Here is a 57,671-nt window from a genome sequence, read left to right as displayed (position 1 = left end):
TCCACTCTCGAGCATGGGCTGCATCGACGGATTGAACACGTTCACATTCGCTGCCAAGTCGGCGTGCGCGACCTGCGTGCCGCGCGTCATCATGGTCTGCACGATCGAGATGCCGATACTGCTGCCAATATTTCGCATCAGGCTGAAGGTCGCGGTGCCGTCGGCACGTAACTCGGGCGTCAGCGTGGAGAACGTCAGTGCGCTCAGCGGCACAAAGACGAAACCCAGACCAAAACCCTGGATCACGCCAGGCCACACGATATCGGACACCGATAGCACCAGCGTGTAGTGCATCATCTGCCAGAGCGCGAACGCTGAAATCAAAAAGCCCGCGAACAACAAAAGACGCGCGTCGGTGCGTCGCAGCAGCCGGCCGGCGACCAGCATGGCGATCATCGTGCCCGCGCCGCTCGGTGCCGTGACCAGACCGGTTGTGGCGACCGGATAGTTCATCAGGTTCTGCAACATTGGCGGCAGCAACGCGCGCGTCGCGTACATCACCGCGCCGATCACGAAGATAAAAAACACGCCAGTCGCAAAATTGCGGTCCTTCAACAGTTCATATTTGAAGAACGAACGCTTGCCGGCAGTCGCCGTGTGCGCAAGAAAAAAGATAAAGCTCAAGACTGCCAGAATCGCCTCAATGCGGATTTCGATCGAGCCGAACCAATCGAGCTGCTCGCCTCGATCAAGCAAGGCCTGCAACGCGCCGATCGCCAGACCCAGCGTGGCGAAGCCAAACGCGTCGAATTTCACGCCGAGCTTCGCGGCTCGCGCCGGCAGGAACGTCAGCACGCCAAAAAGCGCAAACGCGCCGATCGGCACGTTGATGAAAAACACCCAGCGCCAGTTGTAGCTGTCGGTGAGCCAGCCACCGAGCGTGGGCCCGAGAATGGGTCCGACCATCACGCCCATGCCCCAGACTGCCATCGCCTGACCCTGCTTTTCGCGCGGATTGATGTCGAGCAGGATGGATTGCGAGAGCGGCACGAGCGAGGCTCCGAAAATCCCCTGCAGCAATCGCGACGCGACAATCTGCGCAAGACTCTCCGATAACCCGCACAGCGCCGACGCAACCGTGAAACCGGCAATTGAGATGACCAGCAGACGCTTCGTGCTCAGCCGGTCCGACAACCAGCCGGTAAGCGGCGTGGCAATTGCCGCGGCAACAATGTACGACGTCAGCACCCACGTGATCTCATCCTGCGACGCCGACAGCGTGCCCTGCATATGCGGCAGCGCGACATTGGCGATCGTGCTGTCGAGCGTCTGGATCAGCGTTGCAAGCATGATCGAAACCGTGAGCATGGGCCGGTTGAGCGGCGTGGCTGCCGCGCTCGCCGGCATCGATTCAGAAGACATTCAGGCGCCAGTTCCGTTATCAGATTGCTCATAAAATAGTAAGCATGCTTATTATAAACAGGGTAACTATTACAGCAAGGCGTCAAAAACCCGGGGAAACCCGCGTTCGCCCGGGTGCAGGTGAGCGCGCGCTTCTTTCGTATAATCGGCGCATGGAAACGCACCTCGACAAACGCTTTGGTTTTCTGATCTCGGATGTTGGGCGTTTGTGCAGCAAGCGCTTCGACGAGCTCGCGAAATCGTCCCTCGATCTCACGCGGGCGCAATGCCGCGCGCTCGCCTATTTGTCCCATTTCGGCGATGTAAACCAGGCGCGGCTAGCCGATCTGTTGGAAGTCGCGCCAATATCGGCGGGTCGCCTGCTCGACCGGATGGAGGAAGGCGGCTGGATCGAGCGTTTTTCGAATCCCGATGACCGTCGCGAACGGACGGTGCGGATGACGGCAAAGGCGGAAGGTGCACTGGGCAAGGCCCGCCGGGTGGGCGATTCGGTGGCGGCTGAAGCCCTGGAAGGGCTGGACGCCGACGAACGCGCACAGTTGATCTCGCTGCTGCGGCGCGTGCGTGTGAACCTGAGCTCGATCGTGGACGAGTGAGGGACTTGCAGCAACTCGGGGCCGCGTTATCGGGTGTCCGCGAAACCGCGAGACACGCACACCGAGCGACCGGATCAGATCGATCCACGCAGTGCAATAAGTAGAAGGTCCATCCCTTGCTACCAGGGGTGTCGGAACTTCCGTCGCGCACACCCGAGCTTTCCGGCTCGTGCAACACGTCCGCCTTGTCCCTGTCGCTGCCAGTCTCCTACGGAACCCGACATGCTCTTGCTCGCCATACCGCTTACGGTAGCCGTCACGCTCGTCGTGGTCCTGATCCTTGCGAATTTCGTAAGTGGCGAAAAGAAGGTAGAGCACAGCATCGAGCGGCTGTACGCCAGCTACGACCCGCAATTCATCCGCTCAATGAGCCTCCTGCTAGGGCCGCCAGTGACCTCTGGCAACCGGTACGCCGTGCTGCTGAACGGCGACGAAATTTTCCCTTCGATGCTCGACAGCATTCAAGCCGCCAAAGAGACGATCACGTTCGAGACGTTCATCTACTGGTCCGGTGAGATCGGCGCGCGATTCGCGGCGGCGTTGTCGGAAAAAGCGCGCTCGGGCGTGGCGGTGCACATCCTGCTCGACTGGGTGGGCTGCAAGAAAATGGACCACCGTTATCTTGAAGAGCTGCGGCAAGCCGGCGCCGACGTCGTGCAATACCACAAGCCGCACTGGACCGGACTTGGGCGAATGAACAACCGGACACACCGGAAGCTGCTGATCATCGACGGCCGCGTGGGTTTCACCGGCGGCGTAGGGATTGCAGAGGAGTGGACCGGGAACGCGCAGGACGAGAAGCATTGGCGCGATACGCATTTCCGGGTGGAAGGTCCGGTGGTCGGACACATGCAGGCGGTGTTCATGGACAACTGGATCAAGGCGACGGGCAATGTGCTGCACGGCCCAAAGTATTTCCCGGATATACCCCCGTTGCCGGAAGGCGATGCCGGTAACGGCGTTGCGCACATGTTCAGCAGCTCACCCGCCAACGGCGCCGACGACATGGAACTGATGTACCTCATGGCAATCACGGCGGCCACGCAGAGCATTCATCTGGCAAGCGCGTATTTCGTCCCCGATGGTCTGACCATCAATGCCTTGGTGGAAGCTGCACGGCGCGGCGTGAGAGTGCGCATTGTGACGCCGGGAAAACGCATTGATACCCATACGGTGCGCGAAGCATCCCGGGCCTGCTGGGGCGATCTGCTGGCCGCGGGTATTGAAATCCACGAGTATCAGCCGACCATGTTTCATTGCAAATTACTCGTGGTGGACGATTACCTGGTTTCGGTGGGATCGACGAATTTCGACAGCCGTTCGTTCAAGCTCAACGACGAGGCGAACCTCAATATCTACGATCGGGAATTTGCCCGTCAGCAAAGCGCGATCTTCGACGCCGATATTGAAAAATCGCACCTCGTCACATACGAAGAGTGGCTGCGCAGACCAATGCTGGAGAAGCTGATAGAGAAAGCAGTGCCGTTGCTCGATTGGCAGCTTTGAGCTGCATGCACGATTCTTCCCAGGCTCCCACCAGTTGGCACTCCCTCAATGCCGCGTCAAACCACCCCCTGCCGCTGCTTCAATCAGCTTTCTCATAGGCCACGCCTCAGCGTACTGGCCGATCACGGCCACCTCACGATCCGCCTGCTCGGGTAACAAACGGTCGTCCACCACCACGACGATGGGCATGCTGGCGGTCAGTGCATTGCCACGCAGGTCCACGAGCTTGTAAAGCTCCGACGACGAAGCATTGCGATGACATGAGATCACGTCGATCTGCCGGTCATCCTGCGACAGGTCAAAGCCGTACTGACGACCCGACACGCCCACAGCCTTGAACGTGCTCCTGATTGCTGGAACATCCGGCTTCATTGCGTTGAGATAATGCCTCGTGTCATCAATCAGGCTGGGCTCGCGGACCGCGAAGTCGGTGCCGGCGTTATCAAACTCCCATCTGGCCATGCCAAGCAAGGCGTCGATATAAGTCGCGAAGCCGGACGCCATGTCGGACACGTCAAACGTGCCTTCAATTTCGCCCTCTTGAGTCACGTTGATGCCGGGCTGCTTGATCGCCGCCTTCACGACCTGATAGTCCCGCAGATGAAATGAACTGATCTGGCGAGAGAAGCAGTGGAAGAGCGTGCCCCCGGAATCAAAGAACCGTATCTGCTCGCGATCACCCAGATATTCCGCGTAGATCTCGAACGGGTCGCCGCCGTAGAAGCCAAACGGCGTTTGAAGGGCCATCATGGGCGGGTATTCATCTTCTAATTCCACGCAGCCGAAGCCAAGCTTGGCACACATGTCCTGGCAGGACGACTGGATATTCATTTCGACTCCGGAACCGATGGGTCAGGTAAGACGCACGTCAGCGTCAGATTGGTCTTCGTGCAGAAGAGCAACAGCGCGCTCGCGAAACTGATCGCGGACCATTCAGCGTGGCCCGGCAACCGCTCGCGGCCCACGTGTTCGTGCGGACGCCGATGAAGATCCGCTAGTCGTCGACCACTTTGAAAGACGTCGAGCTGGTACGCCCGACGATTACGCCTGTGCTGGGAGTAATACATGCTGAACAAGAATTGCTTAAGGTGCGGTCGCCGGCCGTATCGGACAGAAAGATCAGCCGTAATGCCATGAATGCGCCTGCCTTCGGCATCTGTAACACCAAACTCGCATTTCGCCCAACTTACCGTTTGCTGCCGCCTTCTCCATCTCGTTGATGGGTCGCCAAACTTGATGAGGCTCAACAAGCGTTCCGCCTCGTCCCGTGGAAGGTCGTCGATCATAGGAGGTCATGGTTTGCATCCTGCGTGTTTGCGTGGATTTCACATGACCAACCATACCTTGGTGAGCTTTAGGGGAGTCAAGCGGAAGGTTGTCATAAAGTATCGCGTCACCGGACTAAGGCCCTGCACGCCGCAATCAAGCTATCCGCCAATCACCCCCGTTCGCATGAGCTCCCCGATCTGCGCGTCGTCCATGCCAAGCACGTCGCGCAGCATGGCGCTCGTGTGTTGTCCAAGCATCGGCGGCGCTTGATCGTACGTGACCGGCGTAGCCGATAAACGCAGCGGACTCGCGACCGTCGGCGCAACACCCGCGACGGGATGTGCTATCTCCCGCGCGGCGCCGCGAAATTGCGCCTGTTCGGAACCAAAAGCCTGCTCGATATCGTTGATCGGCCCGCACGGCACGCCGCACGCTTCAAGCGCGTCGACCCATGCGTCGCGCGGACGCGTCATGAACACCGCGGCCAGTTGGGGCAGCAATTCCGCCCGGTTCACGCTGCGCCCGCTATTCGTGGCGAAGCGTGCATCGAGTGCGAGTTCCGGTACGTTCATCGCGGTGCACAGCGAACGAAACTGGCTGTCGTTGCCGCATGCGACGATCACATGGCCGTCGCTCGCGGCAAACGTCTGATACGGCACGATGTTCGGATGCGCATTGCCCATGCGCTGTGGCGCGATGCCGGTGGTGAGATAGTTCATCGACTGATTGGCGAGCATGGCGAGCTGGCAATCGAGCAATGCGATGTCGAGATGTTGCCCGAGGCCGCTCTTTTCCCGCTCCATCAGCGCGGCGAGCACGCCGGTGGTGGCATACATGCCGGCCATCAAGTCCGTCACGGCCACGCCGACTTTTTCCGGACCGCCTCCCGCGACGCTGTCGGGCTCGCCGGTGATGCTCATCAGCCCGCCCATGCCCTGGATCAGGAAGTCGTAACCCGCGCGTTGCGATAGCGGCCCGCTTTGACCAAACCCTGTCACCGAGCAGTACACGAGCCGCGGATTCAGCGCCGAAAGACTCTCGTAGTCCAGCCCATATTTCCTGAGTCCGCCGACCTTGAAGTTTTCGACGACCACGTCACACGACTTCGCGAACTCGCGGATAAGTGCGGCGCCTTCAGATGAACTCATGTCGATGGCAACCGACTGCTTGTTGCGGTTCGCGCACAGGAAATACGCGCTCTCCGACGTATCGCGGCCCTCGGCGTCGCGCAGGAATGGCGGGCCCCATGTTCGGGTGTCGTCGCCCGCGCCCGGGCGCTCGATCTTGATCACTTGTGCGCCCAGATCCGCAAGGTTCTGCGTGCACCACGGCCCCGCCAGCACCCGCGATAAATCCAGCACGCGAATGCCGTCCAACGGGCGTTTTCTCGTTGTATTCGTGTTCGCGCCCGGGTTCTCCGGCGACGGTTGGTTCTTGCTGTCCTGCACCATTTCACCTCGTTCGTTTCAAGCCGGGTTTTGGCTTATCGGCCCGTTCACGGCCGAAAAAATGCGAATCGGCACGTCTGGCCGGGCGGCTGGCGGAGAACCGTGTCGTCCGATGCCGTCGATTGTAGCCAAGTCGCCGGATAGAGCGTCCTCGCCGGACGCTCGACAACCTGATGAATCTTGAGACGACGTGTCAGCCAATCGACAGGATCAAAATCACCGGACATCCGTCGAAATATTTGTCAGGCACCGGAATATTGCGTAAGCATCATCCGTTTATCCCGTACCTGCACAAAAATGGAATGAGACAAACAAGATGAGAATCCGCATCCCGATGCTCGCCGCAGCCGTTGCCGCGTCCCTCACCGCGGCCATCAGCCTGAGTGCTCATGCCACGCCGCCGATGGCCGCGGGCGGCATGTACACCGACGCGAAAGGCATGACGCTCTACACTTTCGACAAAGATCCGGCGTCCGGCCCGAGCGCCTGCAGCGGCGGTTGCGCGCAGGCGTGGCCGGCGGCCATGGCCGATTCATCGGACAAACCCCAGGGTGACTGGACGATGCGGCCGACAGCAGATGGCGGCAACCAGTGGGCGTACAAAGGCAAGCGCGTATACAGGTTCGCAAAAGACCAGAAACCCGGCGATGCCAACGGCGACAATTTCAAGGACGTCTGGCATACCGTGAAGCAGTAAGGGTGAAGCAGTAAGGGTGAAGCAGTATGACGCCATTAGAGCGATGGAGACCAGCAAGTAGCGATCGATGAGCACTGCGCGCGTGCCGGCAATATCGTCGTCACCGGAACAGTGACCAGGAGCGCTGAAAGTGAACCAGTCATGAGCATAGGCCTTTGAGCTTCGACACCGACCTCGTTGGCGTTCTTCCGCAGTTGCGGCGTTATGCGCGCGCGCTGACGGGGGACCGCGCGTGGGCCGACGACCTGGTGCAGGACGTAACCGAACGTGCGCTGGGCCGGTCGAAAGGGTTTCGCGTCGGCAGCAATCTGCGCGCGTGGCTGTTCACGATCATGCGCAACCTCTATATCGATCAGTTGCGCGGCCGGCGCGATATTGCCGTCGACGATGAAACCGCGCCCTGGCGGCAGATGGCCGCGCCCGTGGGCGAAGTCGACGGGCTTGTGCTGCGCGACGTGCAACGTGCGTTGTATTGCCTGCCGGTAGAGCAACGCGAAGTCATGCTGCTCGTCTGCGTCGAGGACATGAGTTATCAGGAGGCATCCGTGGTGCTGAACGTGCCGGCCGGAACGGTGATGTCGCGACTATCGCGGGCGCGTGAACACATGCGTGTGCTGCTCGGTGAGGAGCCGGGCCGCAAATCGGCATCGTTGAAAATCGTGAGTGGCACATGACGAACCCCGGACGTCCGGAACAGGCGGAATCAAGCGCGGCAGCCAATGAGCTGCGCGCGCTGTCGGCGTTCATCGACGATGAAGCGCCGGAGGCCGAGCGCGCCGAAACGGCTGAGCGTATTGCCCGCGATCCGGCTAGCGCGGCGACGGTGGCCGCGTATCGCGCGCAGGATAGTGCGCTGCGGGCGCTGTTTACCGCCGCGGCTGACAACGAGCCGCAAGTCGTCGTCGTGCGTCCGCGCAGGCGTTACCTTATCGCGGCGAGTTGGCTGGTAATGGGGATCGCATGCGGCTTCCTGATGCATATGCTGTTGCCGCTCGTCGATCAGGATCGCCCGGCGCCGACATTCGCGCAACGCGCGGATATTGCTTACGCCGTGTACGCGCCTGAGCAGCGGCACGCGGTGGAAGTCGCGGCGTCGCAGGAAGATCATCTCGTGACCTGGTTGTCCAGGCGGCTCAACCGGACCCTCACCATTCCCTCGCTGCACGAATACGGGTTCGAGCTGGTGGGCGGCCGGTTGTTGCCCGGCGAGGACGGACCTGCGGCGCAGTTCATGTATCAGAACGCCAGCGGCGAACGACTTACGCTGTACATGACAAGCGGCTCGGGCAAGCACAAGGACGAGTACGCCATACGGATGCTGCGCGAAGGCCCGCGACGGACGTTCTACTGGACGACGGACCACGCGGGTTATGCGCTCTCAGGACAGATCAGCGAGGCGAAACTCCGCGCCATCAGCTTCGATACCTGCGCGGCACTGGGCGGCGACCCGAAGAAATGGCAGTGAGAAATTGTCAGGATCGCGGCGCCTGAAGGGGAATACAAGCGGGAGCACATCAAGCGCACGCGGTACTCCCAAGCGAAGTTTTTGAGACTGAAGGCCGGAAGAACAATGAAGAGTGATCCAGGCATGCGCCGCACGAAGCGGCTTTTGCGCGTTGCCGTGATTGGCGCGGGATGTTTCCTGACAGTTGCAGCAATCGCCGATGAACGCTTCACGCTGACCTCGCCCGGCCTCGCCGATAACACCACCCTCGATTCCCGCCACGCTGCCAGCGCGCAGGATTGCGGCGGCAAGAACGTCTCGTTGCCGCTCGCGTGGAGCAATGCGCCGCCCGACACCAAAAGCTTTGCGGTCACTATCTTCGATCCCGACGGCGCGCGCGGCCTTGGCATCGTGCATTGGGTTCTCTACGGGATCCCTGCTACGACGACCACACTGGCCGACGGCGGGCCGCCGCCGGCGGGGAGTATCGGTGGAATCAACCGGACGGGGAAGGACGGTTATTACGGCCCCTGCCCGCCACATGGCGATGCATCGCATCACTATGTCGTGCAAGCCTACGCGCTCGATCTCGCCGCCAATGCGCTGCCCCCCGCTCTCGATCGCAACGCGTTGATCGCCGCAATGAAGGGCCATGTGCTGGCGTCGTCGAGCATGGTGGTGCGATACGCGCGATGATTACCGCGGCGCGATGATCAGGTCGTCCATCAACGCACCGCGGCGTATGCCTTCTCAGGCCTCGTCCGCCGCCGCGAGCCCCGCCCTCGTCTGCACGCGCCATGCACGTGAACCGCCGAGAAAGTCGATCCAGCCCAGCGCCGCGCCCGTATGGCGCAGCAACTGGAACGTGAACGGCTCGACGACAGCCGTCACAACCGCCATCCACAGGCTCGACCCGGCCGTGTCTCCCGTCCAGCGCCGGTACAAATGCACGGTCCACAAATGGAACGCGAAATCGATAAGAATCTTCGCGCCGATCACGCTGAAAATTGGCAGGACGACTGCGCCGCGCCGCTCCACGATAAACCCCAGCAGCAACGCAAACGCCGTCAAGCCGTAGATAGGCTGCACGGTATCGAACGCCTTCACGGGCAGCATCAGCAAACCGAGCGTGCCGTAACGCCGGTTGCCGGTCATATCGCGATTCCAGTATTGCGTCTGCAAAAAGCCCGCAAACCAGCGCCGCCGCTGCCGCATGAAACCGCTGAACGAACTGGGCGCGTCCGTGATTGCGTGCGCGTTGCCGACTACCCGCACGTCCCAATCCAGACCGTGATCGACGGCATGACGGCGAAGCCGGTGAATCAGCTCGTAGTCCTCCACCAGGCATTGCGGATCGAAACCGCCGACGGCCAACAAAGCTTCGCGGCGAAACGAGGCGAACGCGCCGGAGATCAGCAGCAGGCTATCGGCGCGCATCCACGCAAACCGCGCGATGAAATTGCGGATGTACTCGTACGTCTGGAACCACTGGAAAAAGCGCCCGCTGATCGTTTTGCTGCACACCGGAACCAGGATGCCCGCCGCTGCAACCAGATTCGGCCGAGATGCAAACGCGCTGCGCATCGCGAGGACGGCGTCGTCGGCCAGACGCGTATCGGCATCGACGGTCATCACTATCGGCGTACTGATCTTTTCAATCGCCACGTTCAGCGCACGCGCCTTGCCGCCATGCGCCACGCGCAGCCAGAAGAGCGTCGGATGCAACGTCGACGCCGCGCTCAACTCACCCTCCGCCGGCGCGACAAGGCCGAAGCGCTGCGTGAGAAGCTCGGCGGTGCCGTCGGAAGAACCATCGTCGGCGATCACGATTTGCGCCGCGCCATGCGTTTGCCCGAGCAATTTCGCAAGCGTGTTGGGCAGCACCGCCGCTTCATTATGCGACGCCACTATCACGCCGAGCTTCGGCAATCCGCGTTCGCGCTGCTTGCGATCAAGCGGCTTGGGTGGCCTGACGAGTGTCCACGATTTCGCCGCGACAAACATTAGCAGCAAGGTGTCGTAGACCACGTAGGCGATGCCGGTCGACCATGCCACCACGCCGTGCAGGAAAAACGCGCGGGCGAACAGCACGAGCCACAGCACGAGCACGCCGCCGTGAATCAGCACGCTCGCGAGCGTGACCGGACGCGGCGCCAGGCGCGGCGAAGCCTGCGCGAGCGCCTCTTCCAGTGAGCGCGTCAAAAGCGGATCCGATTGGGTTGACTGGGGTGCGGTCTTTTTCGTTCGCATGGGGACGGCGTGAAGTTTCACATCCATCACGGCACCATCCGCGTGATCACCGACTTCTTGTCGATCCATTGATGCTTGAGCGCGCCGCCCACATGCATCGCTAAAAGTGCGTACAGCGCGTAACCCAGCCACGCATGCAACGCGCCGAAACGATCATGCAACGATTCCTTCAGCACCGGATCGAGGTGCATCACAAACCCCACACGCGGCCACGGAATCACGCCGAACAGATGCATCGGATGAGTGGCGGCGTCTTTCCACGCCGAGTCGTGCAGCCAGCCGGACAACGGCAAACCGATCATCAGCAGATAGAGCAGAAAGTGCGCGATGTGAGCGGCCATGTGTTCCCACTTCGGAAATGCCTTCGGCAACGGCGGGGGCCGATGCGAAACACGCCACAGGATGCGCAGCAGCACCAGGCCGAGAACGGTAATGCCGATGGACTTATGGGTATCGACGATCGGACGCACCCATGAATCGGGGAACGATTCCGCCGTCAGTCCCAGCACAACGTTGCAGATGATCAGCAACGCAATGAGCCAGTGCAGGACCATCGCGGTACGCGTATAGCGCAACGGCATCTCGGTTTGTGGCGGTTCTGACGCCAGGTTGGCGGCATGCGTGGACATTGAAACTCCGTGCGAAAAATGGGGATCGGCTGGATAGTTCTGCGCCCTGCCGCGCCGGGATTATTCAAGCGCGATGTTTGCAGACGACACGATCCAAACGCACCGTGGCGCCGGTTTATTCCATTGATTCTGCGGGAAAACGCGAACTTACGTTTGTAGAGGGTTTGTCAGGTAAGGCGTTGAAAGATATCGGCGGCTTCAAGTGGCTTCAGGCGCCCTTGGCGCCTTGCGCGTCCGGCGATGCAAACGCCAGTACCGCTTGCGCGAATCGCAGCGCAGCCGGATTCGCCGCGTCGCGGCGCGTGACAAGGTGGAGCGGCGCGGAGAACGCCTCGTCACCGGAGACAGCGCAATACACCACGCTTTCCTGCTGGTATCGCTGCATGGAGGCCGGCACGAGCGTAATGCCGCCGCCCGCCGCCACCAGGTTGATGGCGCTCAGCATGCGCGGCACCTCACTTACCACTTCCGGCTTGAATCCCGCCGCCTCGCAAGCGCGGATGAAATCGGCGTACATGCCCGGCGCGCCAGGCCGCCGCACAAAGATAAACGACTCCCCGGCGAGCGACTTCAGCGGTACGCGCAGTTGTTTGCCCGGGCGCACGCCTTTCGCCGGCAGCAGCGCGTGCCCGACCGGCAGCACGAGCACCATGCGCTCTTCGTGCAGCAGGTCGAAGCGCAATTCGGCAGGCGTCTCGATAGGCTTGCGCAGGATGCCCGCATCGACGCGTCCATTCATCATCCGTTCGATGATGTCGGCGGCATTGATCTCGTTCAGGTCGATGGCGATATCCGGATGCGTCGCGCGAAAACGGCGGATCACGGCGGTGGCGAGCGGATGGAATGCCGCCGAACTCGTCAGTGCGATCCGCACGGAGCCGAGCTGGCCATTCGCCACCCGCCGGGCGTTAACCACGCCTTGGTCGAGCGCGTCGAGCACGGCGCGGGCATCAACCTCAAACGCCGCTCCCGCCGATGTCAGTTCCACCCCACGCGGCAAGCGCGTGAAAAGTGCGAACCCCAGCTCGCGTTCAAGCTCCTGAATCTGCTGCGACAGAGGCGGCTGCTGGATATGCAGCCGCGCCGCCGCCCGCGTGAACTGGCGCTCTTCGGCGACGGTGAGGAAGTACCGCAGGTGACGCAGTTCCATCGACAGGCCTCACATATGTGACAGATATGGCGATGCCATCCGATATGTATTTTACATTTGCCATCCCGTTTCGTACTCTTCGATTCAAATACACATAAATGCACGGATCAGGAGACGTATGGAAACCACCTTCCCGCCCAACGCGGCCGACCATCCGCCACCGTCGTTGGCGTCGCTCAGCAAGTCGCAGATTCGCCGCGCCGTGCTGGCTTCGGTGATCGGCAACGGGCTGGAATGGTTCGATTTCCTGATCTACGGTTACTTCGCGAAGATCATCGCGCACGTGTTTTTCCCGGTCGGCAACACGGCGCTTTCAACCGCGCTGACGCTCGGCACGTTTGCGGTCGGGTTTATCGTGCGACCGCTCGGCGGGATAGCGATCGGCGCGTATGCGGATCGCGTCGGGCGCCGCAAGACTCTCTCCATGCTCATCCTGCTGATGGCCGCCAGCACCTTGTTGATGGGCCTGACGCCCGGCTATTCCAGCATCGGTGTCGCCGCGCCTTTGCTTGTGCTGCTTGCACGCGTCATGCAAGGTTTATCCGTTGGCGGAGAGTTCGCCACGGCCGCCGCGATGCTCACGGAATACGCGCCGCACGGCAAGAAAATGTACTTCGGCAGCTTCCAGATGACGTCGCAGGCGGTGGCGCTCGTGCTCTCGTCGGCGTTCGGTTATTTCCTGACATCGAATCTGGATCGGGCGTCGCTTGAATCGTGGGGCTGGCGCGTGCCGTTCCTGGTAGGCGCGCTCGTCGGGCCGGTGGGGTTTTATATCCGCCACAAAGTCGCCGAATCGCCCGAATTCGTGCAGTTGCGCGAACGGCTCGGTCACGCGCCGCGCCAGACCATTCGCGGCTTTTTCCGGCAACGCGGCGACGCGTCGTTGTGCGCGATGGGCGTGATCATCGTCGGCACGGCGACGAATTACCTGTGGCACACGTTCATGCCGCTGTATGTCGAGCGCCAGTTGCACTTGCCGCTCAAGAACGCGTTGTTCGGCACGGCGGTGTCGGGGCTGGTCTCCATAGTGGGTTATCCACTCGCGGGGAAACTGGCGGACCGGATCGGCGCGTACCGGTTGTTCTTTCCGGTAACGATTGTCTGGGTCGTGATCGCGTATCCGCTGTTCGCATGGGTGCTCGCGTCCCCCACGCCGGGCCGCGTTTTCGCCGCGCAAATGGTCGCAACCGTGGTGCTGAGCCTGATGTCCGGACCCCATCCCGGCATGCTCACGCAGTTGTTCCCCACCGCCACGCGGTCCACCGGTGTCGCCCTCTCATACAACATCGCGGTGACGCTGTTCGGAGGCCTCGCGCCGCTGACTGTCTCCACGCTGATCACCGTCACCGGATCGAATATCGTGCCGGCGTATTACCTGATCTTCGCGGGCTTCGTCTCGCTTGCGCTGGTTGGGCTGACCCGTTCCGGACGACGTCTGCGCCGCGATCCCGGTGCGCTCCCGCTGGATTGAGATGAACTCCTCCCATAAAGCTCGCAATGAGCGTCCGGTGAGCGCCGTCGGCAATGAACGGCTGCGCGTGGTTACGCCGCGCGGCGCGGGCATGGTGCCGTTTTACCGGTCGATAGAAGAACGCGATGCAGCGGATGTTTCGCGAATCGTGATCCTGCTGCATGGCCGTTTGCGCGATGCCGATGCCTACCTGCTCTCGGCGCAACGCGCGCTGGCGGCGGCATCGACCGATCCCGCCCGTACGCTGCTGCTCGTGCCGCAATTCCTGGCCACCGCGGATATTCCCGCGCACCGCTTGCCGGCCGATATGCTGCACTGGGAATGGACCTCATGGATGGGCGGCGACGACGCGCTCGGTCCCGCGCAGCTTAGCTCCTTCGATGTCCTCGATGCATTCATCGAGCAATTCGCGGATCTTGCGCGTTATCCGGCTCTGCGCGAAGTTGTGATCGCCGGGCATTCGGGTGGCGCACAGGTCGCGCACCGGTACGCGATAGTGCGTGCTGCGCGCAACGTGCCCGGCGTGCAGTGCCGGTACGTGATCGCGAACCCATCGTCGTACGTGTACTTCGATTCGATCCGGCCCTGCGCGGACGGTGTTCTGCGTCCCGCCGATACCACCGCGTGCCCCGGCGTGGATGACTGGAAGTACGGCGTGCGGCGCGTGCCGCGCTACGCGGAGTCCGCGTCGTTCGATAGGCTCGAAACACGCTACGCGGCTAGTGACGTTGTTTATCTGCTCGGCCAGCAGGATTGCGATCCACACCACGACGCGCTCGACCGTTCGTGTGCAGCACAAGCGCAAGGACCCCATCGGCTCGCGCGCGGGCGTTCTTATTTTTCGTACCTCAAGGCACGCCACCCGGCGCTCGGACATCGGTGCTGGGAAGTCGCCGGCGTAGGCCACAACGGCGCCGCGATGCTCGGTTCGAGCGAAGGCGTGCGAGCGTTGTTTGGCGTGGAACGGCTCGCAAACGTGGTCGATTCATCGACTGCCGGCGCGACGGACTAGACACAGCGCGACTCACCACAACATCAAAGAACGTTGCCTCCGCGACGGGACTGTTGTCGCCTGAACGCTGCGACGTTGGTTTCTTTTTCTGTTTATCGGCCAGCGTTTGGCTGGGTCGTTTGGGTCGTTTGGGTCGTTTTTTCGATGCAGGCAGCAGTTAATAAACATTTGGAGACAGCATGATTAACAACACCATCGCCGCTTGCGGCGTATCCCTTGTCTTCGCGACGCTGGCCGGTTGCGGCGGTTCGTCGTCGAACAACGACAGCACGCCCCCCACGCCGCCGGTTTCGTCCGTCGCCGCGTGCACAGCGCTCGGCGGGACGAAGATCGCGGCGGCGTCGATTGGTGCGCCCAGCAACGGCGCCACAGTAGCGAGCGCAACGCTGGTCGCGGCGTCGAGCACGTCCGGCGAGTATTGCCAGGTGAACGGCACCATTGCGCCCGTCGATGCAACCGCGCCGAACATCAATTTCGAAGTCAATTTGCCCACGGCGTGGAACAAAAAGGCGCTGCAATACGGCGGCGGCGGTTTCGACGGCACGCTCATCAACGGCCTTGCCGCGCTCGACATGGCGCCGGCCGGTTCGTCGACACCGCTTGCTCGCGGCTATGTGACCTTCGGCGATGACTCCGGTCACCAGAGCAAAAGCATCACCGACGGCTCGTTCGCCGCGAACGATGAAGCGCTCGCCAACTACGGTGGCCTGACGCTGAAAAAAACCCACGACGTCGCCATGCTGTTGCTCAAGGCCCGTTACGGCGCCGCGCCCACGAAAACCTATTTCTTCGGCAGCTCGACCGGCGGCCGCGACGGCCTCACCGTGATCCAGCGATGGCCCGCCGACTATGACGGCATTGTCGTGAACCGGCCCGCTCTGAACTACACGGGTCTGCGGCTTTCCAACGTCGTGCTTGGCCGCGCGCTTTATCTGAATAACGGCGCAGGCTGGCTCGACGTGAACAAGACCGTACTTCTGGAAAATGCCGTGATGAAAGCCTGCGATACGCTCGACGGCGTGGCCGACGGCATCATCTCGAACGTTGCGGCGTGCAAGCTCCAGGCGCCCGCCGTGCTCGCCGCCCTGCGCTGCCCGGCCGGCAAGGACACGGGAGACACCTGTCTTTCCGACGCCCAGATCGCAACCGTGAACACCATTGCTTCGCCGATGCTGCTGCCCTATCCGCTCGCGAACGGCGTCACGCGTTACGCCGGGTACAACATTCTCGCCGGCTCCGTGTTCGCGGGCCCGTACACCACACGCAACTTTGGCACTTCGCCAACACCAGCCAACCCCGCCGGCAAGAACGACGCGAACCAGTGGGTCACGGGTGACCAGTGGGTGAAGTACTTCATCACGCGTATCCCTACGTTCAATTCGCTCACCTTCGATCCGCTGAATCCGGGCACTTACCAGGCGCAAGTCCAGCAAGTCTCCGCCGAAAGCGATGCGACCAACGCCGACCTCTCGGCGTTCATCGCGAAGGGAGGCAAAGCGATCATCACCCACGGTCTCGCCGATGAAATCGTCAGCACGGATTCGTCGGTGGACTACTACAGCGCACTCGTGCAGAAGTTCGGTCAGGCTTCGGTTGACAGCTTCGTACGCTTCTACCTGATGCCCGGCGTTGGCCACGGCACCGGACCGTTCCTGCCGCAAGTCGATTCGCTCGGTGCACTAGAGCAGTGGGTAGAAAACGGCACGGCACCGGAAACGCTCACCGTCACGGACTCGACAGCCGCAACTGCCGGGCGTACGCGACCGTTGTGCCGTTACCCGACCTGGCCGAAATACACGGGCGGCGACGTCAATTCAGCAGCGAGTTTCAGTTGTAGCCAGTAATCGCCGGGGGAGGATCGGGTGGGTCGCACCATTGTCCGGAAGGCTTGTCGAGCAAGAGAAGCAATCGCTTTCTGCTCTGCTATAGTCTTTCCCATCCTCCCTTTCCAGATCGCGCGTGGACCACATTCCCTTATGGGCGCAAATCTGCGCCATTTTCCTGCTGCTGTTTCTCTCCGCATTCTTCTCGATTTCCGAAACATCGATGATGGCGCTCAATCGCCATCGCCTGAAACACCTCGCCACCAAGGGTTCGCTGCGTGCTCGCGTCACGCAGGGCCTGCTTGCCAAGACCGATCAACTGCTGAGCGTGATCCTGATCGGCAACAATCTGATCAACACGATCATTCCGGTACTCACAACGTCCATCGCGCTGCACACTTTTGGCCATAACAATCTGGTGTTGTCGGTGACAACCGGGGTTGTCGCGTTCCTGATTATTGTGTTTGCGGAGATTGCACCAAAGATTGTCGGCGCGACTTATCCGGAAAAGGTCGCGCTCCCGGCCAGCCTGGTCTTGTCGCCGTTGATGCGCGTGGCGAGGCCGCTCGTCTGGTTCGTCAACCTGTTTGCGAACGGCGTGCTGAGGGTGCTGCATATCAATACGAAAGGCGGCCGGGACCAGCGGCTTTCCACCGAAGAATTGCGCACCATCGTGCTGGAATCGGGCAACTTCATGCCGACCAAGCACCGCAGCATATTGCTGAACCTGTTCGACCTGGAGAACATCACCGTTGACGACGTGATGATCCCGCGCCGCCGGATTGAAGCGCTGGATTTCGACGCCCCTTTCGACACCATCCTGCATCAGCTCGAGACCTGCTATCACAACAAGCTGGTGGTATATCAAGGCGACATCGACCGCGTGCTGGGTGTTCTGCACGTGAGAAAGACGCTCTCGGCACTGCATAACCAGGAATTCGAACGCGAGACATTGCGTGAGCTGTTGGCCGAACCGTATTTCGTTCCGGCCGGGACGCCCGTGTTTCAGCAACTGCAATTCTTTCAGGAAAGCAGGCATCGAATTGCGATTGTGGTGAACGAATACGGCGAGCTGCAAGGGCTGGTGACGCCGGAAGACATCATTGAAGAATTGATCGGCGAGTTCACCACAACCATTCCACGCGGGGCCGGTTCGCGTGGCGGCTGGAACGAGGAAGGCGAATGCATTGTGGCGGGGAGCATGCCGCTGCGCGAACTGAACCGCTGGCTGAAACTGTCGCTTCCCACCGACGGCCCGAAGACCCTCAATGGCCTGATCCTCGAGACGCTGGAAGAGATCCCGGACGGCGACGTGAGCGTGCGTATTGCAGGCGTGCACTTTGAAGTAATGCGCAGCGACGATCAGGCAATACGTACCGTGAAGATATTCCGGCCACAAGGCGTGGTGCTGAGAAAGCAGGCTTAGCGACGAAGTTCGGTTCATGGGCGGGGCGGGTCTCGAATAGGGCCTCGGGTTGCATCAGCTTGGGCCCTTTTTGCCTCCGCGCATCACCCATTGGGCCGCGTTAGCCATTCGGCCAGCTTTTTCGGCGGTGCATGCGTTAGCCATTCGGCCGAGTTGGAATGAGGCGCGGGGCGGCACAAGATCGGGGTATCGCGTCCACCGAGCCATGCCCATGCCGTCCTCTCTCCCCGTTACGTTTTCGCGGCCCCCACCACAGCTATCCGCTCGCCCGGCCGATGCAATCCCGGACGCCGACAGCGCACCCGCCGTCGCATTGCTCACCGATACCCTGCGTGAAGCAGCGGCGCGCGGCGCCTCCGATATCCACGTGGAACCGGGCGAACATGAGTGGCGCATCCGGTTGCGTATTGATGGCGCACTGCACGTCTTTCTCAAACCCCCGCATCATCTACGCGACGCATTCACCACGCGTATCAAGGTGTTGGCGCGCATGGACATTGCCGAGCGGCGCGTGCCGCAAGACGGGCGTTTGCGGTTGCCGCTGGCAAACGGGAACCCGGAGGACTATCGCGTAAATTCGCTGCCGGTCCTGTTCGGTGAAAAACTCGTATTGCGTCGGATGGAGTCACTGCCGGCTGATTTATCGCTGGCGGCGCTAGGACTCACCCCCGACCAGCAGAAGACCATAGAAGCCGCGATCCACGCGCCGCACGGACTTGTGCTGGTCACCGGTCCCACCGGAAGCGGCAAGACCCTGTCGCTGTACTGCTTTCTGCAGATGCTCAACGCGGAGTCGCGCAACGTCTGCTCAGTCGAGGATCCGGCAGAGATCCAGCTTGCGGGTATCAATCAGGTCAGCGTCCGCGACAAGGCAGGCCTCACTTTCGCAGTCGCGCTGCGCGCATTCATGCGACAGGATCCGGACGTGATCATGGTGGGCGAGATCCGCGACGCCGAAACCGCCGACGTCGCCGTGAAGGCAGCACAAACCGGCCATCTGGTGCTCTCCACGCTGCATACGAACGACGCGCCCGCCGCCATCGCAAGACTGATCGATATCGGCATTGCGCCGTACAACCTGGCGTCGGCGCTGAGGCTCGTCACGGCGCAGCGATTGGTGCGGCGTCTTTGCCAAGCGTGTCGCATGCCTTCGGAGCTGGAGTTCGAGCCGGGTTTCAGGCCCTATGAGCCGCGTGGCTGCGCGGCGTGTCATGGCATTGGTTATCGCGGGCGAGTGGGTGTGCATCAACTGATGCCCGTCTCCGACTCCCTACGCGAACTGATCGTCGCACGTACCGCCACGCACGCTGTCACCCGGCAAGCGCAAAGCGAGGGCATGCCGAGCCTGCGCGACGCCGCGTTCGCAAGAGTACGCGAAGGCATGACGAGCGTAGCGGAAGCCGCTGACGCCACGGAGCTCACATGAACGTGAGCCGGCTGTCCTTCGATACGCGCTTTGGCTGGCGAGGCGTTGACGCAAACGGCGCGGACAAGCGTGGCAGGACAATAGCCGCGGACTCAACCAGTGCGCGTGCTGCACTAAAGCGCGACGGTGTCACGGTGCTCGAGATCACCGCGCTCGGCTCGGCCCCGCCACCCAAAGCGCGCGCCGCCGACGTCACGCTATTCACCCGCCAACTCGCCGGCTTGCTGCGCGCCGGCTTGCCGCTCGCGCCGTGTCTGGAGCTCATCGCCGACACCCCTTCGCGTGGTGGCCTGCCACGCATCGTGGGATCAGTTGCGCGCGATATCACGCAGGGCGTCGCATTCTCGGAAGCCCTCGCACGTCATCCGGCCTGCTTCAACGCGCTGTATTGCCAACTGGTTGCAGTCGGCGAACTGGCAGGTGCGTTGCCGGTCGTACTCGCGCGGCTCGCCGAAGACCGCGACCGCGCCGGTGCCCAACGGGCGAAACTGCGCGCTGCGCTGACCTATCCGGTGGCGGTGCTGTTGTTGTCGCTTGCCATCACCGCAGGATTGCTGATTGGCGTCGTGCCGACCTTCAAGACTATCTTCGATGGTTTCGGGGCTAAATTGCCGGCACCGACCTTGTTCGTGATCGCGTTATCGGATGGCGTCGCGCGCTGGAGCGGCCCGTTCGCGCTCCTTTGCATGGTTGCCGGCATCGCGCTCAAGCGGCTTTTAACGCGCGTCCCGGCAGCCCGAAGCGCGTTTGATCGCGCCATGCTCAAATTGCCGCTCGCCGGCTCCCTGCTACGTGCTCTCGCGGTGGCGCGCTGGAGTCGCGCGCTAGGCACCTTGCTGGCGGCGGCCACGCCGTTATCGGATGCATTCGATTCGTTGTCGAGCGCCACCGGTAACCGTATCTTCGATACCGCCACCGTCGAGGTCGCCCGGCGCCTTCGGAGCGGCGAGCGGCTCGCCGCCGCCATGCGTGCGGTCGGCTGCTTTCCGCCAGATGTGGTGCAGCCTATCGCCGTGGCCGAGGAATCGGGTTCGCTCGACGCAATGCTGCTCGATCTCGCTACACTGGGCGACCGTCAGGTAGACGAACAGACGAGTGCGTTCGCGAGCCTGTGTGAACCGGTCGTGATCGTCGTGCTCGGTGCATTGGTGGGCGGGCTCGTCGTCGCGATGTATCTTCCGATCGTTCAACTCGGGAATGTGGTGTAGGTGGTGTAGCATCGCAGCCGAATTCAACCCAGGACAGCCATGCAGCCTTTGTATCAGGCGGAGTTTTCAGGCCGCTATCTCGACGCTTACGGTTCCGCGTTCGGCGCTTTGCCGCTCGCGGCGCAGTATGGTTTCGCGATCATTTTCGGGCTGGTGATCGGCAGCTTCCTGACGGTGGTCGTGCACCGCCTGCCGATCATGCTCGAACGCGCGTGGAGAGCGGAGAACGCTGTCGTCAAGGAGGACGATGCAGATGGCAGCAAACCCGACGCCACGCCGCTCGCCCTTTACAACCTCGCCGTCCCTCGCAGCGCCTGCCCCCACTGCGGCCACGTGTTGCGGGCGTGGGAAAATATTCCGGTCGTGAGTTATGTACTGCTGCGTGGCCGTTGCGCGAAGTGCAACGCGCGCGTCAGCGCTCGTTATCCACTGACGGAGCTGGCTACCGCGCTGTTTGCCGCCCTTTCGCTGTTTGCGTTCGGACCCGCGCTGGTCGCGCTTGCCGCGTTCGGCTTATGCGCGACGCTGCTGGCCGCGAGCCTGATCGACTTCGATACCCGCTATCTGCCCGACACGCTGACATTGCCTCTGCTGTGGGCCGGCCTGATCGTCAATCTCGGCGACACGGCATTCGTCCCGCTGCACGAAGCGGTGATCGGCGCGATCGCGGGTTATCTGTTTCTCTGGTGCGTGTATTGGCTGTTCAGGCTGGTACGCGGCGTGGAAGGCATGGGTTACGGCGATTTCAAGCTGCTCGGCGCGCTCGGTGCGTGGCTTGGCTGGCAAGCGCTCCCGCAGGTCGTGCTGTTGTCGGCGGTAGCCGGCGCCGTCTTCGGCCTGGCGGCAACGGGTATCGGCAAGATGCGGTTTGAAGAACCGCTGCCGTTCGGGCCGTTTCTCGCGGCAGGCGGCGTGATTACGTTATTTTTCGGTACGCCGCTTTACGCCATGTTCGGCGGATAAACCCAGACGAAAAGGGAGTCGAGCGATGTTCAGCATCGGCCTGACCGGCGGGATCGGCAGCGGCAAGACCACGGTGGCGGACATGTTCGCCGCGCGTGGCGTGCCCGTCATCGATACGGACTTGATTGCGCACCAGATCACCGCACCGGGTGGCGTCGCCATGCCGCTGATCGAAAGCACGTTCGGCCCGGAATACGTCGCCGCTGACGGTTCGCTGGATCGCGTGAAGATGCGCACGCGCGTTTTCTCCGATAACGCCGCTAAAGCTCAACTCGAATCGATCACGCATCCGCTGATCCGCGCCGAAAGCGAACGCCAGCGCAATGCAGCACAAGGGTCCTATCACATCGTCGTGGTGCCGTTGCTGATTGAAGCGGGCGAGCGCGCCAGCAAAGTGGAGCGGATTCTCGTAGTCGACTGCCCAGTGGACACGCAAATCGAGCGTGTGATCCGGCGCAATGGCTTCACACGCGATCAGGTGCTCGCCATCATCGCGCGTCAGGCCACGCGTGAAGCACGTCTGGCAGCCGCCGACGACGTCGTCGTCAATGACTCTGCCGCCACGTTGGAAACGCTGCAGCGCGAGGTGGACGCCCTGCACGCACGCTATGTGGCAATGGCGTCCGGCACGAGCAAACCGCGTACCTAGCAAGTGCATGCAACGCGTTCGAACTCGTCACGAACGGCGCTGAAAATGTGCGCCGGATGCGATTAAACGTGTCGATTTGCCTGGGGTTTGATGCGGCATTAGAATGTCCTCACTTTCTGCCATCGAACCCATCGACCAACGCCGAGGCGAGCGCGCTTGATCCTTTACGAGTACCCCTTCAACGAGCGAATCAGAACGCTGCTGCGTCTCGAAGACCTTTTCGAGCGCTTCACCTTCTTTCTGACTCAAGAAGACCCGCGCGAACATCACGCTGCACTGACCACGTTGTTCGAGATCGCCGAAGTCGCCGGCCGCACGGATCTGAAAGCGGACCTGATGAAGGAACTGGAGCGGCAACGTCAGACGCTCGCGCCGTTCCGCGGCAATCCCGGTATCGAGCAGGATGCGTTGGAGTCCGTGCTGGGCGAGATCGAACAGACCTTGGCCGGCCTCGGGCAGATGCAGGGCAAGACAGGCCAGCATCTGGCCGATAACGAGTGGCTCGCGAGCATTCGAAGCCGTACGATCATTCCGGGTGGAACCTGCCGCTTCGACCTGCCGTCGTACTTCGCGTGGCAACAAAATCCAGCCGAGGAGCGTCGCGGGGACATCGCGAAATGGGTCACGCCCATGCTGCCATTACGCGACGCAGCGACTATCGTGCTGCGTCTCGCACGCGAATCGGGACAGGCGTCCAAAGTGATGGCGATGCAAGGCAGCTATCAGCAGATGCTTTCGGGTCGAACTTATCAATTGATGCAGGTGCGGGTACCGTCCGACACCCGCCTGATTCCCGAAGCGAGCGCGAACAAGTACATGCTGTGGGTACGCTTCACGGTGCAGGACGGCGATCTGAGGCCACGTGCAGTAGATGCCGACATCCCATTCCACCTGACGCTCTGCAGTCTTTAAGTTGGGCTTGAAAACCCCATTTACTGAACTCAACCTCTTTAAATCCGCACTGCAGAATGACCACTATCGTTAAATGCCCGACTTGCGAGAAGGACGTCCGCTGGGTTCCTGAAAGCCGCTTTCGTCCGTTTTGTTCAGACCGTTGCAAGCAGATCGATCTCGGTGCCTGGGCGACCGAGAAGTACAAGATCGACGGCAGTCAGCAAGACACGCCGCCCGATGAAGACTCATATAGCGGCCTGAACTAGGCCGCGTAGCAAGACTCCACCGCGCAAAAAAAGCGTCTAGACTGCTTCAGCCGCAAGCCATTCCAGCACCGGAATGGCTGCCGGCAGCAACGGCGTGACATCGGCGGGAAGATGCTGCCAGGCCAGCGCCTGGCCTTCACGTCCGACCGGCTCCCCGCTCCACGCCGTCACCTTGCAAAAGTAGAGCCGCACGTATGCGTGGGGGTAATCGTGTTCGAGGGTCCGCCAGCGCTCGCAACCAGTCACGTCAATACCCAATTCCTCATGCAATTCCCGCGTGAGCGCTGCTTCAACACTTTCCCCCGCTTCCAGCTTGCCGCCGGGAAACTCCCAGTAACCTTCATACGGCTTGCCTTCCGGACGCTGCGCCAGCAAATAACGGCCGTCTGGCTGAACGAGTACGCCTACCGCGACGTCCGTCACCTTGCGCCCATCGGGCGCCGTGTTTGAAACGCTCGTAGTAGAAGCGCTCATGCCTTGCGGCCCGACCAGTCGCGGGCGAATTGCCACGCCACGCGTCCCGAGCGCGATCCGCGCTCCAGCGCCCACACGAGTGCGTCACCGCGAGCACCGGCGATCTCTTCTTCCTGGCAGCCGAAATGCTTCAGCCAGTGCCCGACGATCGTCAGGTAATCGTCCTGTTTGAACGGATAGAAGCTCACCCACAGACCGAATCGCTCCGACAGCGATATTTTTTCTTCGACTACTTCACCGGGATGAATTTCACCGTCGGATGTGTGTTTGTACGTCTCGTTGTCGCTCATATATTCGGGCAACAAATGACGCCGGTTCGACGTTGCGTAGATCAGCACATTGTCCGATTGTGCGGAAATCGAGCCGTCCAACGCCACTTTCAGCGCTTTGTAGCCCGACTCACCCTCTTCGAACGAGAGGTCGTCGCAGAAAACAATGAACCGTTCCGGCCGCACCGAGATCAGGTCGACGATATCGCCGAGATCGTGCAGATCGTCTTTATCGACTTCGATCAGCCGCAATCCTTCCGCGTGGTACTTGTTCAGGCAGGCCTTGATCAACGACGACTTCCCGGTACCGCGTGCGCCCGTCAGCAACACGTTGTTCGCCGGCGACTTGCGCACGAACTGCCGCGTGTTCTGCTCGATAAGCCCCTTCTGGCGCTCGATATTGCAAAGATCGTCGAGCGACAACGGCGACAAATTCGCCACCGGCTGCAGGAACCCACGTCCCTGGCGCTTGCGCCAGCGAAACGCCACGGCGCTGTTCCAGTCGATTTCGGGCGGAGCCGGCGGCAACATCCCTTCTACGCGCGCCAGGACGGCTTCGGCGCGGGTCAGAAATTGTTCGAGTTTATCCATGGAAATGTGTGTGGTTCAGGACCGGTAATCGGCGTTGATGCTGACGTAATCGTGCGAGAGATCGCAGGTCCAGATGGTGGCGTCGGCCTGACCGCGGCCTAGCAGCACGCGGATCGCGATCTCGCTTTTCTTCATCACGCGCTGGCCGTCTTCCTCGCGATACTCAGGATTGCGACCACCGTTCTTCGCGACCAGGACGTCATCGAGATACAGATCGATCTTGTTCACGTCGAGATCCGCCACGCCCGCATAACCGATAGCGGCAAGAATCCGGCCCAGGTTGGGATCGGACGCGTAGAACGCGGTCTTGACGAGCGGCGAATGGCCGATCGCATACGCGATCAGGCGGCATTCGGCTTCGCTCGTGCCGCCTTCCACCGTCACTGTCATGAACTTGGTTGCGCCCTCGCCGTCGCGCACGATCAGTTGCGCCAATTCCTGCGCCACCGACGTTACCGCCTCGCGCAGCGCGAAATAAGCGGGCGAGTCCGTGGAAGCGATCAAAGGCAGCGTCGACTTGCCCGAGGCAATCACGATGAACGAATCGTTCGTCGAAGTATCGCCGTCAATGGTGATGCAGTTGAACGAGCGATCTGCAACGTGCTTGATCAGCGTATCGAGCACCGGTTGCGTGACAGCGGCGTCGCAGGCGAGAAAACCAAGCATGGTCGCCATGTTCGGCCGAATCATGCCGGCACCCTTGCTGATCCCCGACAGCGTGACCGTATGGCCATCGATCTGAACCTGACGCGATGCCGCTTTCGGCAAGGTGTCCGTGGTCATGATGGTTTGCGCAGCGTCGTACCAGTGAGCCGGCTTTTGATTCGCCAGCGCGGCGGGCAATCCCGCTTTCAAACGATCAACGGGCAGCGGCTCGAGAATCACGCCGGTGGAAAACGGCAGGATCTGCGTGGCTTGCAGGTCCAGCAGCGCCGCCAGCGCCTCACACGTTTCGCGCGTGTGCGCCATACCCGGTTCGCCGGTTCCCGCATTCGCGTTGCCCGTGTTCACCACCAGCGCACGAATGCCCCTGGCGCCCGCGCGCACTGCGTCCAGATGCTCGCGACACACCGTCACGGGCGCCGCGCAGAAACGGTTTTGCGTGAACACACCGCCGACCGTCGCGCCTTCTTCGATCTGTATGACCAGCACGTCCTTGCGATTCGGTTTTCGAATGTTCGCCTCGGCCCAGCCTAGCGTGACGCCGGCGACGGGAAACAGGTGGGCGGGATCGATCGAGGGGAAATTGACGGCCATGTTCGCGACTCGCTGAAAGTGGCGAGTGCCGGCGCGCAGAAGGCGCTACGGCACAGGGATGAAAGAAACGGAGCCTGACTTGTTTGAAAGACGGACGCCCGGGGATACCAAAACCAGCCTGCCAAAGACAAACGACGCATCGCTGCGTCGCCTGTCTCCAATGCTCTTTGTTACTCGCTACTGCCCTTCGGCCGTTGATTATGCGAGCTTGCCGTGACAGTTTTTGTACTTCTTGCCGCTGCCGCACGGGCACGGGTCGTTGCGGCCGACCTTCGGCACGTCGTCGGACGCCGCGCGGGTGGCGACGGTCGTGTCGTCGCCGTATGCCATCGCCTGATTGATCATCTGCGTGGTGGCATCTGCCGCAACCGATGCTGCCGCCGCGCCGCCATCCGCGAATTCCGCGTGCTGGAACGACACGTTCTCCAGGTGGCTGCCCTTCTCTTCGTACTGTTCGGCGGCTTCTTCAAGCTGCTCCGGCGACTGGATCTGCACGTTCATCACGACCCGCGTGACTTCCTGCTTCACCGAATCAAGCATCGCGGCGAACAGTTCAAACGCTTCGCGCTTGTATTCCTGCTTCGGATTTTTCTGCGCATAACCACGCAGATGGATACCCTGACGCAGGTGATCCAGTGCGGCGAGGTGCTCGCGCCATCGGCTGTCGAGCGTCTGCAGCATGATCGAACGCTCGAATGCGCTGAACGATTCACGTCCGACCAGCGCTACCTTGGCTTCGTAGCTTTCGTCGGCGGCGGAAACTACCGCTTCCAGAATCTCGTCGGCGTCGATGGAATTCGACTCGTTGATCATCTCCTGGACGGCGAGATCGAGTGACCATTCGTTGCGCAGCACTTCTTCCAGTTCCGGCGCGCTCCATTGCTCCTCAATGCTTCCCGCAGGAATGTACGTGTGCGTAACTTCAGCGATCACGCTCTGGCGCATGGCGGTGATCGTTTCGGCTACGTCAGTCGCTTCGAGCAATTCATTGCGCTGCTGATAGATCACCTTGCGCTGATCGTTCGACACGTCGTCGTATTCGAGCAATTGCTTGCGAATGTCGAAGTTGCGCGCTTCCACCTTGCGCTGCGCCGATTCGATCGAGCGCGTGACAATGCCCGCCTCGATCGCCTCGCCTTCCGGCATCTTCAAGCGGTCCATGATCGAGCGCACACGGTCGCCGGCGAAGATACGCAAAAGCGGATCGTCGAGCGACAGATAGAACCGCGAGGAACCCGGATCGCCCTGGCGTCCCGCGCGACCGCGCAATTGATTATCGATACGACGCGATTCGTGCCGTTCCGTACCAATGATATGCAGCCCGCCCGCCACCTTCACACGGTCGTGCAGCGCTTGCCATTCGTCTTCGAGATGCTTGATGCGGCGTTGTTTTTCTTCGTCGGAGAGCGATTCGTCCACTTCGATAAACGACGACTGCTTCTCCACATTGCCGCCCAGCACGATGTCCGTACCGCGACCGGCCATGTTCGTCGCAATGGTGACCGCGGCTGGCCGCCCGGCTTCCGCAACAATTGCCGCTTCGCGTGCGTGCTGCTTCGCGTTCAACACTTCGTGCTTGAGGCCCGCTTGCGTGAGCAGGCCGGACAGCAATTCCGACGCCTCGATGGACGTGGTACCGACCAGCACCGGTTGCCCGCGCTCGACGCATTCGCGAATATCGCGCGTCACGGCGTCGTAGCGTTCCTTCGCTGTCTTGTAGATCTGATCCTGCTTGTCGATCCGCTTCGGCGGACGGTTCGTCGGGATCACGACCGTTTCCAGGCCGTAGATCTCGTTGAATTCGTACGCTTCAGTGTCCGCCGTACCTGTCATGCCGGACAGCTTCGAGTACATGCGGAAGAAATTCTGGAACGTGATGGACGCAAGCGTCTGGTTCTCGTTCTGGATCTTGACGTGTTCCTTGGCTTCCACGGCCTGATGCAGGCCGTCTGACCAGCGCCGGCCGGTCATCATGCGGCCGGTGAACTCGTCGACGATCACGACTTCGTTGCCCTGGACCACGTAATGCTGGTCGCGGAAAAACAGCGTGTGCGCGCGTAACGCGGCGTACACATGGTGCATCAGCGTGATGTTTTGCGCCGCATAAAGACTTTCGCCTTCACCGATCAGGCCCCACTCGGCCAGCAGGCGCTCGGCCTTTTCGTGACCTTGTTCGGTGAGGAAAACCTGACGCGCTTTTTCGTCGAGCGTGTAGTCACCCACTTTCTCGACACCCGTGCCGTCCGCCTTCTCTTCGCCGATCTGCTGCTCGAGCAGCGGCGGCAGCGCATTCATGCGCACGTAGAGTTCGGTGTGATCTTCGGCCTGGCCGGAAATAATCAGCGGCGTACGCGCTTCGTCGATAAGAATCGAGTCCACTTCGTCGACGATCGCGAAATTCAGCGGACGCTGCACGCGCGCGTGGGTCTCGTAGACCATGTTGTCGCGCAGGTAGTCGAAGCCGAACTCGTTGTTCGTGCCGTACGTGATGTCCGCGGCATACGCTTCCTGCTTCTGCGCGTGTTCCATCTGCGAGAGGTTGATGCCCCACGACAACCCGAGGAAGTTGTAGAGCTTGCCCATCCACTCGGCGTCGCGTTGCGCGAGGTAGTCGTTCACCGTGACCACGTGCACGCCGCGCCCGGACAACGCGTTCAGATACGCGGCCAGCGTGGCGACAAGCGTCTTGCCCTCGCCCGTGCGCATTTCCGCGATCTTCCCGTAGTGCAGCACCATGCCGCCGATCAGCTGGACGTCGAAGTGACGCATCTTCAGCACGCGTTTGCTGGCCTCGCGGCACACGGCAAACGCTTCGGGCAGCAACCGGTCGAGCGATTCGCCGCTCGCCACGCGCTGCCGGAACTCGTCGGTCTTCGCGCGCAGTTGCTTGTCCGTGTACTGCTCGATCGTCGGCTCGAAAGCATTGATCGCCGCAACGGTCTTTTGGTACTGCTTGACTAGGCGCTGGTTGCGACTGCCAAAAAACTTTTGGAGGAAACCGGTGGTCATCGGATCAGTGTCTGCGTCGCGGTATCGGCTTAGAGCGCGCTGGGTGCGTCCCGGTTCGGGGAACCTCGGCGGCTCAAGTCCATGGGTGAAATCGAATCGGGGATTTTAGCACGCGCCCCCGATGGAGCTTGCGCGCACATCGTTTGTGGTACATCGGCCCAACGGCATGCCGGACCCGTTCAAACCGGCAAGCACGCCGCCGTGTCACAGTGTGCGCAGCGTTACAATCAGCGCATCGCCGCCAGCCCCACAGATTGAAAAATGAGCCGATTTCCGCCGAATTCAAGGCCTCCACCACGCTTCGATCCCCGCAAGCCGCAAGCGCTGACGGAAGTGCTCGGGCGCACCAGCGAGTTTCTCGCGCTGCGCGCCGGCGTTGAGCAAGTAACCGCGCTGCAACGCGACCTGGCGGCGCTGCTCCCCGATTATCTTGGATCTAACGTGGAACCGGGGTTCATTAAAGACGGCGTACTGGCACTTTTCGCCGCACATAACGCGCTCGCCGCCCGCCTTCGGCACATCGAGCCGCGTCTTCTAGTGGATTTACAACAGCGCGGCTGGGCGGTCAATGCCCTGAAGATTCGCGTCCGGCCACAGGCAATGAAAGACGTCGTGCCGCCAAAACAAGCGCGCATGTCTGCCGCCGGAGCCGACGCGTTGCAAACGCTCGCCGAAACGCTCGAACCGTCGCCGCTTCAGGAAGCGCTCGCGAAAATGGCAGCGCGCCATCACGCGAAAACACAAAAAAAATGAGCGGCGCTCGAAAGCAGCCGCTCATTTCATTCAAACTCAATTCTTAATTACGCAAACGCCGTCTGGGTATCGAAAGCGAAACCACGCGGCGCCGCTTGCTTGTCCTCGAACGTGACAACTTCATACGCGTCTTCGTGCGCCAGCAACTCACGCAGCAACATGTTATTCATTGCGTGGCCGCCTTTATACGCGGCATACGACGCCAGCAGCGGATGACCCGCGACATACAGGTCGCCGATCGCGTCCAGCATCTTGTGCTTCACAAACTCGTCTTCATAACGCAAACCGTCATTATTCAGAATCCGGTATTCGTCAAGCACGATGGCGTTGTCCATACTGCCGCCCCGCGCCAAACCGAGTTCACGCATCATTTCCACTTCATGCGCAAAACCGAACGTCCGTGCACGGGCGATATCCCGCACATATGACGTATTCGCAAAATCCACTTCAAGTGCCTGACCGGTTTTATCGACAGCCGGGTGGCGGAAATCAATGGTGAATTTCAGTTTGAAGCCGAAATACGGATCGAGACGCGCGAATTTATCGCCGTCGCGGATTTCAATCGGCTTCGTCACCTTGATGAATTTCTTTGCCGCGTTCTGCTCTTCAATACCCGCCGATTGAATCAGAAACACGAACGAAGCAGCGCTGCCATCCATAATTGGAATTTCTTCAGCCGTGACATCGACATACAGATTGTCGATACCCAGTCCCGCACATGCCGACATCAAATGTTCGATGGTCGACACGCGCGCGCCGTCCTTCTGCAACACCGAAGCCAGGCGCGTGTCGCCGATAGCCATGGCCGACACCGGAATGTCCACCGGCACAGGCAGGTCGATTCGCGCAAAGACAATACCGGTATTGGCTGGAGCGGGCCGAAGCGTCAAATCCACCTTGCGGCCCGAATGCAGGCCGATCCCGACGGTTTTGACAATGGTTTTAATAGTTCGCTGCTTCAACATGATTTTTTTCGCTTCGATTGTGACTCTCGATTGAGAGAATCAATCGTGAATTTGTATTCAATAGCACGGAGTATACTCCAATCGCCTCGCGTCGTCCCAGGAGGAACCTTGCAACTTGTTTCCCCACGTTACCGGGTAAGTTTCGGCACGTTTGATGCTGTGCCACGCGAGAAGCAAGGAGGGTCGGGCCGATGACCGGAATGGAGGCATTCCCGGACATCGGCGCCGCGTTACGGCTCTGTTAAGACTTTGTTGCGACGTATTTCAAATGTCGGCGCGAACGTCATTTTATGTGGCACGAATGCAACATGATTCCCGGCCTATTGACCTGAAAACGGCCCAACATCAACTCAACATTGCTTCAATCATCAGCCCAACGTCGCCAATACGCTCTCAGCGCTGCTGACTTCAAACTTGCCGGGTGCTTCAAGATTCAGCGTCTTGACCACGCTGTCCTCGACCACCATGGCGTAGCGCTGGGAGCGAATTCCCATGCCACGCTCAGACAAATCCTGCTCCAGGCCGAGTGCTCGGGTAAAACGTGCGCTGCCGTCGGCGATCATCTTCACCTTGCCCGAGGTTTGAAGATCGCGTCCCCACGCGTTCATCACGAACGCGTCGTTGACGGAGACACACCAGATTTCGTCGATGCCCGCCGCAGCCAGCTTCCCTGCGTTTTCAATAAAACCTGGCACATGCCTGGCGGAACAGGTGGGCGTGAACGCGCCCGGCAATCCGAAGATCACCACGCGCTTGCCCGCCGTCCGCTCGCGCACCGAGAAACCGTTCGGTCCCACGGCGCAACCCTCGGACGCCACATCGACAAATTCGAAAAGGCGTTCGTCGGGCAGCGTTTCACCTGTCTTGATCATGGATCGGCCTTTCACTGAGTCAGTGCTGGTCACGCCAGCGATTCAAACTTGATTCATACGTCACACATTCAACGTCAACGCGCGTCGCGCGACTGCTCCTACCGTCCGATCTCATCCCAATATAGACGATGATGAACGTAATCGAAGAGGTCACTCAACCACAGTCCAGCGTCCAGCAGACGCGGCCTGAAACCTGAGACAGCACGACCTTCGCCTGACGCTTTTGCCTATGGGCGTTTAATACAAAAATCAGCCGCCCCGGCAAAAGTCATCAGTCGGCTTGCTTGCGCAGGAACGCCGGAATGTCGTACGTATCCACACCCTTTTCCTGCAGCGCCTGCACGTGCGAAGCCGCCGTTTCACGCGACGAACGCCACACTGCCGGCGTATCCAGCGCGCCGTAATCCGTGCCGTTCGATTGCTGCGGTGCGTAGCTGTGCTGCGCATGTGCGATCGGTGCGTTATCCGTGCCGGTACGCAGCAAGGTCATCGGCGCGGCTTGTTGCTTCTTCGCCGCACGGCCGAGGCCCGTGGCTACAACCGTCACGCGCAATGCATCGCCCATGGCGTCGTCATACACCGCACCGAAGATCACGGTCGCGTCTTCTGCCGCATACGACTTGATCGTGTTCATCACTTCACGCGTTTCCGACAGACGCAGCGAACGGCTCGACGTGATGTTCACCAGCACGCCACGCGCGCCCGACAGGTCCACGCCTTCCAGCAGCGGACTTGCCACGGCTTGTTCTGCAGCCAAGCGTGCGCGATCGACGCCTGCAACTGTCGCCGTGCCCATCATCGCCTTGCCTTGCTCGCCCATCACCGTCTTCACGTCTTCGAAGTCGACGTTGACCAGCCCGTCGACGTTGATGATTTCCGCGATGCCGGCAACAGCGTTGTTCAATACGTCATCAGCGCACTGGAAGCACTTGTCCATCTCGGCGTCATCGCCCATCACCTCGAACAGCTTGTCGTTAAGAACGACGATCAGCGAGTCGACGTGATCCTCCAGTTGCTGCGATCCCGCTTCAGCCACGCGCATGCGGCGGCCGCCTTCGAACTCGAACGGCTTGCTGACCACGCCGACCGTCAAGATACCCATTTCCTTCGCGATCTGAGCCACGACCGGTGCCGCACCCGTACCCGTGCCGCCACCCATGCCTGCGGTGATGAACACCATGTGCGCGCCACGCAATGCGTCGGCAATACGCTCGCGCGCATCTTCCGCCGCGGCCTTGCCCATGTCCGGCTTCGCGCCTGCTCCGAGACCCGTGTTGCCCAACTGGATCACCGAGGTGGCACGCGAACGCGCGAGCGCTTGCGCATCCGTGTTCATTACGATGAAGTCCACGCCCTGGACCCCACGGTTGATCATGTGCTGTACCGCATTACCGCCAGCACCACCAACACCAACGACCTTGATGATCGTTCCGTTGGTTTCCGTTTCCAGCATTTCGAAATCCATATTGCCTCCGTCAAGAATGAAAATCGGCGTTATTCGGCAAGAGATCGGGCAACCTCTTGTCGCGCGCCAGCCGCCGGCACCAGCGCGAATTCTGTTTGTTCAGAAATTTCCCAGGAACCAATCTTTCATGCGTCCCAAAACCTGTCCCATCGATCCGGACTGCACGGCGACCTTGCGGCCACGCATGCGTTGCGAACGGCCTTCGACGAGCAAACCCATCGCTGTGGAATAACGCGGATTGCGAACCACATCTGCCAGACCGCCCGCGTATTCAGGCACGCCGATACGCACCGGCTTCAGGAAGATGTCTTCGCCGAGTTCGACCATGCCGGGCATCATAGATGCGCCACCGGTCAGCACCACGCCACTGCTCAGCAATTCTTCGTAGCCCGACTCGCGCACGACCTGCTGCACGAGCGAGAACAGTTCTTCAACGCGCGGTTCGACCACAGCCGCGAGCGCCTGCCGCGACAGCGTGCGCGGACCGCGCTCGCCGAGTCCCGGCACTTCGATCATTTCGTCCGGGTCCGCCAGCGCCTGCTTCGCGATTCCGTAGCTCACCTTGATATCTTCCGCATCGGGCGTCGGCGTGCGCAGCGCCATGGCCACGTCGCTTGTGATCTGGTCACCGGCAATAGGAATCACCGCCGTATGGCGAATCGCGCCTTCGCTGAAGATGGCGATGTCCGTCGTGCCGCCGCCGATATCGACGAGCACCACGCCCAGCTCCTTCTCGTCCTCCGTCAGCACCGCCAGCGACGAAGCCAGCGGCTGGAGAATCAGGTCGTTCACTTCGAGCCCGCAGCGGCGCACGCACTTCACGATGTTCTGCGCCGCGCTCACCGCGCCCGTCACGATGTGCACCTTCACTTCCAGCCGGATACCGCTCATGCCGATCGGCTCGCGCACATCTTCCTGGCCGTCGATGATGAATTCCTGCGTCAGGATATGCAGCACCTGCTGATCGGTCGGGATGTTGATCGCCTTGGCCGTTTCGATCACGCGCGCCACATCGGCCTGCGTGACTTCCTTTTCCTTGATGGCGACCATGCCGCTCGAATTGAAGCTTCGAATGTGACTGCCGGCGATGCCGGTGAATACATTCGTGATCTTGCAATCGGCCATCAGTTCGGCCTCTTCGAGCGCGCGCTGGATCGACTGGACGGTCGCCTCGATGTTGACGACAACGCCCTTCTTCAATCCCTTCGAGTCGCTCTGGCCGAGCCCGATCACCTCGTAGTGGCCCTCGCCTTTCAACTCGGCGACGATAGCCACCACCTTCGACGTCCCGATGTCGAGGGCGACCAGCAAGTCTTTGTAGTCTTTGCTCATAGCGTGCTCATTGCCTGTGATGTCTGCTTACTTCTTCGCTTTGTCGGTGTCGCTGATGAAGCGCATGCCGGCGGCCTTGATCGCAAAGCCGTTCGGATAGCGCAAATCCGCGTACTCGATGTCATTTCCCCACCGCCCCGTCACCGCCGACCACGCCGCCACAAACCGTCGGCTGCGATCAAACAACGTGTCCTGATTGCGCTCGCGCCCCAATTCGATCTGCGTGCCGTTGGAAAGCTTCACTGTCCACGCATATCGCGGCGACAAGATGACTTCTTCCGGATGCGCGTCGAGAGGCGCAAACCACTTCGTGAAATCGTGATACCGGGCCACCACTTCTTTCGCCGATCCATCCGGCCCTTCGAACGCGGGCAGGTCGTCGTCGAGTTCGCCCTGGTTCGCCGTGAACAGGTCGCCGTCCACGCTCACCAGCTGATCCGTCCCCCACGTGCCGAGCGGCTTGAATTCTTCCAGCGTCACCGCCAGCGCATTCGGCCACACGCGCCGCACGCTCGCGTGGCGCACCCACGGCATCTGTTCGAACGCGGTACGTGCAGCGTCGAGATCGACGGTGAAGTAATTGCCCTTCAAATGCCCCACCACGCTTGCGCGCACGGTCGGCGAATTGATGTGCAACGTGTCGCCGTCAATCTGGATCTCCCGCAGGCGGAACTCCGGCCGCTGGATCGCCCAGTAACCGGCGGCCCCAAGCAGCACGAACACGAGCAATACGTGCAGTGCGTTGGCCGTGAGGTTCAGTTGGCGAGCGTTATTCCACATGTTCGGTTTCGTCGATTTCGTCTACGTCGGTTCAGTCTTGCAATGTCAACGACAACACCTTCACCACCAGGTCCTTGTAGCTGATCCCGACCGCACGTGCCGCTTTCGGCGGCAGCGAGTGGTCCGTCATGCCCGGCGCGGTGTTCACTTCCAGGAAGTACGGATTGCCGTCACCGTCCATCATGAAATCGGCGCGGCCCCAGTCCGTGCAGCCGAGCACGTCGAACGCGCGGCGTGAAAGCTGCTTCATGCGCGTTTCCTCGGCAGGCGTGAGACCGCAGGGGATCGGATACTGCGTGTCATCAGCGATGTACTTCGCGTTGTAGTCGTAGAACTCGCCGGCCGGCACGATCTTGATGATCGGCAAGTCCAGGTCGCCCGCGATACAGCACGTGTACTCGCCGCCGCCTTCAATGCTTTTCTCGACCAGCACGATCTTGTCGAACTTCGCTGCTTCGATCAGCGCCGGCACCAGCGTTTCCGCGCTCTTCACCTTGATCACCGCAACGCTCGACCCTTCGCTCGCCGGCTTCACGAACAGCGGCAAACCGAGCTTCGCAACAATCTTTTGCGCATGCGCTTCGTAGTCGTCACCGCGCATCACGACTTCGAACGGCGGCGTTGGCACGCCGGTTTGCTGCCACACGAGCTTCGTGCGGAATTTATCGAGGCCAAGTGCCGAACCGAGCACACCGCTGCCCGTGTATTTGATGCCGTAGAAATCGAGCGCGCCCTGCAACTGGCCGTTCTCGCCATACCCGCCATGCAACGCGATAAACACCCGCGCAAACCCTTCGGACTTCAACTCGGCCAGCGGCCGTTCCGCCGGATCGAACGGATGCGCGTCGATGCCGGCATCGCGTAATCCCTGCAGCACGAGACGTCCCGAATTCAGCGATACCTCGCGCTCCGCGGTTTCCCCGCCAAGCAGCACAGCCACTTTGCCGAACACCTTGGGGTCGATTACATTGCTCGTCATCTTGAAACCTTCGAATCCTGAACTTGCGCCGTCAGCCGAGCGCATACGCCGCCGATAGAACCGGCGCCCATCGTGATCACTACGTCGCCGTTACGTGTCAATGTGGCAATCGCGTCCGGCATCTCATCCACTGTTTCGACAAACACCGGCTCCACTTTCCCCGCCACGCGAATCGCACGCGCCAGCGCGCGGCCATCGGCGGCGACGATCGGCGCTTCGCCTGCCGCGTAGACGTCGGTGAGAACGAGGGCGTCGACCGTGGACAGCACCCGCACGAAGTCTTCGAAGCAGTCGCGCGTGCGCGTGTATCGATGCGGCTGGAACGCGAGCACAAGACGCCGGCCGGGAAATGCGCCGCGCGCCGCGGCAACCGTCGCCGCCATCTCGACCGGGTGATGACCGTAGTCGTCGATCAGCGTGTATGCGCCGCCTTCGGCCGTTTTCACGTTCACTTCGCCGTAGCGCTGAAAACGTCGGCCTACGCCCGTAAATTCCTGCAATGCCCTCTGTATATCGGCATCGGCGACTTCAAGTTCAGTCGCGATTGCAATCGCAGCGAGCGCGTTCTGCACGTTGTGCGTGCCCGGCAGATTCAACACGATGTCCAAAGGCGTTGCGTCTTCACGCAGCGTCGTGAAATGCATCTTGCCGTCGCGTGCTTCCACGTTCACCGCGCGCACTTGCGCTTCGGCGCCGAGGCCGTAGCGGATGATCGGCTTCGACACGAACGGCAGGATTTCACGCACGTTCGGATCATCCACGCACAGCACCGCGATGCCGTAGAACGGCAGCCGGTGCGTGAATTCGATGAACGCCTGCTTCAGCCGCGCGAAGTCGTGGCCGTAGGTATCCATGTGATCGGCGTCGATGTTCGTGATGACTTCGATCACCGGAAAGAGATTGAGGAACGACGCGTCGGATTCATCGGCTTCAGCCACGATGAAATCGCCCGTACCCAGCCGTGCATTCGCGCCGGCGCTGATCAGCCGGCCGCCGATCACGAAGGTCGGATCGAGTCCGCCCGCGGCCAGCACGCTTGCCACCAGCGACGTGGTCGTGGTCTTGCCGTGCGTGCCCGCAATCGCGATGCCCTGCTTCAGGCGCATCAACTCCGCGAGCATCACGGCGCGCGGCACGATCGGAATCCGGCGATGGCGCGCGGCCAGCACCTCGGGGTTATCGGAGCGCACGGCGGTCGACACGACCACGGCATTCGCGCCGTCGATATTCTCTTCACGATGCCCGATCGCCACGCGCGCGCCCAGCGTGATCAGGCGATCGGTCACGCCGTTGCTCGTCAGGTCCGAGCCGCTGACCTGGTAGCCGAGGTTGAGCAACACCTCTGCAATGCCGCTCATCCCCGCGCCGCCAATGCCGATAAAGTGAATGTGTTTGACGATGTGTTTCATGGCTGGATTTCCTTCGGCGCTTGTATCAGCGCGCTCAAGCCGGCTACGTCGGCGCAGACCCGGCCGACGCGTTCAGCCGCGTCGGGTTTCGCCAGGGCGCGAGCCTTCTCCGCCATGTGGCCAAGCGTCTCGCGAGTCTGTTCGCGCAACCAGCCAGCGAGCTTTTCCGCCGACAAATCGCGCTGTTGTATCAAGTGGGCCGCGCCCGCATCAGCGAGGAACGCGGCGTTGGTGGTCTGGTGGTCATCGACGGCGAACGGGAACGGCACGAACAGCGCGGCCACGCCAACCGCCGCGATCTCGGACACGGTCATCGCACCCGAGCGGCAGATCACGAGGTCCGCTGCGGCGTAAGCGCTTGCCATATCGTCGATAAACGGCACCAGTTGGACATCGTCATCCGCCGATAAACCCGCCGCCGCGTAGTTCGCTTTCAACGCATCGATATGCTTGGCTCCCGCTTGATGCACGACGCGCGGACGCAGCGCCGGGTCGAGCAACGCGAGCGCTTTCGGCACGGTTTCATTCAAAGCGGCTGCACCCAGACTGCCTCCGACAACCAGAACGTTTAGACGCGCTTCAGGACCTGCTTCAGGACCCACATTCCGCGCGGCGTAGCGTTCTTTGGGTGGCAGAGCCTCCGCAAGTTCCGCACGAATTGGATTTCCGGTCCATTCAGCATTCGGCAGCGCATTTGGGAACGCGACCAGCACGCGTTTGGCCACATGCGCGAGCACCTTGTTCGCCAGTCCGGCGATTGAATTCTGTTCGTGCAGCACAAGCGGCGTGCCGCTCAGCTTCGACATCAAGCCCGCCGGAAACGTGATGTATCCACCCATGCCGAGCACCACGTCGGGCTTCACCGAGCGCAGCGCACGCAGGCTTTGCGAACATGCGCGCAGCAGGTTCACGGGCAGCATCAGCTTCGTCTTGATGCCCTTGCCGCGCACACCGCCAAAGCGCACATATTCCATCGCAATACCATGCTTCGGCACGAGCGTCGCTTCCATGCCCGATGCATTGCCGAGCCACACCACACGCCAGCCGCGCGCCTGCATCCAGTGAGCGACCGCGAGCCCCGGGAACACGTGTCCCCCGGTGCCGCCGGCCATCACCATCAGCGTGCCTGCGCGAGATGACGTCGAAACCGTCATACCTTTCCTCCGCGCATGAGCACCCGGTTTTCGTAGTCCACGCGCATCAGCAGCGCGATCGCGACGCAATTGAGCAAGATGCCCGAACCGCCGTAACTCACCAGCGGCAAGGTCAGGCCTTTGGTCGGCAACAGGCCGAGATTCACGCCCATGTTGATGAAGGTTTGCGCACCGAACCACAGGCCAATGCCCTTCGCCATCAAACCCGCAAAGGTACGATCGAGCGCAAGCGCCTGACGGCCGATTTCGAACGAGCGCCGCACGATCCAATAGAACAGCAGGATCACAATCAGCACGCCGACAAAACCCAGTTCCTCGCCGATTACCGCGAGGATGAAGTCGGTATGCGCTTCAGGCAGGTAGTTGAGTTTTTCGACGCTGCCGCCCAGTCCCACGCCGAACCATTCGCCGCGGCCGAACGCGATCAGCGAGTGCGTCAACTGATACGCCTTGCCCTGCGCATAACGGTCGTCCCATGGATCGAGGTAAGCAAAGATCCGTTCACGACGCCAGGGCGACGCCCATACGAGCAACGCAAACGTGCCGACCGCGGTGGCGACCAGTCCGCCGAACAGCTTGGCGTTCACACCGCCGAGGAACAGCACGCCCATCGCGATGGCCGCGATCACCATGAACGCGCCCATATCCGGCTCAAGCAGCAGCAACGCACCGACAAAACCGACCGCGACGGCCATTGGCAAGAAGCCTCGACCAAAGCTGTGCATGAACTCCTGCTTGCGCACCGTGTAGTTGGCCGCGTAGATCGTCACGGCCAGCTTCATGATCTCCGACGGCTGCATGTTGGTAATGCCGAGCGGAATCCACCGACGTGCACCGTTCACGCCCTTGCCCACATGCGGAATCAACACGACCACCAGCATCAGCAAGGAGATAAGGAAAATCTTCGGTGCGTACTTGTCCCACGTGGACATGGGGACACGGAACGCAACCACGCCGATCACGGAGCCCATGATCACAAAGATGATCTGGCGAACCAGGAACGCATAGTCCCGATAAGACGCATATTTCGGCGAGTCAGGCATGGCGATCGAGGCGGAATACACCATGACGATGCCAATCCCGAGCAACGTGATTGTCACCCACAGCAGCGAGTAGTCGTAGTCGAGCATGCGCGAGCGGATGGGCGTCACGCCGTTGACCGCGCTCGAGATGCCGCTCGCACGCTCGGCCACACGCGCACCAAGTCCACCAAGGCCGCCCGCGCCGCCCGTACGCGAGGTGCGGCCGCCGAGCGTGGCGCTGTCGTTGGCAACGGCGTTGCGTTGACCGGTCAGTTTCGAGCCAAAACGTTCGGACCAGCTCATAGCATCACTCCCCGTTCTGCCGCAATGTCAGCCACCGCTTGCCGGAACACGTCCGCGCGATGTGCGTAGTTCTTGAACATGTCGAAGCTGGCGCACGCCGGCGACAGCAATACCGCGTCACCCGGTTGAGCCAGAAGCGCTGCCGCTTGCGTCGCGGCTTCGAGCGTTGCGTGGTCGTGCAACGGAATGCCGGTGTCCGCGAGCGCCTCGCGAATGCGCGGTGCATCGCGACCAATCAGCATCACCGCCCGGCACCAACGTGCGACCGGCGCCGCGAGCGGCGAAAAATCCTGGCCCTTGCCGTCGCCACCGGCAATCAGCAAAGTCTTTTGCGCCAGGCCATCGAGCGCCGCGACGGTCGCGCCGACATTCGTTCCTTTGCTGTCATCGACGAAATCAATGCCTTCTATTTGCGCGATCACTTCCACGCGATGCGGCTCGCCTTTATATTCACGCAAGCCGTGCAGCAGCGAAGCGAGCGGCAAACCGATCGCCCGTGCCAGCGCCAAAGCAGCCAGCGCGTTCGCTGCGTTGTGCAGACCGCGAACGCGCAGTGCATCGACAGGCATCAGGCGCTTCGAATACACGTTCGGCTCAGCGGCGACATCGCTTTTACGGCGGCGCGTGGGCGCGGGTTCATCGCTGAGATCGCGGTCGTTGCCTTGCGCGAGCCATGCAATACCGTTCTCACGCAGCAGACCGTAATCACCGAGACGAGCGGGTTCGTTCAGGCCGAACGTCACCACGGTCGCGGGATTTTCCGATCCCAGCGCCATGGTCCGCGCGTCATCGCGATTCAACACGCGCACGGTCTTTTCACCGAAGATGCGGCCCTTCGCTGCAGCGTATGCGTCAAAGCCGCCATGCCAGTCCAGATGATCCTGCGTAATGTTGAGCACAGCAGCAGCGTCCGGCTCGAACGAGTGTGCCGTCTCAAGCTGAAAACTCGACAACTCCAGCACCCAGACATCGGGCAGCGCGGTCCTGTCGATTGCTTCACTTAACTTGTCCAGCATCGCCGGGCTGATGTTTCCCGCCACCGCCACGGTCTTGCCGGCACGTTCGCACAACAACCCGGTCAGCGCGGTCGTCGTGGTCTTGCCGTTGGTGCCCGTAATGGCGATCACCTTCGGCGCATAGCCGTTCGCGCCAAGCGACTTCAACGCTTGCGCGAACCATTCCAGCTCGCCCCACACAGGGACGCCGCGTTCCCGCGCGGCGTCGAGGAGCGGCCTCACATCGTCAGCCAGAGGCGACAGTCCCGGGCTGATTGCAACAATCTCCACACCGCCATCGAGCAGCGCCGGCGTGAATTCACCGCCGACAAACTCCGCGTCGATGCCGTGCGCTGCGAGTTCCGACAGGTTCGGCGGTGTGGCGCGGGTATCGGCCACGCGCAGACGGCACCCGTGACGCGCGCACCAGCGCGTCATCGCGAGGCCGGATTCACCGAGCCCCAGCACAAGCACCATCGGACCTTGCCGATCAAAGAACTTCTCGCCAAACATCGCTTTACCTTTTTCCCGACCAGCTAAAAATCAACGCACGAATTTGCGTAACTTATTAACGCAGCTTCAGCGTCGACAAACCGAACAGACACAACATCAGCGTGATGATCCAGAAGCGCACGACCACCTGCGTTTCCTTCCATCCCGACAACTCGAAATGGTGATGCAGCGGTGCCATCTTGAAGATGCGCCGCCCTTCGCCGAAGCGTTTTTTCGTGTACTTGAAATAGCTGACCTGCATCATCACGGACAGGGTTTCCGCGACGAACACGCCGCCCATGATGAACAGCACGACTTCCTGCCGCACGATCACGGCGATGGTCCCGAGCGCACCGCCGAGCGCGAGCGCGCCGACATCGCCCATGAAGACTTGCGCGGGGTGCGTGTTGTACCAGAGAAACGCGAGCCCCGCGCCCCCCATTGCAGAACAAAAGATCAGTAATTCGCCGGCCCCGGGAATGTGCGGGAACAGTAAGTACTTCGAGTACACCGAGCTACCCATCACATAAGCAAACGCACCCAGCGATGCGCCCACCAGCACGACCGGCATGATGACGAGACCGTCGAGGCCATCGGTGAGATTCACCGCATTGCTCGAACCGACGATCACCAGATACGTCATCGCGATGAAACCCCATGTCCCGAGCGGATAGCTGATCGATTTCAGGAACGGCAGCATCAGGTCGGCGCGCGCCGGCAAGCCCATCGACAAACCGCTACGCACCCACGCCATGAACAGGTCGAACACGCGTGCGTTGTTCGCCTCGGACACGCTGAACGCGAGGTACACGGCGGCGAACAAACCAATCACCGACTGCCAGAAATACTTTTCCCGCGACGACATTCCGCGCGGGTCTTTATGCACGACTTTGCGGTAGTCGTCGACCCAGCCGATCACGCCGTAGCCGAACGTGACAAGCATCACGATCCACACGAAGCGATTGGTCAGATCGGCCCACAGCAACGTGGAAAATGCGATGCCCAACAGGATCAGCACGCCACCCATGGTCGGCGTGCCAGACTTCACCAAATGCGTTTGTGGGCCGTTCGTACGCACGGCCTGACCGACTTTCAGCGAGGTCAATTTGCGAATCACCCACGGGCCGCAGACGAGACCGACGAACAACGCCGTGATCGTCGCGCCGACTGCGCGGAACGTGAGGTAGGTAAACACGCGCAGAAAACTGGCGTCATTCTGAAGCCATTGCGCGAGTGCGAGTAGCATGCTGGTCCTTCTTCTTCAGTGCGCAGCAGGCGTAGCGCCCGCTGCGGGTTGGTGTGGACTCGTCACGGCGTCCACCACGCGCTCCATCTGCATGAAGCGCGAGCCTTTCACGAGAAACGTGGCGTCGGGTCCGAAACCGGCGCCGGTGAGTGCTGCAATGAGTGAGGCAATATCGGTGAAATGCTGTGCTGTTGCGCCGAAGGCTTTAGCCGAATCAACGCTCGCGTCGCCGAGTGCGTACAACGCATCGATGCCCCGTTGCGCCGCATACGCTCCCACTTCGCGATGAAACGCCGGGCCCTGGTCGCCGACCTCGCCCATGTCGCCCATGACCAGCACGCGTGGCGACGCTTGCGACGCAAGCACGTCGATAGCCGCACGCATGGAGTCGGGATTCGAGTTGTACGTATCGTCTATAACGGTTACGCCTTCGAGCGGCGTAAGCACCGCGCGCTTCACTTGCAGGCGGCCCTTTACGGGCTTGAACGCTTCGAGCCCGCGCTTGATGGCATCGAGTGAAACGTTCGCGGCAATAGCCGCGGCCGTAGCCGCCAACGCGTTGCGCGCGTTGTGTTCGCCCAGCACCTGCAGCGCGACATCGAGTGAGCCTTGCGGCGTGTTGATCTCGAGCGTCGCGCCAACCAGCTTGCCGGTCACCGCCGCTTCCGTTTGCGAGACGTCCGTATGCAACGCGAAATCCAGGATCGGATTGCCCGTCGCGGCAACGCGCCAGATGCTCGCGTATTTGTCATCGGCGGGGAAAACGGCCGTGCCGTTGGCGGCCAGCGCGTGAATCACCGATGCGTGCTCGAGCGCGACCGCTTCCACCGTCGCCATGAATTCCTGATGCTCGCGCTGCGCGTTGTTGACGACAGCAACCGTCGGCGCGGCGATCTTCCCGAGCGTTTCCGTTTCGCCCGGATGATTCATGCCGAGCTCGATGACCGCGAGCTTGTGGGTTTCGTTCAGGCGGAACAACGTCAGCGGCAAGCCGATGTCGTTGTTGAAATTGCCTGCCGTCGCGAGCCGCGCGTTTTCGCCCACGGCCGCCGCGAGGATCGACGAGATCATTTCCTTGACCGTGGTCTTGCCATTGCTGCCGGTGACTGCAATCAGCGGAATCGTGAAGCGCTTGCGCCAGCCGTAGGCCAATGCGCCGAGCGCCACGCGCGTGTCCTTGACCTTGATCTCGGGCACGGTGAAATCGTCCGGCGTGCGCGTGGCCAACACCGCGGCAACGCCGCGCTGCGCGACTTGCGGCAGGAAATTGTGGGCATCGAAACGATCGCCCTTGATCGCGATGAACAGATCGCCAGGACCCGCAGTGCGGCTATCCGTGGATACCCGGTCGAACGTGACGTTTTCATCGCCGATAACGATCGCACCCGGGATCTGCAACGCAGCGTCGCGCAGTGTGAACAGCGTCATTCGCCACCTCCGCGCGCTTGCGTGGCACGAGCGGCAAGCGCCAGGCGTGCGTGATCCTGATCGGAGAAAGCGCGCTTTTTTCCCATGATTTCCTGCGTGGCTTCGTGGCCCTTGCCGGCGAGGACGACCACGTCCTCGCGCGCCGCGGTGCGGATCGCCTGGAGGATCGCGCTCGCGCGGTCTTCTATGCGGCGCGCTTTCGACGCGTCCTGAAAGCCCGCTGCAACCTGATCGATGATCGCAAGCGGATCCTCACCGCGCGGGTTGTCGCTGGTGATCACCACGTGATCGGCGTTCTTCTCCGCGATAGCGCCCATCAGCGGGCGCTTGGTCGCGTCACGGTCCCCGCCGCAACCAAACATGCAGATCAACTGACCGCCGCGCGCTTCGGCGATCGGCCGCAGCGCTGCCAGCGTTTTCTCGAGCGCATCCGGCGTATGCGCGTAATCGATCACCACAAGCGGCTCATCGTTCTGCAAACGGCCGCCAAGGCGTTGCATCCGCCCATTCACCGCTTCGAGCTTCGCAATCTGCGCAAGCGCAGCGTCGAGCGGAATCTGCGCCGCCAGCAACGCGCCCAGCACGCCGAGCAGGTTGCTCACGTTGAACTCGCCGAGCGTCGCGACTTCCACGTCGGCGTCACCCCAGTCGGAGCTCAGGTGAAACGCCGTGCCCGTTGCCGTTGCACGCACGCGGCTGGCAAGCAGCAACGCGTCGGCTTTCACTTCGGCGCCAGCGGCGTTTTCGATTCCATACGCAATCGTTCGCGTCCTGCCGTGACACGATGCAATCAAACGCCGGCCAGCCGGGTCGTCGCGATTGATGACAGCAGCTTTCAAAGCCGGCCACGCGAACAGTTTCGCCTTCGCCGCTTCGTACGCGGCGAACGTGCCGTGGTAGTCCAGGTGATCCTGCGTGAGATTCGTGAAGATGGCGATGTCGAACTTCGTGCCATTCACGCGCCCCTGGTGCAGCGCATGCGACGACACTTCCATTGCCACGGCCTTCGCGCCGTCGCTCTTGAATTGGGCAAACGTGCGCTGCAGTTGCGGAGCGTCGGGCGTCGTAAAGCCTGAATGCACGAGCTTGCCCGGCATGCCGCTGCCGAGCGTACCGACGACCGCGCACGGCGTACCCAGCGCCGAGAGCGCCGTTGCCAGCCAATGGCTGCACGACGTCTTGCCGTTCGTTCCGGTCACGCCCACGACCAGCATGGATTCTGTGGGCTCGCCATACCACGCCGATGCAATCGGGCCGGCCAGTTCATTGAGCGCCTTGACCGCAAGCGTATGCGACGCGTCCGGCTTGCCCGCAAAATTTTCCGGCTGATACAGCACGGCGGCAGCACCCTTTTCGAGCGCGGCATCGATAAAAGGGCGACTGTCCGCGCCATCCACGGCGTACGCAAAAAACACGTCACCCAATGTCAGCGAACGCGAATCGGCGTGCAATTGCGCGCTGGCGTCCGCGTGCGCACGCAGCCACGCGACCGCTTTCGCGATCTGCGCCTGCTGCCTGACCAAGTCCAGACCGCTCATCGAACGACTCCCGGGTGATTCTTCGGATTCGTCGATACCTTCAGCTTCTTCGGCGGATTCGTGTTCGCGTTCGTATTCGTCGCGTTCGGCTTCCTGATGTCGGTGGCGGGCGTGCCGGAAGCGGGGTCGTCGGACACCACCATCTGCTTCACTGCCATGTCGGGCGGCACGTTCAACGAACGCAGCGTGTCGCCGGCGATGGCCGAGAACACCGGACCTGACACCTGGCCGCCAAAGTGGCTGCCGGCCGTCGGTTCATCGACAGACACCGCCACCACGATGCGCGGATCGGGCATGGGCCCCATGCCGACAAACGATGCGCGATACCGCGATTTATCGTAGCCACGCCCTGCATGCTTGTACGCCGTACCGGACTTTCCGCCCACGCGATACCCCGGCACCGCTGCATCGGGCGACGTGCCGCCCGGCGCCGTCACGGTCTCCAGCATGGCGCGCACTTCACGCGCGGTGGTCGGCGAAAACACTTGCGGACCCGTCACGGGAGCGTCGCCCGGCGTGCGGAAAATGGAGACCGGCAATACCTGCCCGTCATGCGCGATCGCCGTGTAGGCACGCGCCAACTGGAACAGCGACGCGGACAGGCCATAGCCATACGACATGGTCGCCTGTTCGATCCGGCGCCAGCTTTTCCACGGCCGCAAACGGCCCGACACCGCGCCCGGGAAACCCACCTTCGGCGCCTGCCCGAGCCCGATGCTCGTATACATGTTCCACATCTCTTCGGGCTTCAACTGCATAGCGATCTTGGTCGCGCCAATGTTGCTCGACTTCTGGATCACGCCACCCACGGTCAGCACGCCGAACGCCGAGTCGTCGGTGATGCGTGCGCCGTCGAGCACGAACGAACCGCCGCCCGTATCTACCAGCGTATTCGGCGTGACGCGATGCAGATCAAGCGCCAGCGAAATGGTGAACGGCTTCATGATCGAGCCCGGCTCGAACGTGTCCGTCATGATCCGGTTGCGCAACTGCTCGCCGGTCATGAGCGAGCGGTCGTTCGGGTTGTAGGTCGGATAGTTGACAAGCGCGAGCACCTCACCGGTCTTCACGTCGATCACGATCGCCGCGCCCGCCTTCGCCTTGAACTTCTCCACGGCAGCTTTCAGGTTCGTATACGCGATGTACTGGATCTTGCTGTCGATCGACAACTCCACGTCCTCGCCGTTATGCGGCACGACTTGCTCGTCCACGTCTTCGACGATGTGTCCCATCCGGTCCTTGATCACGCGACGCATACCCGGCGTACCGGCAAGAATGCCCTGATCGCCAAGCTCAACACCCTCCTGACCCTTGTCTTCAATATTAGTAAAGCCGATCAGATGCGCGGTAATCTCGCCTTCCGGATAAAAGCGCTTGTATTCACCACGCGAATAAATGCCGGGGATGTCGAGGGCCGCAACTTTTTGCGCGACCTCGATCGGCACCTGGCGCTTCACATAGACAAAGGTCTTGTCCATGGAAAGTTTCGCGCGCAATTCCTTCGGCGACATATCCAGCAGCGTGGCGAGCTGGCCGAGCTTGTCGGCGCCGAGATCGTCGGGAACGGCTTCGGGAATGGCCCAGATCGCCTTCACCGGCAGGCTGGTTGCGAGCACGAGGCCGTTGCGGTCCTTGATCTGGCCGCGTGTGGCGGGCATTTCGAGCGTGCGCTGATAGCGGCTTTCGCCCTGCTTCTTGAAGAACGCGTTACCCGGACCCTGGATCCAGAACGCGCGCCCCGCGAGCGCGACGAACGCCATGAACAGCATGAATACGACGAGCTTCGAGCGCCACATGGGGAGGCGCACCGAGAGGATAGGGTTGGGCGTGAAGGCGACGCCCTTGTTTTTCTTTGGCGACGGTTTCATCGTTTCACCCCGCGTGCGGGAGGAGCCGACGCCGGAACAGGCGCAGGCAACGGCGCGTCCGTGGCCTTCGACGTCGCCGGGTCATAGTTCAGGTATTGCGTGCGGCCCGTCGTGACGGGCTGCATCTTCAGGGACGTAGTGGCCAACTGCTCGATACGCGAAGTTTTCGACAACGCGCTCTGCTGATACTGAAGCTGCGAAAAATCCTGCTGCAACTGACGCTCTTCCGACTGCGCCCGCTGCACATCGATAAAAATCTGCCGTTGCTTGTTCGAGGCGCTCACCGCCGACAGCGCGCAGCCGAGCACGACGATCAAGAGGAAGATGTTGAGACGGTTCATGGCGCCGTCTGCCCGGTAGTCTGCGCAGTAACCCGCTCGGCAATCCGCATCACGGCGGAACGCGCACGAGGGTTCGCCGCGACTTCAGCGTCAGACGCAAACACACGGCCGATCAGCTTGAGTGGCGGACTGGGCAGGTCGGCGGCACGGATCGGCAGGCGGCGGTCAATCGCAGGCCCGCTTGCGAGGGCCTGCATGAAACGTTTGACGATCCGGTCCTCGAGCGAATGAAAGCTGATCACGACCAGCCGCCCCCCTTGCTCCAACAACGCCAATGCTGCGTCCAGAACTACTTGCAACTCCGCAAGCTCTTGATTGATGTGAATCCGTATAGCCTGAAAGGTGCGGGTTGCCGGATCCTTACCCTTCTCACGGGTTTTGACGACATGACCCACGATTTGGGCAAGCTCGCCCGTGGTGACGAGAGGCCCAAGACGATCGGACTCTGCCCGGCGAGCAACAAGCGCCTTTGCAATCTGAAAAGCAAACCGTTCTTCCCCATAATCTTTGATCACCTCCGTCAATTCCTGCACCGTTGCCCGCGCCAGCCATTCCGCGGCGGATTCGCCACGGCTCGGGTCCATCCGCATGTCGAGCGGACCGTCGGCCCTGAAGCTGAAGCCGCGGTCCGGATCGTCCACTTGCGGCGACGACACCCCCAGATCCAGCAACACGCCCGACACCTTCCCTACTCCTCGCTCGGCAGCGGCTTCGGCTAACGAGGCGAAACTCTCATGCACTATGGAAAATCTTGAATCCTGAATCTGTGCGGCCGTGGCGATGGCCAGCGGATCCTTGTCGAAGGCGATCAGGCGGCCCGCCTCGCCCAGCTTCGTCAGGATCAGCCGGCTGTGACCGCCGCGCCCGAACGTCCCATCTATATAAGTACCGTCCACGCGCGTAACCAGCGCATCTACCGCCTCATCCAGCAGCACCGTGCGATGCTGCAATTCGTTTTTCATCGCAGGGGCCATGTTCTTTAGCGCCGCGTCAAAACGTGAAATTCTTCAGCGCGTCGGGCATGCCTTGCGCCATCGCCGCTTTTTCCTTCTCGGTGTAAGTCACCGCGTCCCACACTTCCAGGTAATTACCCATTCCGAGCAGCGTCACTTCCTTAGCCAGCGATGCCGCCGCGCGCAACTCCGGCGATACCAATACCCGTCCAGCGCTATCGAGCTCGACATCCATGGCGTTGCCGAGATAGATCCGGCGAACCCAGATTGCGTCCATAGGGAGTGCAGCGATTTTCGAGCGGAAGATTTCCCACTCAGGGCGAGGAAAGAGCAACAGGCATCCATCCGGGCTCTTGGTGAGCGTAACCCGGCCTTCTGCCTGTCCTTGCAGCGCTTCCCGATAGCGAGACGGGACAGACATCCGTCCTTTCGCATCGAGCGACAGCGCCGAAGCCCCTTGGAACACTCGCCCTCTCCTCTTCACGCCACGGCGGCGCGTCACGACTTTGTTGGAATATGCCTGAAAGTGCTCTCTGAATCACACAAAAATACACTTTCTCACACCATTTCCCACTGTAGAGGAAGGCATTTCGCCGGTCAATACGATCTGGCATTTTTTGACTAAATTTGTTTGTTAGAACAATGACTTAGCGCAGACCGCTAAAGTAGGGCGAAATTTCGAAAAGCGTTATGAATGAATGACGTAGTGGCGAATGTGAAGGTAGTACGTGAAATGACGGACAAAGACTAGGGGATGGTTTCGTTCTGCGAAGGCCCGCAGGGGGAATTACGGGTCAGATTGAACGCAGCAAGCAGGCTAGGAGCGGCAGCGCATCCCGCCGGATTCGGCGAGATGCGTGATTGATTAAATATAGTACGCGGTGCGGGTCATGACCTTCGATGTCGCGCGCATCAGCGCCCGCACCGGAAACGGCAATTCGATGCCACCCGCGTTGATGGCGGCGACGGCATGAGCGGCTTCATCGACGCGCATTTGCTCGACGATCGCGCGCGATGCGTGGTCGTTCGCGGGCAAACTCGTCATGTGGCTGTTCAGATGCTTCTCTACCTGACGTTCGGTTTCCGCCATGAACCCGAGACTGACGCGGTCGCCAAATCTGCCCGCAATAAACCCCAATGCCAGCGACCCGGTGTACCACAGTGGGTTGAGCAGACTGGGCCGCGAGTCGAGATCGCGCAATCGTTGCATGGTCCACGCCAGATGGTCTTCTTCCTCGCGCGCCGCATCTTCGAAGCCGCGCTTCAAGGTTGTCGACTTGGTCGCCAGTTTTTGCGCCTGATACAGCGCCTGCGCGCACACCTCGCCAACGTGATTCACGCGCATCAACGCCGCCGAATGCGCCTTCTCTTCCGCGCTCAGCGTTGTATCCGCTGCAACGGCATCAGCGTCGGCGTGAGACTCAGCGCTGTCCACATGAAGCGAAGACGCCTCCGGTATGGGGCGCGACATCCGGGATACGCCGGTCATCGACCGTAGTCCACGATCGAACTCAGAGATCAGTTCATCGAGTGTCATTTCATAACTCCTGTTTCGATCTCCTGAGCGATGTTGCACCGGACAGAGACCGATAGGCTAACCAACAAATTACGTAGTCTTCAAAACGTGTAATTAGGGCAAATACGGGTCGTAAATATGCCGGAAACCCCGATTTTACCGCATGTTGCGTAAACGTCACACGGGGGAAACAGAGAGGCCGCTTTTCCTTTGTCAGCAAAAATCTCTTTGTTACATTACGTTCAACTTCAATTTTGGAGTACCGGCGGGGACGTCAACACACTGGCGCTAAGAACAGTGACCTTGCCAAACAGTTTCAACACTTTGGAGATCATCAATGAAAAAGTCGCTTCTCGCTCTGGCTGCGTTGGGTACATTCGCAGGTGCCGCGCATGCTCAGAGCAGCGTGACGCTGTACGGTATTGTCGATGCAGGTTTCGCTTACAACAATAACTCGGGCGGCCATAAGCTGTACGAAACGAGCGCCGGCAATCTGCAAGGCGATCGTTGGGGCCTGCGTGGTACGGAAGATCTGGGCGGTGGCCTGAAGGCGCTGTTCGTGTTGGAAAACGGTTTCAACGCATTTTCCGGCAAGCTGGGTCAAGGCGGTGACGAATTCGGCCGTCAAGCCTACGTTGGCCTGTCGAGCCAGTTCGGTACGGTCACCCTCGGTCGTCAATACGACTCCGTGGTGGACTACACCGGCGCGTTCGAAGTGGGTAGCCAGTGGGCGTCGTTCTACGCCGCGCACCCGGGCGACCTGGACAACATGAACAACTCGAACCGCACGAACAACTCGATCAAGTACGCTAGCAACAACTACAGCGGCTTTACGTTCGGTGGCTTGTACAGCCTGGGCGGCGTTGCTGGTCAATTCAACCGCAACCAGATTTTCTCGGCTGGTGTTGGCTATGCGCAAGGTCCGTTGCAGTTGGGCGCAGGCTACTTCAACGTCAAGAACCCGAACTTCTCGTTCTTCGGCAACAACTCGACGTCGAGCACGACTGGTTCGAACATGACCGGTTCGACGGTGTATTCGGGCTATGCAACGGCTAAGACGCAACAAGTGATCACCGCTGCCGGTGCTTACACATTCGGCGCGGCAACTGTCGGCGCAACGTACAGCAACACGCAGTTCAAGGATCTCGGACAAACCGGTGTTACTGGTGCAACGGGCCAGACCACTTCCGGCAGCGCCAAGTTCCACAATGCCGAACTGAACTTCAAGTATCAGCTGACGCCGGCTCTGTTGCTGGGCGCTGCATACGACTACACGAAGGGCTACGGCGTGAACGACGCGAAGTACCACCAAGGCGTCATTGGCGCGGACTACTTCCTGTCCAAGCGTACCGACCTGTATATCGACGGCATCTATCAGCACGCGTCGGGTACGGATTCGACCGGCAAGACCGCTGTTGCAAACATCAACGGCCTCTCGGCGTCGTCGACGTCGAACCAGGTTGCTGCTGTTGTCGGCATCCGTCACAAGTTCTAATAAGTCGTAATAAAAACAGTTGTCTTGAAAGGCGCCTCCGGGCGCCTTTTTTTCGTGCCCATTCCGTGATTCCGGACTGAATCGATCCGGCTTCGGCGCATGCGACGAAAAAAAGCCCCCACATCTTGCGATGTGGAGGCCTGTTTATCATTTCGCTCTTCTGCGGCTAACCCGCGCTCAGGTGTTGCCGTCGCGCAACTCCCTGCGCAGTATCTTGCCGACATTACTCTTCGGCAGTTCCGTCCGGAACTCGATCACGCGTGGCCGTTTGTAGCCTGTCAACCGCTCCTTACAGAATGCCATCACATCGGCTTCCGTCAATTGCGGATCACGGCGCACGACGAACAGTTTGACCGCTTCACCCGAGGTCGCGTCCTTCATACCGACGGCTGCCACTTCGAAGACACCGGGAAGCTTCGCCACCACGTCCTCGATCTCATTCGGGTACACATTGAAGCCCGACACCAGGATCATGTCCTTCTTGCGGTCCACGATCTTCACGTATCCACGTTCGTCCATGATGCCGACGTCACCCGACTTGAAGAAGCCGTCCGGGGTCATCACTTTCGCGGTCTCGTCGGGGCGGTTCCAGTAACCCGCCATCACCTGTGGGCCGCGAATGCAGATCTCCCCGGGCTGGCCAAGCGGCATGTCGTTGTTGTCGTCGTCGCGGATGGCGAGTTCGGTGGAGGGAAACGGCAAGCCGATCGTGCCGGTGTATTCGGTAGCGGTCACCGGATTGCATGTCACGCACGGCGATGTTTCGGACAATCCATAACCTTCGATGATGGGTGAACCCGTTGTCTCGAACCATCGCTTCGCCACGGCTTCTTGCACAGCCATGCCGCCGCCATTTGCCGCGATCAGCTTGGAGAAATCGAGCTTCGCGAATTCCGGATTGTTCAGCAGCGCGTTGTAAAGGGTGTTCACGGCCGGAAACGTGTTGATCTGGAAGCCTTTGAGCTCCTTGATCGTTCCCGGGATATCGCGTGGATTCGGAATCAGGATGCCCATGCCGCCCGTACGCAAGGTCAGGAAGCCGCAAACGGTCAGCGCAAAGATGTGATAAAGCGGCAGCGCCACGACGGTAATGAATTGATCGATGTCCGGCCGATTCTTGCGCCCTGGATTGAGCCAGACTTCAGACTGCAGGACGTTCGCGATCAGGTTTCGATGCAGCAGCATCGCGCCCTTCGCTACGCCTGTCGTGCCGCCGGTGTACTGGAGAAAAGCGATGTCGTCGGGACCTTGCTTGACGGGTTTGAGCGTTTCGCGCGCACCTTGTCGCAGGGCCGCATTAAAACTCACGTGGTCAGGGAGATTCCACGCCGGCACCAGTTTCTTCACACGCCGTACGACGAAGTTGACGATCAAGCCCTTCGCGCCCATCAGGTCACCCATGGACGCAACCACCACGTGCTTGATCACGGTGTTTTTCACAACGGCCTGCACGGTGTGCGCGAAGTTCTCGAGCACCACGATTGCCTCGGCTCCGGAATCCCTTAACTGATGTTCGAGTTCACGCGGGGTGTAGAGCGGATTCACGTTCACGACAACATAACCCGCGCGCAGAATGGCAGCGATCGCGACCGGATACTGCAACACGTTCGGCATCATGATTGCAACCCGCGCACCGGTCTTCAAACCACGCGACTGGAACCACGCGGCTAGCCGGCTGGACAGCGTGTCGAGCTCCCCGTAGGTAATTCCCTTGCCCATGCAGACAAACGCACGTTTGCTGCGATGTTCGCGAAAACTCTCTGCCAGCAGGTCAGAAAGCGAATTGAACTGAGTCGCATCGATTTCCTCAGGCACGCCTGCCGGATAGGACGCTAACCAGATTTTTTCCATACGGCGTCTCCTTTGTATGATTTTAGAATGGTCGTGCGAAAATGCTTAGTAGCGCATCGTAGCCGCTCAATTGCATTCCCACAACCGGGTTAGACGCCAGCTTCCAATCCGACCGGCCCGTGCCTCCCCTTACGCCCCCTAGCTTCCCACTCAATTCAGTACGCTGCCTCGACCTCCACGAGACAGTCATAAAATGTCGCAGACCCGCCCAGATCGGTCAGCGCCTGACTTGTCACCTGGTTGGCGTTGCAACCATCCGGCGCGAGTTTCTTCCACCATACCGATAATCCCACCACCACGCCCTCACGCGCACGATCGGTGACTCGCACACGCGCCTGCATTGAACCGCGATCGTTGAATACGCGCACCAGCTCGCCTTCGGTGATCTGACGGGCATGGGCGTCGGCGGGATGCATGTCGAGATGCGGTTCACCTTCCGTCGATCGCAAGCTTTCCACGTTGACGAAGCTGCTGTTAAGGAAGTTCCGCGCGGGCGGCGAGATCATTGCAAGCGGATAACGTGCCGCAAGCGCCGGCGCGTACTCGGCCGATTCGTACGGCGGCAGGTAATCCGGGACGGGTTCAAGCCCGGCACGTTGCAAACGCTCACTGAAAAATTCGCATTTCCCCGATGGCGTGTGGAAACCGCCCTCGGCGAACGGCGCTTCCGCCAGCTTGAGCTGCGCCCAGCCTTTTGTTTTCAGCGTGTCCCAGGTCACGCCTGCGAGCGCGGGATCGTCCCAACGAAAAGCCTTCGATGCCAGCTCTTCATCACTTTCGAACAGGGCCGGATGCGTCAGCCCCATCGCCCTGGCCAGGCCGCGGAAAATTTCCGTGTTTGCCCGCGACTCTCCCACGGGATTGATCGCCGGCAAGTTCGCCATCACGTGCGTATGGCCGTATGACTTGTGAGCATCGAGATGCTCGAGTTGCGTAGTCGCCGGCAGGATGAGGTCGGCGTAATCGGCGGTATCGGTCTGGAAATGTTCGAGCACGATGGTGAACAGATCCTCACGCGCAAAGCCCGCAGCAACCTTCGCGGAATCCGGTGCGACCGCAACCGGGTTCGAGTTGTAGACGATCAGCGCTTCGACTTTCGGGCCAAAGCTGGCGTCACCCGGATGCAGCAACGCGTCGCCAATAGCGTTCATGTTCACAATGCGCGGCAGCGTCGACGGCCATCCCGGCAACAGATCCGGCCGTTGGAGCGCGTTGGCATCGACCGGCGCCCAATTCGACGACGACAGCAGCAAGCCCCCCGACCGCTCGCGCCATGCGCCCGTAAGCGAAGGCAGACAGGCGATCGCGCGGACCGCGTTGCCGCCGCCGCGCACACGCTGCATGCCGTAGTTGAGGCGTATCGATGCTTTTTTTGTCGATCCGAACGCCCGCGCGAGATCGATCACGACCTGCGCTTCGATCCCGCAAATTTTCGCGACCCGTGCCGGCGGATAGTCTTCCGCGCGGGCCTTGAGTTGATCGAAGCCGAGCGTATAGGCATCGATGTAACCCTGATCGATCAGCCCTTCGCCAATCATGACATTCATCATGCCGAGCGCCAGCGCGCCGTCCGTGCCCGGTTTCAAAGCGATGTGCTGATGGCATTTTTCCGCTGTCAGCGAGCGATACGGATCGATGGCAATCAGCTTCGCGCCCCGGCGCTTGGCTTCCTGCGCACGAGTCCAGAAGTGCAGGTTCGACGCAATCGAATTCGATCCCCAGATCAGGATCAGTTCGCTTTCCTCGAAATACTCCGTATGCATGCCAAGGCTTCCGCCATAGGTATAGCGCAAACCCGCGGCGCCGGCAGCCGCGCAGATCGTACGGTCCAGACGCGACGCGCCGAGCACGTTGAAGAAGCGCGCGGCAATACTTTCGCCCTGCACGAGGCCCATCGTGCCCGCGTAGCTGTAGGGCAAGATGGCTTCGGGCGCGCGAGCCGCGATTTCATTCAGCCGCTGCGCGGCGAATGTCAGCGCTTCGTCCCAGCTTACCGCCTCGAAACGGCCTTCTCCCTTCGCACCGACCCGACGCATCGGCGTGAGCAATCGATCCCGATGGTGAGTTCGCTCCGCATAACGAGACACTTTTGTGCAAAGGACCCCTTGCGTAGGCGGGTGGTCGGGGTCGCCGGTCACCTTGACCGCGCGGCCGTCCTTCACGGTGACGCGCATCGCACAGGTGTCGGGACAATCGTGCGGACAGACAGCGCGAGCAAATTCAGCGGGAGCGTTCATGCGGGTATCCGGTGGGAATGTGCAAAAAGCGGACAGATAAGACGATTTTATTACGGTTGGCCCGACCTCACCGTCCCACGCTTCGATAAATAATCGCGGGCGTAGAATGGTGCGATAGACGCGAACGAAAGCACGCGCAACGTTAATTTTTCAGACAGGGGACAGTTTCATGAATCTGATTCCAGAAATCGAAGCGTCGCACGAGGAAATCAAAGCACTGCGACGAACGATCCACGCGCATCCCGAGTTGCGTTATGAAGAAGTCGGCACGGCAAAGCTGGTCGCCGAAAACCTCGAGCGATGGGGCCTGGAAGTACATCGTGGCATGGGAAAAACCGGCGTCGTCGGTGTGCTAAGACGCGGTTCCGGTAAGCGATGTGTTGGCCTGCGCGCCGACATGGATGCTTTGCCGATCGCCGAAATCAACACGTTCGGGCATCGATCGCAACACGAAGGCCGCATGCATGCGTGCGGACATGATGGCCATACCGCCATGTTGCTGGGCGCGGCGAAACATCTGGCGGAGCACGGCAAGTTCGACGGCACCATCGTGTTTATCTTTCAGCCCGCCGAAGAGGGCGGAGCGGGCGCCAAGGCAATGATCGAGGACGGGCTGTTCGAACAATTTCCCGTCGATGCCGTATTCGGCATTCACAACTGGCCGGGAATGCCCGCAGGCCACTTCGGGGTCACGCCGGGCCCGATCATGGCGTCGAGCAATGAGTTCCGCATCAATATCAAGGGCGTCGGCTCGCACGCCGCACTACCGCACAGCGGACACGACCCGGTTTTCACGGCAGTTCAGATTGCCAATGGGCTGCAAGGGATCATCACGCGTAACAAGAAACCTATCGACACAGCCGTCCTCTCTATCACGCAGATTCATGCCGGGGATACGTCAAATGTTGTCCCCGATGAAGCCTGGCTCGGTGGCACGGTGCGAACGTTTACCGTCGAGACGCTCGACTTGATTGAGCGTCGGATGCGGGAAATTGCGAAAGCGACCGCGGCGGCGTACGAGTGCGAAGTTTCCATCGACTTTCATCGCAACTATCCCCCCACGGTCAACGACGCTGAGCAGACCCGGTTTGCGGCTTCTGTGATGGCTAAGGTGGTTGGAGAGGAGAACGTCAATGCCTCCGTCGAACCGACGATGGGCGCCGAGGATTTCGCCTTCATGCTGCTCGCGAAGCCGGGTTGCTATGCGTTTTTGGGGAATGGCGAAGGGTCGCATCGGGACACTGGACACGGCCTGGGGCCATGCACGCTGCACAACGCAAGCTACGATTTCAACGACGCGCTGTTATCCGTTGGATCAACATATTGGGTGCGACTCGCGGAAACGTTTCTGGCTGCTGGAGAGAATCAAGCGACGCGCTGAATAAGTTCATCGCGTTGACGTCCATGCGCCCACTTTGCTGAAGTGGGCGCATTTTTTTGCAGTGGCGGGCTTCGCTTTAACCGTTGAATTGCGAGTTGTATGAGCCGAGTTGAGTGGAAAGGTGGAACCTGAAACGCAAAAACCCCACCTTTGAGGGGTGGGGTTTTTGTATAGCTGCGGAGTTGCTTGGCAGCGCATGAGGAGCCT

General features: G+C 60.9%; 49 protein-coding genes (1 of these 49 running past the window's edge). 19 read left to right on the top strand and 30 right to left on the bottom strand.

Annotated elements, in window-relative coordinates; translation table 11 throughout:
- Positions 1-1,362 carry the 5' portion of a DHA2 family efflux MFS transporter permease subunit gene (locus AWB69_RS01775; protein ID WP_062081480.1) on the bottom strand. It extends 180 nt beyond the left edge of the window, so 1,362 of the gene's 1,542 nt are visible here — the first part of the coding sequence; its start codon is at positions 1,360-1,362; the stop codon falls past the left edge of the window.
- Positions 1,363-1,514: 152 nt separating this feature from the next.
- Here AWB69_RS01775 and AWB69_RS01770 point away from each other — a divergent pair, with 152 nt between their 5' ends.
- On the top strand, positions 1,515-1,958 hold the full coding sequence (locus tag AWB69_RS01770; protein WP_062081478.1) for a MarR family winged helix-turn-helix transcriptional regulator: 444 nt from the start codon (positions 1,515-1,517) through the stop codon (positions 1,956-1,958).
- A gap of 222 nt (positions 1,959-2,180) precedes the next feature.
- Entirely contained in the window at positions 2,181-3,464 is a 1,284-nt protein-coding gene (gene cls, locus AWB69_RS01765) for a cardiolipin synthase (RefSeq protein WP_407923003.1), read from the top strand.
- A gap of 45 nt (positions 3,465-3,509) precedes the next feature.
- On the opposite strand, the gene AWB69_RS01760 is transcribed toward cls, so the two are convergent.
- Both AWB69_RS01760 and AWB69_RS01750 read right to left on the bottom strand, forming a co-directional pair.
- Positions 3,510-4,295 carry a DUF1828 domain-containing protein gene (locus AWB69_RS01760; protein ID WP_062081476.1) on the bottom strand — a complete coding sequence of 262 codons (786 nt, stop codon included), beginning with the start codon at positions 4,293-4,295 and terminating at the stop codon, positions 3,510-3,512.
- 596 nt (positions 4,296-4,891) lie between these two features.
- Positions 4,892-6,184 carry a CaiB/BaiF CoA transferase family protein gene (locus tag AWB69_RS01750; protein WP_062081471.1) on the bottom strand — a complete coding sequence of 431 codons (1,293 nt, stop codon included), beginning with the start codon at positions 6,182-6,184 and terminating at the stop codon, positions 4,892-4,894.
- A gap of 313 nt (positions 6,185-6,497) precedes the next feature.
- Between AWB69_RS01750 and AWB69_RS01745 the strand changes: the two genes are divergently transcribed.
- The 4 genes from AWB69_RS01745 to AWB69_RS01730 all read left to right on the top strand — a co-directional run bounded on the left by AWB69_RS01745 (position 6,498) and on the right by AWB69_RS01730 (position 9,018).
- A complete protein-coding gene (locus AWB69_RS01745; protein ID WP_062081469.1) occupies positions 6,498-6,878 on the top strand; it encodes a COG4315 family predicted lipoprotein in 381 nt (126 codons plus the stop codon).
- A gap of 155 nt (positions 6,879-7,033) precedes the next feature.
- Entirely contained in the window at positions 7,034-7,552 is a 519-nt protein-coding gene (locus AWB69_RS01740; protein WP_031360721.1) for a sigma-70 family RNA polymerase sigma factor, read from the top strand.
- Positions 7,549-8,343 (top strand): anti-sigma factor family protein, encoded by a 795-nt coding sequence (locus AWB69_RS01735; RefSeq protein WP_062081466.1) that lies wholly within the window; start codon positions 7,549-7,551, stop codon positions 8,341-8,343. The genes AWB69_RS01740 and AWB69_RS01735 overlap by 4 nt, the downstream gene beginning before the upstream one ends.
- 105 nt (positions 8,344-8,448) lie before the next feature.
- Complete coding sequence (locus AWB69_RS01730; protein ID WP_062081464.1) at positions 8,449-9,018, top strand: YbhB/YbcL family Raf kinase inhibitor-like protein; 570 nt, start codon at positions 8,449-8,451, stop codon at positions 9,016-9,018.
- Positions 9,019-9,072: 54 nt separating this feature from the next.
- Here AWB69_RS01730 and AWB69_RS01725 read toward each other — a convergent pair whose 3' ends face one another.
- From AWB69_RS01725 to AWB69_RS01715, 3 genes are all read right to left on the bottom strand, one after another.
- Positions 9,073-10,572 (bottom strand): glycosyltransferase family 2 protein, encoded by a 1,500-nt coding sequence (locus tag AWB69_RS01725; protein ID WP_407923007.1) that lies wholly within the window; start codon positions 10,570-10,572, stop codon positions 9,073-9,075.
- 26 nt (positions 10,573-10,598) lie between these two features.
- Positions 10,599-11,201: a cytochrome b gene (locus tag AWB69_RS01720; RefSeq protein ID WP_062081461.1), complete on the bottom strand. Its 603-nt coding sequence runs from the start codon at positions 11,199-11,201 to the stop codon at positions 10,599-10,601.
- Between the two features lie 208 nt (positions 11,202-11,409).
- Complete coding sequence (locus AWB69_RS01715; RefSeq protein WP_062081459.1) at positions 11,410-12,351, bottom strand: LysR substrate-binding domain-containing protein; 942 nt, start codon at positions 12,349-12,351, stop codon at positions 11,410-11,412.
- A gap of 118 nt (positions 12,352-12,469) precedes the next feature.
- Between AWB69_RS01715 and AWB69_RS01710 the strand changes: the two genes are divergently transcribed.
- The 10 genes from AWB69_RS01710 to yacG all read left to right on the top strand — a co-directional run bounded on the left by AWB69_RS01710 (position 12,470) and on the right by yacG (position 23,489).
- A complete protein-coding gene (locus AWB69_RS01710) occupies positions 12,470-13,822 on the top strand; it encodes an MFS transporter (protein WP_062081457.1) in 1,353 nt (450 codons plus the stop codon).
- A gap of 1 nt (position 13,823) precedes the next feature.
- Positions 13,824-14,834, top strand: coding sequence for a hypothetical protein (locus tag AWB69_RS01705; RefSeq protein WP_062081454.1), 1,011 nt, complete (start codon positions 13,824-13,826; stop codon positions 14,832-14,834).
- Between the two features lie 179 nt (positions 14,835-15,013).
- Positions 15,014-16,678: a tannase/feruloyl esterase family alpha/beta hydrolase gene (locus AWB69_RS01700; protein ID WP_062081452.1), complete on the top strand. Its 1,665-nt coding sequence runs from the start codon at positions 15,014-15,016 to the stop codon at positions 16,676-16,678.
- A 115-nt stretch (positions 16,679-16,793) separates the two neighbouring features.
- A complete protein-coding gene (locus AWB69_RS01695; RefSeq protein WP_062081449.1) occupies positions 16,794-18,083 on the top strand; it encodes an HlyC/CorC family transporter in 1,290 nt (429 codons plus the stop codon).
- Between the two features lie 205 nt (positions 18,084-18,288).
- Positions 18,289-19,509: a GspE/PulE family protein gene (locus AWB69_RS01690; protein ID WP_082913228.1), complete on the top strand. Its 1,221-nt coding sequence runs from the start codon at positions 18,289-18,291 to the stop codon at positions 19,507-19,509.
- Positions 19,506-20,717 (top strand): type II secretion system F family protein, encoded by a 1,212-nt coding sequence (locus tag AWB69_RS01685; protein ID WP_062081445.1) that lies wholly within the window; start codon positions 19,506-19,508, stop codon positions 20,715-20,717. Before AWB69_RS01690 ends, AWB69_RS01685 begins: the two co-directional genes overlap by 4 nt.
- A gap of 39 nt (positions 20,718-20,756) precedes the next feature.
- A complete protein-coding gene (locus tag AWB69_RS01680; RefSeq protein WP_062081442.1) occupies positions 20,757-21,680 on the top strand; it encodes a prepilin peptidase in 924 nt (307 codons plus the stop codon).
- A gap of 25 nt (positions 21,681-21,705) precedes the next feature.
- The gene (gene coaE, locus AWB69_RS01675; RefSeq protein ID WP_062081440.1) at positions 21,706-22,329 is read left to right on the top strand and encodes a dephospho-CoA kinase; all 624 of its coding nucleotides are present in this window, start codon (positions 21,706-21,708) and stop codon (positions 22,327-22,329) included.
- 156 nt (positions 22,330-22,485) lie between these two features.
- A complete protein-coding gene (gene zapD, locus AWB69_RS01670) occupies positions 22,486-23,241 on the top strand; it encodes a cell division protein ZapD (RefSeq protein WP_031360708.1) in 756 nt (251 codons plus the stop codon).
- A gap of 56 nt (positions 23,242-23,297) precedes the next feature.
- Positions 23,298-23,489: a DNA gyrase inhibitor YacG gene (yacG, locus tag AWB69_RS01665; RefSeq protein WP_062081437.1), complete on the top strand. Its 192-nt coding sequence runs from the start codon at positions 23,298-23,300 to the stop codon at positions 23,487-23,489.
- A gap of 36 nt (positions 23,490-23,525) precedes the next feature.
- Here the strand turns inward: yacG and AWB69_RS01660 are convergent, their stop codons facing one another.
- The 4 genes from AWB69_RS01660 to secA form a co-directional block, all read right to left on the bottom strand.
- Positions 23,526-23,963: an NUDIX domain-containing protein gene (locus tag AWB69_RS01660; protein ID WP_062081434.1), complete on the bottom strand. Its 438-nt coding sequence runs from the start codon at positions 23,961-23,963 to the stop codon at positions 23,526-23,528.
- Entirely contained in the window at positions 23,960-24,823 is an 864-nt protein-coding gene (locus tag AWB69_RS01655) for an ATP-binding protein (protein WP_062081432.1), read from the bottom strand. The genes AWB69_RS01660 and AWB69_RS01655 overlap by 4 nt, the downstream gene beginning before the upstream one ends.
- Positions 24,824-24,838: 15 nt before the next feature.
- On the bottom strand, positions 24,839-26,080 hold the full coding sequence (gene argJ / locus AWB69_RS01650) for a bifunctional glutamate N-acetyltransferase/amino-acid acetyltransferase ArgJ (protein ID WP_062081429.1): 1,242 nt from the start codon (positions 26,078-26,080) through the stop codon (positions 24,839-24,841).
- Between the two features lie 198 nt (positions 26,081-26,278).
- Entirely contained in the window at positions 26,279-29,089 is a 2,811-nt protein-coding gene (gene secA, locus AWB69_RS01645) for a preprotein translocase subunit SecA (RefSeq protein WP_062081427.1), read from the bottom strand.
- A 261-nt stretch (positions 29,090-29,350) separates the two neighbouring features.
- Here secA and AWB69_RS01640 point away from each other — a divergent pair, with 261 nt between their 5' ends.
- Positions 29,351-29,842 carry a DciA family protein gene (locus tag AWB69_RS01640; protein WP_062081424.1) on the top strand — a complete coding sequence of 164 codons (492 nt, stop codon included), beginning with the start codon at positions 29,351-29,353 and terminating at the stop codon, positions 29,840-29,842.
- Positions 29,843-29,889: 47 nt separating this feature from the next.
- Here the strand turns inward: AWB69_RS01640 and lpxC are convergent, their stop codons facing one another.
- From lpxC to coq7, 18 genes are all read right to left on the bottom strand, one after another.
- Positions 29,890-30,807 carry a UDP-3-O-acyl-N-acetylglucosamine deacetylase gene (gene lpxC / locus AWB69_RS01635; protein WP_062081422.1) on the bottom strand — a complete coding sequence of 306 codons (918 nt, stop codon included), beginning with the start codon at positions 30,805-30,807 and terminating at the stop codon, positions 29,890-29,892.
- 368 nt (positions 30,808-31,175) lie between these two features.
- Positions 31,176-31,679: a peroxiredoxin gene (locus AWB69_RS01630; protein WP_062081420.1), complete on the bottom strand. Its 504-nt coding sequence runs from the start codon at positions 31,677-31,679 to the stop codon at positions 31,176-31,178.
- Between the two features lie 271 nt (positions 31,680-31,950).
- The gene (ftsZ, locus tag AWB69_RS01625; RefSeq protein ID WP_062081418.1) at positions 31,951-33,144 is read right to left on the bottom strand and encodes a cell division protein FtsZ; all 1,194 of its coding nucleotides are present in this window, start codon (positions 33,142-33,144) and stop codon (positions 31,951-31,953) included.
- A 99-nt stretch (positions 33,145-33,243) separates the two neighbouring features.
- Positions 33,244-34,476: a cell division protein FtsA gene (ftsA, locus tag AWB69_RS01620; protein WP_062081416.1), complete on the bottom strand. Its 1,233-nt coding sequence runs from the start codon at positions 34,474-34,476 to the stop codon at positions 33,244-33,246.
- A gap of 27 nt (positions 34,477-34,503) precedes the next feature.
- Positions 34,504-35,256: a cell division protein FtsQ/DivIB gene (locus AWB69_RS01615; protein WP_062081413.1), complete on the bottom strand. Its 753-nt coding sequence runs from the start codon at positions 35,254-35,256 to the stop codon at positions 34,504-34,506.
- Positions 35,257-35,287: 31 nt separating this feature from the next.
- Complete coding sequence (locus AWB69_RS01610) at positions 35,288-36,235, bottom strand: D-alanine--D-alanine ligase (protein ID WP_062081411.1); 948 nt, start codon at positions 36,233-36,235, stop codon at positions 35,288-35,290.
- Positions 36,232-37,644, bottom strand: a complete 1,413-nt coding sequence (gene murC, locus AWB69_RS01605) for a UDP-N-acetylmuramate--L-alanine ligase (RefSeq protein WP_062081408.1) — start codon at positions 37,642-37,644, stop codon at positions 36,232-36,234. Before murC ends, AWB69_RS01610 begins: the two co-directional genes overlap by 4 nt.
- Positions 37,641-38,798 carry an undecaprenyldiphospho-muramoylpentapeptide beta-N-acetylglucosaminyltransferase gene (gene murG / locus AWB69_RS01600; RefSeq protein WP_062081405.1) on the bottom strand — a complete coding sequence of 386 codons (1,158 nt, stop codon included), beginning with the start codon at positions 38,796-38,798 and terminating at the stop codon, positions 37,641-37,643. The genes murC and murG overlap by 4 nt, the downstream gene beginning before the upstream one ends.
- Positions 38,795-40,123 carry a putative lipid II flippase FtsW gene (ftsW, locus tag AWB69_RS01595; protein WP_062081403.1) on the bottom strand — a complete coding sequence of 443 codons (1,329 nt, stop codon included), beginning with the start codon at positions 40,121-40,123 and terminating at the stop codon, positions 38,795-38,797. The genes murG and ftsW overlap by 4 nt, the downstream gene beginning before the upstream one ends.
- On the bottom strand, positions 40,120-41,631 hold the full coding sequence (gene murD, locus AWB69_RS01590; RefSeq protein WP_062081401.1) for a UDP-N-acetylmuramoyl-L-alanine--D-glutamate ligase: 1,512 nt from the start codon (positions 41,629-41,631) through the stop codon (positions 40,120-40,122). Before murD ends, ftsW begins: the two co-directional genes overlap by 4 nt.
- A gap of 55 nt (positions 41,632-41,686) precedes the next feature.
- Positions 41,687-42,856: a phospho-N-acetylmuramoyl-pentapeptide-transferase gene (gene mraY, locus AWB69_RS01585; RefSeq protein WP_031360691.1), complete on the bottom strand. Its 1,170-nt coding sequence runs from the start codon at positions 42,854-42,856 to the stop codon at positions 41,687-41,689.
- Between the two features lie 15 nt (positions 42,857-42,871).
- Positions 42,872-44,284 carry a UDP-N-acetylmuramoyl-tripeptide--D-alanyl-D-alanine ligase gene (locus AWB69_RS01580; RefSeq protein ID WP_062081398.1) on the bottom strand — a complete coding sequence of 471 codons (1,413 nt, stop codon included), beginning with the start codon at positions 44,282-44,284 and terminating at the stop codon, positions 42,872-42,874.
- Positions 44,281-45,822 (bottom strand): UDP-N-acetylmuramoyl-L-alanyl-D-glutamate--2,6-diaminopimelate ligase, encoded by a 1,542-nt coding sequence (locus AWB69_RS01575; protein ID WP_062081395.1) that lies wholly within the window; start codon positions 45,820-45,822, stop codon positions 44,281-44,283. The genes AWB69_RS01580 and AWB69_RS01575 overlap by 4 nt, the downstream gene beginning before the upstream one ends.
- Positions 45,819-47,690, bottom strand: coding sequence for a peptidoglycan D,D-transpeptidase FtsI family protein (locus tag AWB69_RS01570; RefSeq protein WP_062081393.1), 1,872 nt, complete (start codon positions 47,688-47,690; stop codon positions 45,819-45,821). Before AWB69_RS01570 ends, AWB69_RS01575 begins: the two co-directional genes overlap by 4 nt.
- Complete coding sequence (ftsL, locus tag AWB69_RS01565; RefSeq protein ID WP_062081391.1) at positions 47,687-48,031, bottom strand: cell division protein FtsL; 345 nt, start codon at positions 48,029-48,031, stop codon at positions 47,687-47,689. The genes AWB69_RS01570 and ftsL overlap by 4 nt, the downstream gene beginning before the upstream one ends.
- Positions 48,028-49,005: a 16S rRNA (cytosine(1402)-N(4))-methyltransferase RsmH gene (gene rsmH / locus AWB69_RS01560; protein ID WP_062081388.1), complete on the bottom strand. Its 978-nt coding sequence runs from the start codon at positions 49,003-49,005 to the stop codon at positions 48,028-48,030. The genes ftsL and rsmH overlap by 4 nt, the downstream gene beginning before the upstream one ends.
- A 16-nt stretch (positions 49,006-49,021) precedes the next feature.
- Positions 49,022-49,450 carry a division/cell wall cluster transcriptional repressor MraZ gene (mraZ, locus tag AWB69_RS01555; protein ID WP_062081385.1) on the bottom strand — a complete coding sequence of 143 codons (429 nt, stop codon included), beginning with the start codon at positions 49,448-49,450 and terminating at the stop codon, positions 49,022-49,024.
- 399 nt (positions 49,451-49,849) lie between these two features.
- Entirely contained in the window at positions 49,850-50,521 is a 672-nt protein-coding gene (coq7, locus tag AWB69_RS01550) for a 2-polyprenyl-3-methyl-6-methoxy-1,4-benzoquinone monooxygenase (RefSeq protein WP_062081382.1), read from the bottom strand.
- Between the two features lie 316 nt (positions 50,522-50,837).
- On the opposite strand from coq7, the gene AWB69_RS01545 reads away from it, so the two are divergent.
- On the top strand, positions 50,838-51,995 hold the full coding sequence (locus AWB69_RS01545) for a porin (protein WP_062081380.1): 1,158 nt from the start codon (positions 50,838-50,840) through the stop codon (positions 51,993-51,995).
- Positions 51,996-52,172: 177 nt separating this feature from the next.
- Here AWB69_RS01545 and AWB69_RS01540 read toward each other — a convergent pair whose 3' ends face one another.
- Together AWB69_RS01540 and AWB69_RS01535 are read right to left on the bottom strand one after the other, a co-directional pair.
- Positions 52,173-53,846: a long-chain fatty acid--CoA ligase gene (locus AWB69_RS01540; protein ID WP_062081379.1), complete on the bottom strand. Its 1,674-nt coding sequence runs from the start codon at positions 53,844-53,846 to the stop codon at positions 52,173-52,175.
- Between the two features lie 155 nt (positions 53,847-54,001).
- A complete protein-coding gene (locus AWB69_RS01535; RefSeq protein WP_062081376.1) occupies positions 54,002-56,083 on the bottom strand; it encodes a molybdopterin-containing oxidoreductase family protein in 2,082 nt (693 codons plus the stop codon).
- 169 nt (positions 56,084-56,252) lie between these two features.
- Here AWB69_RS01535 and AWB69_RS01530 point away from each other — a divergent pair, with 169 nt between their 5' ends.
- Complete coding sequence (locus AWB69_RS01530) at positions 56,253-57,464, top strand: M20 aminoacylase family protein (protein WP_062081374.1); 1,212 nt, start codon at positions 56,253-56,255, stop codon at positions 57,462-57,464.
- Positions 57,465-57,671: the final 207 nt, after the last annotated feature.

It is taken from the genome of Caballeronia udeis (genome assembly GCF_001544555.2).
Classification (GTDB): domain Bacteria; phylum Pseudomonadota; class Gammaproteobacteria; order Burkholderiales; family Burkholderiaceae; genus Caballeronia; species Caballeronia udeis.
This window is presented reverse-complemented; position numbering and strand designations above follow the sequence as displayed.

Coding starts and splice junctions, on each gene's coding strand:
- AWB69_RS01770 (WP_062081478.1), top strand. CDS start 1,515: ATGGAAACGCACCTCGACAAACGCTTTGGTTTTCTGATCTCGGATGTT.
- cls (WP_407923003.1), top strand. CDS start 2,181: ATGCTCTTGCTCGCCATACCGCTTACGGTAGCCGTCACGCTCGTCGTG.
- AWB69_RS01760 (WP_062081476.1), bottom strand. CDS start 4,295: ATGAATATCCAGTCGTCCTGCCAGGACATGTGTGCCAAGCTTGGCTTC.
- AWB69_RS01750 (WP_062081471.1), bottom strand. CDS start 6,184: ATGGTGCAGGACAGCAAGAACCAACCGTCGCCGGAGAACCCGGGCGCG.
- AWB69_RS01745 (WP_062081469.1), top strand. CDS start 6,498: ATGAGAATCCGCATCCCGATGCTCGCCGCAGCCGTTGCCGCGTCCCTC.
- AWB69_RS01735 (WP_062081466.1), top strand. CDS start 7,549: ATGACGAACCCCGGACGTCCGGAACAGGCGGAATCAAGCGCGGCAGCC.
- AWB69_RS01730 (WP_062081464.1), top strand. CDS start 8,449: ATGAAGAGTGATCCAGGCATGCGCCGCACGAAGCGGCTTTTGCGCGTT.
- AWB69_RS01725 (WP_407923007.1), bottom strand. CDS start 10,572: ATGCGAACGAAAAAGACCGCACCCCAGTCAACCCAATCGGATCCGCTT.
- AWB69_RS01720 (WP_062081461.1), bottom strand. CDS start 11,201: ATGTCCACGCATGCCGCCAACCTGGCGTCAGAACCGCCACAAACCGAG.
- AWB69_RS01715 (WP_062081459.1), bottom strand. CDS start 12,351: ATGGAACTGCGTCACCTGCGGTACTTCCTCACCGTCGCCGAAGAGCGC.
- AWB69_RS01710 (WP_062081457.1), top strand. CDS start 12,470: ATGGAAACCACCTTCCCGCCCAACGCGGCCGACCATCCGCCACCGTCG.
- AWB69_RS01705 (WP_062081454.1), top strand. CDS start 13,824: ATGAACTCCTCCCATAAAGCTCGCAATGAGCGTCCGGTGAGCGCCGTC.
- AWB69_RS01700 (WP_062081452.1), top strand. CDS start 15,014: ATGATTAACAACACCATCGCCGCTTGCGGCGTATCCCTTGTCTTCGCG.
- AWB69_RS01690 (WP_082913228.1), top strand. CDS start 18,289: ATGCCCATGCCGTCCTCTCTCCCCGTTACGTTTTCGCGGCCCCCACCA.
- AWB69_RS01685 (WP_062081445.1), top strand. CDS start 19,506: ATGAACGTGAGCCGGCTGTCCTTCGATACGCGCTTTGGCTGGCGAGGC.
- AWB69_RS01680 (WP_062081442.1), top strand. CDS start 20,757: ATGCAGCCTTTGTATCAGGCGGAGTTTTCAGGCCGCTATCTCGACGCT.
- coaE (WP_062081440.1), top strand. CDS start 21,706: ATGTTCAGCATCGGCCTGACCGGCGGGATCGGCAGCGGCAAGACCACG.
- yacG (WP_062081437.1), top strand. CDS start 23,298: ATGACCACTATCGTTAAATGCCCGACTTGCGAGAAGGACGTCCGCTGG.
- AWB69_RS01660 (WP_062081434.1), bottom strand. CDS start 23,963: ATGAGCGCTTCTACTACGAGCGTTTCAAACACGGCGCCCGATGGGCGC.
- AWB69_RS01655 (WP_062081432.1), bottom strand. CDS start 24,823: ATGGATAAACTCGAACAATTTCTGACCCGCGCCGAAGCCGTCCTGGCG.
- argJ (WP_062081429.1), bottom strand. CDS start 26,080: ATGGCCGTCAATTTCCCCTCGATCGATCCCGCCCACCTGTTTCCCGTC.
- secA (WP_062081427.1), bottom strand. CDS start 29,089: ATGACCACCGGTTTCCTCCAAAAGTTTTTTGGCAGTCGCAACCAGCGC.
- AWB69_RS01640 (WP_062081424.1), top strand. CDS start 29,351: ATGAGCCGATTTCCGCCGAATTCAAGGCCTCCACCACGCTTCGATCCC.
- lpxC (WP_062081422.1), bottom strand. CDS start 30,807: ATGTTGAAGCAGCGAACTATTAAAACCATTGTCAAAACCGTCGGGATC.
- AWB69_RS01630 (WP_062081420.1), bottom strand. CDS start 31,679: ATGATCAAGACAGGTGAAACGCTGCCCGACGAACGCCTTTTCGAATTT.
- ftsZ (WP_062081418.1), bottom strand. CDS start 33,144: ATGGATTTCGAAATGCTGGAAACGGAAACCAACGGAACGATCATCAAG.
- ftsA (WP_062081416.1), bottom strand. CDS start 34,476: ATGAGCAAAGACTACAAAGACTTGCTGGTCGCCCTCGACATCGGGACG.
- AWB69_RS01615 (WP_062081413.1), bottom strand. CDS start 35,256: ATGTGGAATAACGCTCGCCAACTGAACCTCACGGCCAACGCACTGCAC.
- AWB69_RS01610 (WP_062081411.1), bottom strand. CDS start 36,235: ATGACGAGCAATGTAATCGACCCCAAGGTGTTCGGCAAAGTGGCTGTG.
- murC (WP_062081408.1), bottom strand. CDS start 37,644: ATGAAACACATCGTCAAACACATTCACTTTATCGGCATTGGCGGCGCG.
- murG (WP_062081405.1), bottom strand. CDS start 38,798: ATGACGGTTTCGACGTCATCTCGCGCAGGCACGCTGATGGTGATGGCC.
- ftsW (WP_062081403.1), bottom strand. CDS start 40,123: ATGAGCTGGTCCGAACGTTTTGGCTCGAAACTGACCGGTCAACGCAAC.
- murD (WP_062081401.1), bottom strand. CDS start 41,631: ATGTTTGGCGAGAAGTTCTTTGATCGGCAAGGTCCGATGGTGCTTGTG.
- mraY (WP_031360691.1), bottom strand. CDS start 42,856: ATGCTACTCGCACTCGCGCAATGGCTTCAGAATGACGCCAGTTTTCTG.
- AWB69_RS01580 (WP_062081398.1), bottom strand. CDS start 44,284: ATGACGCTGTTCACACTGCGCGACGCTGCGTTGCAGATCCCGGGTGCG.
- AWB69_RS01575 (WP_062081395.1), bottom strand. CDS start 45,822: ATGAGCGGTCTGGACTTGGTCAGGCAGCAGGCGCAGATCGCGAAAGCG.
- AWB69_RS01570 (WP_062081393.1), bottom strand. CDS start 47,690: ATGAAACCGTCGCCAAAGAAAAACAAGGGCGTCGCCTTCACGCCCAAC.
- ftsL (WP_062081391.1), bottom strand. CDS start 48,031: ATGAACCGTCTCAACATCTTCCTCTTGATCGTCGTGCTCGGCTGCGCG.
- rsmH (WP_062081388.1), bottom strand. CDS start 49,005: ATGGCCCCTGCGATGAAAAACGAATTGCAGCATCGCACGGTGCTGCTG.
- coq7 (WP_062081382.1), bottom strand. CDS start 50,521: ATGACACTCGATGAACTGATCTCTGAGTTCGATCGTGGACTACGGTCG.
- AWB69_RS01545 (WP_062081380.1), top strand. CDS start 50,838: ATGAAAAAGTCGCTTCTCGCTCTGGCTGCGTTGGGTACATTCGCAGGT.
- AWB69_RS01540 (WP_062081379.1), bottom strand. CDS start 53,846: ATGGAAAAAATCTGGTTAGCGTCCTATCCGGCAGGCGTGCCTGAGGAA.
- AWB69_RS01535 (WP_062081376.1), bottom strand. CDS start 56,083: ATGAACGCTCCCGCTGAATTTGCTCGCGCTGTCTGTCCGCACGATTGT.
- AWB69_RS01530 (WP_062081374.1), top strand. CDS start 56,253: ATGAATCTGATTCCAGAAATCGAAGCGTCGCACGAGGAAATCAAAGCA.